Genomic DNA, 57,671 nt, shown 5'->3' with positions numbered 1-57,671 from the left:
ACGCCGTGCTCCAGGTGTGATCGCACCGTTGCTGCGCAAGCCATTTACTTGCTCGTCCCAGCGAGGACCGTGGCCAACTGGAACGCAGGGCCACGCCGCTCACCGGCCGCACTTTGCGGCGCAGATAACGATTCGATCTCCCCGGCGAGATTCTGGTTGAAGAAGCCACCAAGCTTGTCGAAGGACACACGGTCGTAATATCGACATGCCAGTATCCGCAACCCAGAAAAAGCTCCTTCGGCTCCGCTGCGCGCGCCACGAACAACCCGATCTTCTCTGCGAAAGAGGACGCCGTAATCCCAGGTTGAAGCCAAACCGGGGGGCGGCCGTGACGTATGCTACACAGGCGAAGGGCTAGGAGGCGGGTTCGGTGAGGAACGGCATTGATGTCCACGCCGTCTCCTGGAAAGACAGAGGAATGCGGTGTCACCGCCTGGCGCCGGAGGTTGATCCGGTGATTAGGAGGAGCACTCGTTGTCGGATTCTCGACGATGTCGGACATCTGACACAACGCTGCCAGAGCGATCGCATTGTTCCGAAACGATTTTCCCAGTTGGCACGACAATTGCGGTCCTATGCGCAAAAGCACTGCGATGCCGCACCGACTGGAAGAACTCATCAATGATCACGCTTTTCGAACATGTGGGCGCCGCTACCAACACTAAGCGTTCCCGATCAAACGGAAGCCTCTATCCCTTCTTTCTGAAGGCTGTCCGGACATGAACGCATTTGATGTCCGTCCAACGCTGGATGCTCCCGACGACGATCTCTATCTTTGGCTTGAAGATGTGGAAGGCGAGCGGGCACTTGCCTGGGCCGCCGGCCAGTCGGCAAAGACCCTGAAGCACTTCAGTGGAACGCAGTTCGAGCGCGACCGCGCGACTCTGAAGGCAGGCCTGTTCCCTAAGCGGCGTCGCATCTCCCCCGGCCGAGTCGCATGGCTTGAATCCGATATCAGGGCTTGGATGGAAACTAGATCTGAGAGCCGCACCGCATGNTCTGAAGGCAGGCCTGTTCCCTAAGCGGCGTCGCATCTCCCCCGGCCGAGTCGCATGGCTTGAATCCGATATCAGGGCTTGGATGGAAACTAGATCTGAGAGCCGCACCGCATGGTAGCCTCCCAATATCTGCCGCTTGTGGCGCATCACGAAGCCGGGCACGCGGTGGCCGCCATCGTTTTGCACCGTCAGATGTTCGACGACGACCGTGAACTCCCTGCTTTCTCAAGTGTTAGTATTTACCCCGACGCCGGTGACGGAGAGTGCGGTGGTTTTGTCGAAGGCACGGTTTTCTATTCAGCGCAAGGATTCACCTCGGAGCGAAAGCCGATTTTCGAGAACGATATGGATCGACATTTCCAACGCGATGAAGCGATCCAAGTGATAGTTGCGTGTCTGGCAGGTCCTTTTGCAGAATCCGCATTCGAAGGCTATCTGGACCCGCGCGATTTGGCGATGAATGCGTCCGATGGGAATGAGGGGAGCAGCGACTACGCGGATGCCAAGCGAATCTATGGTGAGTTGCGGTTCCTGATGCCGCGCCGCCCCCGTTGGAGGCGGATCGAAGATCGCACGGCCCGGCTAGTACTCGATCACTGGTCAGCCATCGAAGCATTGGCCGCGCATTTGCTGGTCAAGCGTGATCTCCAATTCGATGAGGCTCTGACGATTGTTGCGCCGCATCTTCCGCCCATGCCAGCAGCTACGCCGCCAGAGCGTCATCCGCAGCCTGCTTGATCAGCCATTCGATGTGATTTGACCACATCTGCAACACCTCGCGCTTCTCCTTGACGTTGCTATAGAGATCGTAGATTTCGCCAATGTCTCCGGTTCGGGCTCACAGCCCGTCCATATAGCCGCCAGTCTGCTGCCTTCGAGTGGCCCATGTTGGCCGCGGCCAGGAAGTGGCGACGATTGAAAGGACAAAATCAGTTGCCGAAACTCATCGCAGGTGACGGTCTGGTGGCAATTTGGGCACATCTTGTGTCTCGTCGCCAGTAAACACGGATGCCCGGCAGGAGACTGAGCTCGCTGCCGGCGGAAATCGTAGAGCGCCAGCGACGCATTCTGATCTTTCGTCAGGCAGTCGACCGCCTTGGCATACGCCTCGGCCTCCATCTCGATCGACCTGAACCGGTATCTTGTGCGCCATCCGGACGATCTGGGAAAGCTTGGCCGGGCCGGCGCCTTCCCAGGCGCACGGGAAGAGCGACGACCCATGTGGACCTTGGATTTCACTCCGCACTTACGCTGCTTTGGCCTTGTCAGCAGCCTGAGCATAAAGCGTGCTCAGCTTTCAGGCCGAGCACTCTTCCAGTGTTGACAGCATCTGTCGTCATTCAGGATCGCCCCATTTTCGCATGCCGCTTGCAGCTTTCAGGCTGTTGTCAGCCAGGGCCGCCATAAAGGGTCTCGTTAAACAATTCAGGAGGCCGTTCCAATGATCAATCAGTTTGCGAGACTTTTTCGAGGACCAGGTATGCAGGCTTGTTTCAGGACAAAGAACTTTCTGGCGGCAACCACCGCGATGACGACGGTATTCCTGCCGGCTGTGTCTCTCGGGGTGGGTCTGGTAGCATTTCCAACTGGAGAAGCGTTGGCCGACGACCCGATTTCGATCCCGCTGGAGTATGTCGGGGAAGGCCATGACCGCCTGGGCATCTGGGCCAAGATCAACAATGGCAACGCGCAGCGATACGTATTCGACACGGGCTCGGACCAGCTCAACACGCAGATCGGGTCAGAGGTGACCGGGGTCCGCCCGATTGCCGACACGCCTTACGTATATACGTACGGGGACGGAACGTATGGTAATAAGCTTCAGAACGTGGAAATTGATAAATTTACATATGTCGATCCAGATCAAAAGATAACAATCGACGGGCCGTCTGTAAGCGATAAGAAATACCGGGCTGCTCGCATTCTCGATTTTGTCTATACCCATGCGTATTGCAAGGACAACAATCTTAAGTGCACGCCGGGATCCGTGACGGATGGACTTAAAGATATGTATGGTCAGGATCTCCAAGAACCTTATCACGCCGATAAGGAGCAGCGGGCGAAAATGACCGCTGGCAAGATGGCAGACGAAGGCGGCGATTTCGCAGGTACATTCGGGGCCGGCGATTTTCTTGGCAAGACAAGTGTCTGGGGCATGATGGGCAGTGTCACCAGGTCTGGCTACGTGGTCTCCGCCAATGTGAATCCGGATTCCGAGAGCGACCAAACGCCTGGCTGTTCCCCCTGCACGATTGTCAACCTCAATCCAAGCCTCCGGGCCCAATATACTAATGCCATGCCATGGGGAGAACCCGAGGAAAAGATCAGGATTCTTATCAGAATTTTCCTGGCTCTGGCGCCAATGCCTCGACCGAATACGAAGGCAGCTACAATCTGCAGTACACGGTTAAGGATGGAGCCCCACCAATCACCGACCCCAACAAGACCGCGGTATTGCTCGACACCGGCACACCGGGCGGTGGCAGTCTGGAGATCAGTGATGCGATGCTGAAGCAATTTCAGGATGCGGGCGTCAAACTTAAAAATGTTCGGAGAAATGAGCAACGCGAGATCGTAAGCGCATCGGGCAACATCCCGAGCGTTACAATCGCAGGAACGGATGGCGATCCGGTAAGGCTGGACAATATCGACTTCACCTACACCAGCGGCACGACGGAACAACCCAATGACCAGACCAGTTTTGTTGCCGGTCTTGACTTCTTCAAAAACAGATCGGTCATTTTCGATCTGGAGAAGAAGTATACCGCTTATACGTCACATTTCGTCACTGCCAGCAACTTCTCTACCGATTCATCCGCACCCGAAGGGACCGGTCTGAGCAGGATAACGACGAGCATGGGGAATGAGGGCGGGTTCGGCATAGCGGGTGTCGTCTCCGGCTCCGGATCGCTGACGCTTGATACAAAGACGGTGGTCCGGATGACGAATGTCAACACCTACACCGGCGAGACGAATATTGCTCAGGATGCCTATCTCTCGCTTGCGGGGCTCGGCAACATCCAACGGTCAGCGAAAGTCGTTGCAGACGGCACGTTCGATATCTCCGAACATGGAAATGGCAGCGACTATTGGGGAATCTCCGACGCCTACAACGATGCCCGTATTCGTAGCCTGAGTGGCAGCGGAACGGTCGAACTGGGCAAGCGTACCCTGGTGCTAACGGATTCGAACGACACGTTCGCCGGCAGCATCAACGACCTCGACGTTGATAACAATAATATGGGCGGCAAACTATTCGTTGCCGGTGGCGTGCAAACGCTGAGCGGAAAGAACAATTTTTCCGGCATGACGACGGTCGGTTCCGGCGCGGGATTGCTGCTTGCCGATACAGGTGTGCTTTCCCATGATGCGACCACGTCCGGCTTTCTCGGGAATGACGGGCAGATCGGGGGCACGGCTATCGCAAACAGCGGCGGTGTCGTCGCAGGCGGCGGCACCTACGGTGCGGTCACCATTTTCGAGGGCGGCACGGTCGCTCCTGGCAGTGCGACCGATCCGAGCAGGATCGTCACCACACTGACTGTCACGGGCGATTTCGCGCAGCAGTCCGGATCGATCTATCAGGTCGACCTCGCAAGGTCGTCCGATCTCATCGATGTTGGCGGAGTAGCGGCGATCGACAGCGGCGCGCAGATCGAGCTGCTGCGGCAGGGAACGCTATCGGTCGATGCCCGATATACTCTGCTCTCCGCAGCAGGCGGCGTAAGCGGCACCTATGGCGGGCTGACGGGGGCTCTGGCGACAGACGCGACGCCCTTCGTCGATTTCCAGCTCGTCTACGATGCCAACAATGTCTATCTCGATATCAGCCGCACATCGACGGCGTTTGCCGATGTAGCCAGCACCTTCAATCAACGCTCGGTCGCCGCAGCGGCTCAGGCGCTTGGAAGCGGTAATCCGATCCAGGACAACATCCTGTTCCTGACGGCGCCGGAAGCCCGCAACGCTTTCGATATGCTATCAGGCGAGGTTCATGCTTCCATTCATAGCGGCCTCATCGAGGACAGTCATTCTGTACGCGATGCCGCGAGCGAACGGATCCGTGCGGCGTTCGACGGCGTCGGTGCCTCCAGCGTTCCGGTGATGACTTATGGGCTGGGTGGTCTGGAACTGGCCCCGGCAACGAGTGAGAATTTCGCCGTATGGGGCCGTGGCTTCGGCGCCTGGGGTCATCTCGACAGCGACGGCAATGCCGCCGGTCTCGATCACTCGACAGGCGGCTTTCTGGCTGGCGGTGACGCGGCTGTCGGCGAAAGCTGGCGGCTCGGCCTCATCAGCGGCTACAGCCATACCTCCTTGGAGGCGGACGATCGCGCGTCGTCGGGCTCGAGCGAGAATTACCATCTCGGTCTTTTTGCCGGCACGCAGAACGGCAATCTCGGTTTTCGTTCCGGCCTTGCCTATACCTGGCACAGCATCGAGACCGGCAGGTCCGTGGTCTTTCCAGGCTTCGCCGACAGCCTTTCGGCCGATTACGACGCCGGCACGTTCCAGGCCTTTGGCGAGCTCGGCTACCGTATCAATACGGCTTCGGCTTCCTTCGAGCCCTACGCTAATCTCGCTTATGTGAATTTTGACGCAGATGGCTTCACCGAGAAGGGCGGCGCAGCCGCCTTGTCGAGCGGGGATCGCTCGAGCGACACGGCGTTTACCACGCTAGGTCTGCGTGCGTCGACGGTACTGACCCTCGGCACCGTGACTGCTACCGCGCGCGGCGGTCTTGGCTGGCGCCACGCCTTCGGCGACGTCAGGCCGGATACCGCTCTTGCCTTTGCTGGCGGTTCCTCCTTCGCCATCGAGGGCGTGCCGATCGCAAAGAACGCAGCTCTGCTCGAAGCTGGGCTGGACGTAAACATCACCGAGAACGCGACGTTCGGCATCGCCTATCAGGGACAGATCGCCTCGGATGCCCAGACACACGGGTTCAGCGCCAAGCTCGGCGTCCGTTTCTAAATCACCCGCAAAAGAGATTGGTTATGAAGTCAGTGAGTGCATTTTCTTTTACCGTCGTTCTCGGCTCAGCGACGGTGATGTCTGGGTCCGCCGCGCGAACGGACGATGCCTGCTACAACAAGGCACAAAGCCTATGATGACGCAATGTTCAATCGACGACGTGAAGCCAGTCGATGACGAGCTCGACAAGCTCTACAAGGAGATGGAGACCCGGCTCAGAGAGTCCCGGCGCATGTCCAGGAACTGGTCGAGACCGCGAGGGACTACAACGCCACCTCGGAGAACACGCGCGACGCCTACCCCAAGGATTGGCGGCATTTTTTTGCTCCTGGTGCCGGCGCGCTGGCTTCGATCCCCTGCCTCCGGGCTCGAAGGTGATCGGGCTCAATATCAGCGCCTGTGCCTCGGGCACCGCCGCCGGCGATCCGAAGCGTGGCGCCCCTGCCCTTTCGGTTGCGACCATCGAGCGGCGGCTCTCCGGCCTCGCCTGGAACTTTACCCAGCGCGGCCGGCCGTTGGACCGCGCGGAGCGGCATATCTATAAGGTTCTTGCCGGCATTCGCCGCAAGCACGCAAAGCCACCGCGGCAGAAAGAGGCGGTCCTGGCGACGATCTGCTGGCGATGATCGCCACGCTCGGCCACGACCTCAGGGCCTGCGCGACCGCGCTATTTTGCTCCTGGGCTGTGGCGGCGGCCTGCGGCGCTCCGAGATCGTCGGTCTCGACGTCATGCGCGACGACAACAGCGATGGCGCCAGCTGGATCGAGATTTTTGACGGCAAGGGCTGCTGGTCACCCTGCGCGGCAAGACCGGCTGGCGCGAGGTCGAGGTCGGCCGCGGCTCCAGCGACCACACCTACCCCGTAGTCGCGCTCGAGAGCTGGATCCGCTTTGGCCGCATCGCACGTGGACCCCTGTTCCGCCGCATCTTCAAGGACAACAAGACCGTCGACGTCGAACGGCTCTCCGACAAGCACGTCGCCGCCTGGTCAAGCAGGTGACGATCGCCGCCGGCGTCCCCTCCGATCTCCCGGAAGGGTAACGGGCGCTGCTGTTCTCGGGCCACTCGCTGCGCGCCGGACTTGCCTCGTCGGCCGACGTCGAGGAGCGTTACGTGCAGAAGCAGCTCGGCCATGCCTCGGCCGAGATGACCCGCAAATATCAGCGGAGGCGCGGCAGATTCCGGACCAACCTCACCAAGGCGTCCGGGCTCTGAGAAACCCCTCCCCTCCCTCGGTTGGTCGCTAGGTCGTGGGGGTCAGGTTCTTTGAGTGATGACAACACCTCGTCGAGCGCAGCGAACGCTGCGTCCAGACTGTCGGCGGCCGACGCTTCGTAGTCAGGGCATGATCATCAGCTGTGCAATGGCCGACGAATTCATTGTTGAGTTTTTCCATCCGCTGTCTGGTTCGAGCGACCTGTTCTGGGAGCGCACGCAGAGCGTTGACGACCTCGCCCAATTGCGACCGGGCTGCGGCGGCGATGTCGAAGATGTCGCGCGGGTTGGCTTCCGAAATCCCCGGTAATAGACCTTTTTGGCGATGATTTCCGGGATGGTCTCGAGCCGCACGGTCCTGCCTTCCACCACGCGGGTCTAGAACGGCTTCGTTGTTAGCGCTCCGGCAACGATGAAGTCGATTTCGCCAACGTCTTCGAAGGCGAATTTCTGGAACCGAAGCCCGTCCCCCAAATAGTCGGACGGCATCGTTTCAAAGTGCAGGTGGCTTTTGGATGGTCGATGACCGAGCAATTGAGGGTCGTCGAGGAAAATATCGATGTCGTGGCTTTCGCGATGGCCGATCTGGATCATCATAGCCGTTCCGCCGCCAAATGACCATTCAAAGTCGTAGCCCCGGCATTCCCGCGAAGCTGGTCGATCAGGTCGATATAATACGAAAAAGCCGCCGCCATTCGGACGGGCGTCGGCTATCATGTCCAGCCATTACGCGGCGAGCGGATAGCTTTCGCCGGACCAGGCAGAGAACTTGGCGGCAAAAGCCTTCATCTCGTCGACCGCGAATGTGGTGCGCGGTTGCGAACTCGACTTGCTGGGCGAGAGGGACCTCGCCGAGAAAGGCGCTGACATGAGCGGGATGCTGCTTGGCCAAATCGAGATCCGCAAAGCAATCGGCCAGCGCCGCGTCGTCCAGCTGTACGCTGCAGGGCGCGTTCACGGTCGTCAAGACGGATGCCAAATGCTTGCTCATAGGCCGCAAGGTAATCGTTTCGGGTCGGAGACACAAGTTGCCGCCTCCTTCGCCGTAGAGTGGCCCGATACAATCACGATCGATATTGCCACCTCTTATCGATAGTGATCGCATAGTTCCCTGATTCGACTCTCAACCGCTCATATCAAGCGATTACTTCCATGTATCTGCTGCGCTAGCCCGTCCTGGCCTTGGAGTGTCGCTCCTCACCTCCTCCACCACTCACCAGCCCGACGGGAGTATCGCCCGCCAGCAGCTTCTCCTTGCTGAGCAGCGCGGCAACCTCAATCGCCTCGAAATCGGGCAAATCCCGCAGTGTGTCGAGGCCGAAGTGCAACAGGAAGGTCTTGGTCGTGACGTAGGTGTAAGGCGTGCCAAATTCAGCGGGCAGGCAGACGTTGACCCACACTTAGAGCATTGAGGCACTCGAGCCGCCCTCAGGCGGTGCCTCAAAAGCTCGCGGGCCAGATCGCCTCGGTTCGGAGACAGACAGGCTCAAGATATCCACGCCAGAGACGGCGAGCTGGAGCGTATGCTCGGCATTGCGAAGAAGAACATGTTGGCCTTTGCCGGGCGCCAGGCAGGACCGTCGCACGACATGGCAATGCCAAGAGTTCGCACGGCGTTGTCTCCGACGATGCTGGCAGATGTTCTGCAATGACTGGCAACACATGGACGCACCAGAGCGGAACCAGAAACGATCGAATTTCGCCCATAAGACTCGGCGAAACAGAACACCCCAGCGTAACAGGTCGCCGGCCGACGCGACCAGGTCAAGCAAGGGTTGGTAAGACCAGCTATTGGCCTGCTGGCTTGCAGCGGTCACCTCACGCTGGAATGCTGGATTGCGGCGCAAAAACTCCCATGCCCTTTCGCGCGGCGTCATACCAGTGGTGCAGTCATATGATCGTTCATCCCGCCCATCAGCCTCGACCGCGCCAGTCACGAGAACTGCAGGCACGACTGTGCCCCCTTGCCCGCCCCCAGGGACGTCCAAACATCATGCAATTTGGCAAAGCACCGGCGCCGAAGCCACCCGACCTCGATGACGCCATTTCGTCGAAGCATGTGTCGTCGGCACTGTGCAGGGCAGAAGCAGGCTGTCGGTCCCGCGCAGCGACAGCAAGCGCGGCCTGAGCATGCGAAGGGAGTCGCTTTGATAGGAGTGCCCGGCTGGGTTCCGTTCAGGACGTTCCCTGAAGACCTGGTGGCGTGGCGGTGGCTTCGACGCTGGTTGTGGGCAGGTTGTCGTAGCCCGGGTGCTATAAGCTTAGTCATCTAGGTCTCCTGGGGGAAATTTCCGCCATTGGAGGCTAAGTTTCACGCTATGCCAGCCCGTATTGTACAGGTGAAGCCGACTGGTCAGTGGACCGCAAAACGAACGGCGCGCCGCTTCTCTTTGGTGATGCTCGCGCCGCGCTTTCTTCGCGGACGGTATGGAGATGAAGCGCGGCATGCCCCTGTAGCAGCCGATTTCACAACCAGACTTGCGCCCGAACGCCCCTGTTGCTGCGGCATACCAATGCGTGGCGTCAGGAAGACTTCGTCGACCATTAGCCGTCTCGCTGAGATACTACCGAGCCCGAGCTCCCCTATCCTAGACCCTCGTATCGCATATCGACGGCCCCACATCAGCCCAAGTTGCCATGGGGACCAGCCCCATGCGTTCGCCCGAATGCAGCTTCCTGGCTTGATCGACAGCAATCAAGGGGACGGTGCAGGCCAAGATTGCGGCAGGGCTTGGGCAACCATCAGGTCGCCCAAGGGGTGCCCCACCCTTCTCGTCAGAACTCAGCTGCTTCCAGCTGGCGGCTGAAACTCACAGGCGCAGCCAGCTTGGTCTCTAACCGCATCGATCGCATCATGGTGTCTGCCATGAATCCGTGTGCGTGAAGCGCTCCAGAGCGAAGATGTTGGGCGTCAACCAGGTTCACCAATGAGCTTCACTGCTCGAGTTCTGCACGGTGTCACCGCCTGGCGCCGGAGGTTGATCCGGTGATTAGGAGGAGCACTCGTTGTCGGATTCTCGACGATGTCGGACATGTGACACAACGCTTCCAGAGCGATCGCATTGTTCCGAAACGATTTTCCCAGTTGGCACGACGGTTGCGGTCCCTATGCGCAAAAGCACTGCGATGCCGCACCGACTGGAAGAACTCATCAATGATCACGCTTTTCGAACATGTGGGCGCCGCTACCAGCACTGAGCGTTCCCGAGCCGACGGAAGCCTCTATCCCTTCTTTCTGAAGGCTGTCCGGACATGAACGCATTTGATGTCCGTCCAACGCTGGATGCTCCCGACGACGATCCCTATGTCTGGCTTGAAGATGTAGAGGGCGAGCGGGCACTTGCCTGGGCCGCCGGCCAATCGGCAAAGACCCTGAAGCACTTCGGTGGAGCGCAATTCGAGCGCGACCGCGCGGCTCTGACAGCCATTTTCGACAATCGCGACAATCTTCCCCTGATCGCGCGCCGTAGTCAGTACCTCTACAATTACTGGCGAGATGACGGTAATCCACGCGGACTGTGGCGCCGGACCACCCTTGCCGCCTACATGAAGGCGGATCCCCAATGGGAGCTACTGCTCGATCTGGATGCTCTCGCGGCTAGCGACGGAGAGGACTGGATCTGGGACGGCGCGTCCATCGAGCCGGAGAGACGGGAAAGAGCCGTTCTGCGCCTGTCGCGCGGCGGCAGCGACGCGGTCGTGCATCGCGAATTCGACCTGATCTCTCTGAGCTTTGTCGCCGACGGCTTCAACCTCCCCGAGGCCAAAGGCTACGTTAATTGGCTGGACCCTGACACGCTTCTGCTTTCCAGTGCGCTTGGTAATGGCATGGCCACCCGCTCCGGCTATGCGCGCACCGTTCGACTGTGGAAGCGTGACGCGGATCCCCTCACCACGCCGGCAATCTTCGAGGCCGGGTTCGAAAGCTTCCAAGTGTCTGGTCATTCGGACCGCACCGGCCGCAGCGAGCGCCTTTGGTTCATCGAGCAGCCGGCCTTCTTCGAGAAGATCAGCTGGATCGGCGATAGGAGCGGGCCGAGGAGGCAGATCGATCTTCCTCGCGACGCGTCGTGGCGGGTCTTCGGCGACTGGCTGGCGGTAAGGCCGCGCAAGGCCTGGACGGTGGGAGGCACCACCCATCCCGCCGACGCGCTGATCGTCATCTCGCTTTCCTCTTTCCTCGCTGGCGGACGCCGTTTTGAGACCCTGTTTCAACCAGGGGAAAGGCGCTCCATGCAGTCATTCTTCTGGAATGACGGGAAGCTCATTATCTCTTACCTCGTCAATCTCGCACCGCGTTTCGAGATGTTCACTCCCGGCCACCAGGAATGGACGCGCCGAGTCCTGAACACCCTGCCCGCCGAAGGTACTGTCGACGTCTGGTCATTCGATGCGGCAGTTCACGAGACCAATGGAGAGGTCCTGATCTGTGCTCAGGATCCGATCACGCCGCCGCAGCTCTTGCTGTTCGATCTGAATGCCGCGCCGTCTCTCAGCGCTTCAGCAATCCTGAAGCGCAGCCCGGAGAATTTCGATGCATCCGGACTGGTGGTCACGCGCCACGAGGCAGTCTCTATCGATCATGAGCTGATCCCCTATACGCAGGTTGGTCCGGCGAACGGGAACGGAGATGCTCCGATTCACCTTTCCGCTTATGGCGGGTTCGGCGTATCACTCCTGCCCTACTACAACTCCCCTCTGGGCAAGCTGTGGCTCGAGCGCGGCGGCACGTGTGTCGAGGCGAACATCCGCGGCGGCGGCGAGTTCGGCACCCGCTGGCACGAAGCCGGGCGCAGGGAGGGCAAGCGTCTCGCCCATGACGATTTCGCCGCCGTTGCCGCCGACCTCGTGCGAAGGGGCATCACCCTGCCGAGGCGGATTGCCGCCGAGGGTGGCTCAAATGGCGGCCTGCTGATCGCAAACATGCTGACCCGCTATCCTGAGCATTTCGGGGCTCTGTTCTGCACAGCACCGCTTATCGACATGCGTCGCTACACCAAGCTCTTGGCGGGCGCGAGCTGGATCGACGAATATGGCGATCCGGACAAGGTTCACGATTGGGCTTTCCTGAAGGAAATCTCCGCCTATCACGCCGCAGCGCCGGGACAGCCCTATCCGCCTATCCTGATCGCCACCACGAAACGCGACGACCGCGTCCATCCGGGCCATGCGCGCAAGATGGCCGCAAAACTGCAGGCTCTTGGCTATCCCGCTTACTTCTACGAGGCCAGCGCAGGCGGGCACGGCTGCGGCGAGGACAATCGGGAGCAAGCCGCATTCATCAGTCTAGGCACCAATTTTCTCCGCAGCGCAATCGGCTTCAACGATCACTTTCCGGAGACGGCGGAACGCGTTGCAACGCAAGTGGGGCATTTGAGGTCCATCAACAATTCATTCGAGCAGGAGACGAAATAGTGCAGTGCATCCTTTCTGAACATCAAGGAGTGAATCTCATGGCGAGAACGCGAATGGGCGTAGCGCGGGCAACAGCAGCGGCGGTGGCCCTGATCATGGTGGGACAGCAGGCCGTCGCCGCGGAGCCTGCGCAAGCAGAGACCGTCCTGGCGGAGACGGGAGCCTCGGTCACCGAAGCGCCAATCCCTTGGCAGGTCCGCCTGCGGGCGTTGGGCGTCGTTACGAAAGATCTGGGCTACGTTGATACGCTTCCCGGCTCCGGTCTTTCGTATTCGGACACGGTGACGCCGGAACTCGATATCTCGTATTTCTTCACCGACAACATCGCCGCCGAACTCATACTCGGTACCACCTATGCCAACATCGCGGGCCAAGGGACGATCGGAGGGTTGGGCAACATCGGCAAAGTTTGGCTGCTGCCGCCGACGCTCACGTTGCAGTACCATTTTACCGATCTCGGCGCGTTCAAACCTTATGTCGGCGCAGGCGTGAACTACACGATCTTCTACAACCAGGACACTGGCAGCGCTGATGCTCTCAAGGTGAAGAACACGTTCGGCACGGCGCTGCAGGTCGGATTCGACTACATGGTGGACCAGCACTGGGGCCTCAACTTCGACGTGAAGAAGCTTTTCCTGAAGCCGGACTTCGACGTCACGGTGGCCGGCGCGAAGCTGACGGGGAAGGCGGAGCTCGATCCCTGGCTGATAGGCGCAGGTGTCACCTACCGCTTTTGAATATCAGAGTGAAGTCTGCTTCCCGACTGCCGGTTTAAATGAAGGGCGCCTCGCGCGCCCTTTTTTACGGTCGACACTGCAGGGCGAGACCTCATGAAGCCGATTGTCGAGAGGGCGGGGCTCTCTTCCGGCGGACCAAGAAGGTGCACTGGCCAGCAGGCCTCGCGCCTGAGATGGAGGGCGTAGAAGCGCTTTGGATTGGGACGGGCTTTGGTATTGTGGGTGGAATGCTTCAGCCAGACTATTTGCCAGCATCGTCTCCCGGACGTTATGTCTGAGCTTCGTGTCAGCGCAAGGCGAACACGCGGCTCCTAGATGCCGACACGATGGCTGGTTCAGCCATGCTGCGACAGTTGCCTGTTTTTTCGGTTCCTTTGCTGTTCGCGCGCTAACCGCAACGCTCCATACTAGTCTCGCGTGCCTGTCCCCGTGGGGCGGGCGACAGAAAGCGATTAGGCCCGCTGAAAGAGGCAGACCGCATCCGAAGGACCGTAACCAAGAGAAGGACCTGAAGCGAGAGCGAAGGTTGCGGCAGGCCGCGGCGGGCCTAAAAGGGAATGCCGACCACCCCACGTCCCAGGAAAAGCTGACAAAAACGCAGCGGCCGACTGTCCAATAGGGTGCGCCCGCGCGAGGGCGAGCTAAATGGCAGGGGCTGCCGGGGGACCTAAGAAAAGCGTGGGCTCACAAGCACCCGGCGCGCGCCATCAGGCCGCCAGCTACTTGGAGGGCGGGGGCATCAGGCCTGTTTGTCGGGCCGAACCAGATCCATGTGGCTGACGCCGAGGGCCAATGCCAGTTCATAGATCGTGATAATTGTCGGATTTCTTCGGCCTTTCTCCAAGCCGCTGATGTACTGCTGACTGAACCCGGAAATCTCCGCAAGCTGCTCCTGCGTCAGGCGCTTCCTTTGCCTGATCCTCTGCACATTCCGTCCGACCAACTTGCGCATATCCATGCACGCAAGCCAGCGGATCAGGCGGCTTGAGTTTATCAACTATAATATGTAATCCACATTTAGCAGGCACAGGGCTTCGCGGGTCCATTGGCCGGAGATAGAATTAGCGATGTTGCAGCCCAGATCGAACACGCCGTTCGCCGACGAGGTCCCCTGGTCGGACCGCATTACAGCCTACGACAAGGACCACTTTACAACCTATATGAGGCTCCTGGACGCCTCGGCAGACAACGCCACTGAAGAGGAAATGGCCAAAGTGATCCTCGGCATTGATCCGGCACGCGAACCTGAGCGCGCACGCAACGTTCTTCGCAGTCATCTCGACCGTGCAAACTGGGTGGTGACGAGCGGCTACAAGGATTTGTTCGCCAGTTGACGAAATGGGCGGTGCGGTCGCTTCGCTTCAAGCAACGAAGTCGCGTAACACCATGCATCGACGTATCACCACAGCGCGGATGGCCCAGCGCTTCGCTGTCTCATCATTTTGTCCTCCGCTCGCCAATGGCTGCTTCCCAGGAATGGGTGCGTCGGCGAATCATGACAGGAACGGGTCCGCCGTCTGAGCCGCACCGCATCCGGAGGACCGGATGGACGACCTACTGAAAGCTCACAGCTGGCTAAGGGTTGCGGGACGCCGCGGCGGGCCTAGAAGGATGCGGCGCCACCTGCTGGGAAAGGCACAAATAGAGCGAATTGCGAGAGTCTAACGACGCGCTAGGAGGCGCAGCGGAATGGTCGAGACGCCAGAGCCAAGAAAAGCGGGGCTCGACCCACCGGCACACGGCACGCGCGGTGATGGGCGCGGGCGCCCACTACGTGCGCAGGCTCAACAGAATCTCACACGGATCAGCACCGAGGGCCGCAGTTACGTCGAGAAACTCAATGATATCGAGACGCCGCTCGCCACCCTCATATTTCGCCACGAAAGATTGCGGACGACCAAGCTTCTCAGCCACCTGCGCCTGCGTCAGCCCTTTGACATTGCGCAGTGAGATCAACTGGGCCAGAAACCGCTGGTGGCGGGGAGATCGAAGAGATTTGGGCATTTAGGTGAACCGGTCAGGTAGAGACCGGCTCAGCGACTAATCCCCGTTTCGGATTATCCCATTTTGGGATATTCTGCCTTGGATCCAGCGATCAACATGCGAGGTTCGCGGCAGACATGAATCGATCAACGGGAACAGATAGGACTCAAAGCTCAACACTGCTCGACGAAGTCCCTTGGTCTGACCGTCTTACCGCCTACGACAGGGCGCACTTTACCATCTATATGAGGCTCCTGGACGCCTCAGACGATGAGGCGCCCGAAGAGGAAATGGCCCAACTGATCCTCGGCATTGATCCGGCACTTGAACCGGAGCGCGCCAGGAAGGCGCTTCGTAGTCATCTCGACCGTGCGAACTGGATGGTGACGAGCGGCTACAAGGAATTGTTCGCCAGCTGACAAATTCGCAGTGCTCGGTCATAGAAGCAGGCAGTTCCTGTGCCATTGGTCAGGCTGATCGGGGCCTGCACCACAGACGCGCCGGCAAAATGGACCCGGTGGCGAGCACAATTCAGTTCCCAGGAAATCGGGTTTTGGCAATTGTCCGAGCGTCTGACGTGATAGAAGGTTCCGCTCTGTCTGGATGGGTATTAGCCCGGAGCAGCACTCCATATCGTACCGGCGCTCGACGAAGGGTCCACCTCTTCGCTTTCAAGCCGCATAACCGATAGCCATCGCCCTAAGTCAAGGGTTAGAGATTACCGGCAGGCAGGTATGCAAGCGGGCCATCCTCGGAAACTATATAACCGCACGACTAGCTCGTCAGCGACGAAACACCCGCTCGAGCACCCATAGACTATGATCACCGGCGCGGACTGGAAGAATACGGCTGCATCGCCCGAGCCGGCGGAACAGAAGATCTCGGCATCCAGTCAACGCTCGATACAAAGCGCGCGATCGAATGGCCCGAGCACAAGGGGATCAAAAAGCTTCTCAGAGAATTGAGGACCCTTCGGACCCCAAAAGGGCTATAGCCTGATTTTGGGTTCGCACGCCTAGCTTCTTCTTGGCATTGTCCAAATGAAAAGCGATCGTGCGTGGCTTGATACCCAAGATGCGGCCGGTCACCCAGGCTGAATTACCCCGCGCTGCCCACCTCAGGCACTCATATTCGCGGGATGTCAGCGAAATCCCATCCACTGTTCGATCGCTCGGCAATTTGCGGCGAACGCAACGATGAAAGCAGGCCGCCATCAGTTGAAGAGCTTGTTCGTACCGCTCAGCGACCCGAAGAAATACTGGACGAGGCTCATCGGCGGCAAAAGTAACCGCAGCGATGCGGCCGCGGAGATCGACAATTGGGATCGTCAAACCGCAGCAGATGCTGAATTGAGCCGCCTCATCGAATAGCTGCTGTTGAGCCGGCGACATTTTATCGCCTCCCAAATTCGATCCCCAGTGAAACGGGCAGCCGCCATTTCGAGCACGCAAGACCACAGGATCGAGTTTCTCATACTGATTTTCCAGATACTGTCTGGTCCAGCGGGGTGGATAGTTCGAGATTAACCTCGGTTTGCCGGAAGGCCGTACTGGCAAGGAGAGGTAGGCAAAGAAGATTAGGTCAAGTCGTCCGGCCGCCTCAGCCATGGCATCCCGGAAATCTGCCTCATCGATACTCTGTGACAGTCTTTCAAGGAATGTCTCGAAAACAAGTGGCATGTCCCTCGTCATCGTCGCGCTCGATTCTTCCTCTTTCTGCACGCCCTCCGGCTGCGTCGTGTATGGCCCGACAACGCGATTGAATTCGCGGGCGTCGCTGGGCTGACCGGGCTCCAGAATGCTGCCACACTTTCGATCTTCGTCGGTCATCCCAATCATGCTGGGCTCACCCGATGGGCGTCTGGCAGACGCCTCATGATCTCAACAGCTCAATCAGAGAATCTCCATGCATTAAATCATGACCGCCCCTGCACCGACCAAACCAGGAGAAATCATCCTGCGCTGACCAAAAGGCATCATTGACCCCAGCTTTTGCAGGAATTTGGGTCGGCATTAGCATAACAATTCGGATAGCCGCTCATCCCGCACCCGGGGCGCCGTGATCCGCAAAGAAGTGTTGCGATGCTTTCTTTCCTTTGATAGGCGAATCGTCTCAACAATATTAAAATGCCTTTCCTTGTGAACGGGGTGGCGTGTGAGTATCGTCCTTTTATATACCTGACGTGATAAAATTCACCGCAATTATTATTCTGCTCTTTGTGATGTGAAGGAAGATAACCTTCGGCATTGCCGCACTTTGGAACCGGCGACCGTGGCCCGCTGCAATGATGTAAAGGGCACGTCTAAGCTCAATGTGCATCGGAACGTGCAGATGACCTTTACCAGACCCTCGATTCCGCACGGGCCATAATGATACTGATTACGTGGGTCAAAAAGGGCGCCCTGCCGGCGGGGAGGTACACCCGCAGGGCGCGCCGCACAGAGGTCCTGGTCGTTGGGCAACAGGACAGCGGCGGCAGAACTGATTCGGTTACAAATCGTGACTGAAATAGCCCGGAGCATGCTCAAGATCAGATATCTGGAATTCAACAGTTTTGGGTCTGCTCGGCGCAGTAGCGCGCAGGGACATGCCTGCCTCCGGACTCGCTCCTTCGCGATCGCAAAATCATACGGCACCCTCGGCCTTCAGCGCGCGATAGGTGGTATCGACCGACTTTACCGTCGCGTCGACAATGATGTCGATCTCTTTTCGGGTAATGATCAGGGGGGGTGCATAACCGAGGATGTCGCCATGCGGCATGGCCCGTCCGATGACACCATTCTCAAACAGAGCAGCTGCAGTGCGCACCCCGACCTGAAGGTCGGGTTCGAATGGGATCCTTTGTTTTGGGTCCCGCATCATCTCTACGGCCGACAGGATACCCACTCCGCGAACTTCACCAACGATGGGATGTCCCGCCAGCTCGGCCTTCATCCGGTCTTGCCAATACGGTCCAACATCGCGGACATGCTCCAAAATATTTTTTTCTTTAAGCAGTCGAATATTGGCGAGCGCGGCTGCGGCACAAAGCGTGTGCCCCGAATATGTCCAGCCGTGGCCGAGTGCGCCGTGCTTCTCAGTTCCTTGTTCCAAAACCGACCAGACACGGTCGCCAATGATTGACCCGGAGATGGGGAGGTAGGCGGAACTCAAACCCTTTGCGATGGTCACGAAATCCGGACGCATGTTATACAGGTGGGAACCGAACTTCTCGCCGGTTCGCGCGAAGCCGCAGACCACTTCATCCGCGATTAGAAGGATATCGTATTTGTCGAGCACCGCTTGAATGGACGTCCAGTACCCTTTGGGGGGCGGCACAATACCTCCTGTCCCAAGTACCGGCTCTCCGATAAAAGCTGCAACCGTTTCCGGTCCTTCGGCCAGGATCAAGGCTTCAAGCTCATCGGCACAGCGCCGGGAGAACGCTTCCTCGCTCTCCTCGACACGCGCCTGGCGGTAATAGTGCGGCGTGGTTGTATGGCGCACCAAATCCAGAGGCAGGTCGAAGAAATTGTGAAAGAAGGGAAGGCCAGTTAGGCTACCCGTGACCAATCCAGACCCGTGATAGCCGCGATTTCGCGAGATGATCTTTTTCTTTTCGGGCCGGCCAAGAATGTTATTATAGTACCAGACCAGCTTGATGTTGGTTTCGTTGGCATCGGAACCGGAGAGGCCGAAATAGACCCTTCGCATGTTCTGACCGAAATACTCGACCACGGCCTCTGCCAACAGGGCGACCGGCTCCGTACCTTGGCTGGCATAGACGTGCGCGAACGGCAATTCGTGTGCTTGCCTGGCAATGGCCTCGGCGATCTCCGTGCATCCATATCCCATGTTGACGCAGTAGAGTCCTCCGAAACCGTCGAGGCTCCTTCGGCCTTCGGTGTCCCAGATATAGACGCCTTCCGCACCGGCCATAATCCTATTTGGCGTTTCGCCTCGGCTGTGCTTGGCCAAATGCGTAGAAGGATGGAAGACGAAGCTTCTATCCTTCTCCCGGAGTTGCTCGGTTCCCAGATTGCTCAAGCGCATTTTCCTCTCCTCGCGATAAATTGGCGGAGGGCACTCGGCCAGCCACCTGTTAGCAAATAGCATACCGGAAACGTCCCTTGAGTTTCTCGGGAATGCAGGTTATTCGCCGTGGAATTCGCGGGATCGGCCCGAATTGCCGTGAAAACTAAGGCGTCACCTTCGCCTTGGCTGAGGGTCGGGGGCGCGTCCTGCAAACACGAACAGCTTACGACGCGCATGCGCCCAGCATAGTGCCCGATTAGCGGGCGATATTGACGGATGAATAGCGCTCGGGACGCTGTTCCCGCCGGCCGCGCGAGGCACGATAGAGCGCCGGCGGCCATGTTCCGCCGAACTGCCGGTCATCCCTTACATTCTGACGGTCCGGATCGGTCTTGCCCTTTCCCAAGGGTGGTAATGCAGGTGATCAGGGGCAAAGCACATTCGCCTCGATCAGCAGGCAGCGGGTTCCGTGCCGCGGCACAGGCTCCAACCTGGTTGGCCAGCGCTGAGAGGCTGAGGTCGTGCCCTCGCGCATATTGATCGCTTTGGCGGTGCGGCGGCTGGTGCTCGGCAGACTTCTCGAAGGAGCATAGCCAGAAGGTTCGGCCCGGCAAAGACGCTCGGCGAGAGCTCCTTGCCATCGACATCTTGATTCGCAGCCGACCAGCGCCGCCAAGTTCTATCGTCGGCGTGTTGCCTTTCTTGCGATCGCAAATTCGTGGTTGCTGCGCAGGGCGAGCCGAGCTGCGGCTCGCAGGAGGCGGCAGCATGCCTCCATCAATGCTGGCCGCTCGTGCAGTCTCGAAACGCTGGATCAAGCCTCAAACGTCGAACAGCCGCTCCTTTTCCTCTCGAAACCAGCGCCCTCGCGCGACGTGATCTTGTCTGACGATCCGACGCTTCGAGCGGGGCTCCTCTAATAGGTTGCACATGACCTGCAGCTTTCAGCCAAACTCAGCAAATCGGACGTCTCTTCTTATCATCGCTCGGCAAGCTCGGAACACGCTGGCGGACGTTGCTAAGGCTAGTCGCCGCCAGCGGATGGCGAGGATGTTTGGGCGGCTAAGTGCTTTTAGGTGGGCGATTATAAGCCGAGATCGCGATAGGTGCTTTCGCCATAGCTCCTGGCGCCATCGCCACGCTGAGCGTTTGAAAGCCGATGAAATTCGCTCGGCCAATTGGCTAGCGCGTGCTTGATGGCCTTCATCTTGAACGGCACGTGCACAACACATTTGTCCCTGATGATAGGCGGACAGCTCACATCTTGTTGCCGCGAGCCGTTAAGGTTTGCTGCGATTATCGGCAGACCTAGATCAAGAGCCAATTCCATTTCCCAGCGCACGAAGCGAAAAAGGTTTTTCGTCTTCTCACCGATCAGGACAAGTACCTGGCTCGATCCATTCATTCTGTTGCGAAGATTGCGTTTAACATAATCTTCGTCCTGTGCTCGGCTCGTCATATTGTCCAGATCGTGAGCGTTCGCGAATTCAAAACTCACATTCTCGCTGGCGTTCCACCCTTTCATAAAGCGGTATGCCCAAGCGTCTTCATCGCCGTCAAATATTACATAGGTCGGATCGCTGTATGCCATTGTTGTCTCTTAGTTGTTTTGACGAGCAACCCACTGGGTGTGCTCCCGTGAGAAAGCCAGTTCGGCTTCGTTCACCGCGGCGGAGAATGCCTCATCCGAGTTGGCGTCCGTAATAAGGTCGGCAGTCAAGCCGATCTCGTGAGCTGTCAACGTGTAAGCCGATGCCAATTCGTTAAATTTCTTGATCTGGGTCCACCCGATAAGGGAGGCGGCGATGACAATTAGCGGCTCGGTCGGCCAGCCTGGCATCGCGGGGTCAGCGATGCGTACTACGATGAACGAGAATCCCAGAGCGTATGCAAAAATACCAAGGCCCATCCAGACTTTCGCGGACCTCTTGTTCGAGCGCGCCTTCTTCTCGTACCACTTCCGTTGGTCGCAGATTCGTCTCTGCAGATATAGGTCTTTTCGTTCTTTTCGCGGGGAGTCCCTTATCGACATCATCTCGTCCGTTGTTTGGGGCGATGCTGAATCGGTGCCGCTCAACGCGCTACCAAGGTGACGATTGCTATCAAGGATATCTTCCATAAGCTTTCGAAAATCAGCTCTGGCGTCAGCCGCGCGCGCGTCATCGAACGGCTGTGCTCGCATCGCGAAGCGCCAAGTCAATGTCTTCACCGACTCTGCCAGAGCTCGAGCCTGATACCAGACCTGCTCGGGCTTTGTGACCGACCGGAAAATGAGGACTCCCATTGAGCAAAGAAATACCGCAGCATAGACACCGAAATAGGCTTTTGATGACGACAAGTCCAAAGAGAGCACCGACGCTAAAAAAAGAAGAACGTACTCTGCCCGGATCAGGCGGAGAAACGTCGCCTGCTGCTCGTTGGATGCCACGTCGGCGCTATTATAGAGTCCAGGATATTTCATTTTTGAAGCACACCAGTCTATTTTGTGGCGGTAAATTCTTTAAGCCAGGATTTGGCAAACGTGAGGTTAGCAGTCGAGCTTACAGAGCCTATTCTTGAGCGAGGCGCGATCCCTCTGTTCATAAACAGGAATGCAGGTCCTGTCCCATCAATGTAAGGGTATAGGCCCAAAAATTCTTGCCCGGAGAATGTTTCCGAAGAATTTTTTGCCACGGGCAGAACCGCTACCGCGGTCCGAAACCCATCGAAAAAGCCAAGCTCCCAAGGCATCCATCTGGATCCTGGAGAATTGTTTGAATGCACATAGATTAGCGTCTTTGACTGCCTCATACGGGTCCGCAGCAACTCGGCGGTGGCCGAGGAGACCTTTGTGCGGTCCAGTTGTGAATCTTCGACCCAATCTACGTAAGCAGTGAACCCAAGCTCCTCGAAAATTCGCTTCACACCGAGAATGATCTCTGCGTCCTTGAAAGAATGTGACAGAAAAACGTCGAATGACGATCTGGCTGTAGCTGCGGCCGTCTCTTCCTTTAGAACGATCGATGCGGCTCTATGTCCTCGACTGGCATTCGCAACTCTTTTCAGCTCTGCCTCGGTCAGTAGCACTATTCAAATCCCCCCATGATCTGTTCGCAATCTATGAACTTGACGCCCATTCGATTAAGCGACCCTTGTCTTGTGAAAACTGGCACCATGCTCTCCAGCCGGGTAGCGCAACCTCCACCTTCTCAAAGACCACGTCGGCTGGCAGGAGTGACCGGCCTTGTCACCCACCTACGCGACCCCGGCACAGCCATGCTCCTCGCTTAGAAGGCTGCGGAGACCAGCAATGTCAAACAGGACAGACGATCTCCTAATCTCGATCAGCAACGAACTTAGGACGTAAAAACGCGATGGAGCGATCTCCGAATGTCCGCAGGCGTTGAGGGCCGGGTTGGTCGCCAAGGCCAAGCGGGCCAGCTTGCACTCCCGCTATCCGTCGGCTTGCCAAACCCTCGCTGTAGATTTCGCCCCCTACACGGATGCGCTGACCGCGACTAAGCTCAATCGCCACTGATCGCCAATCCAGGGCGAAAGTTCCCCCCTTGAAGTAGCGGTAGAGGCATTTTTCGGCACTTCGCATCTTAGATATGGACGCCTCCTCAACCAGGCACGATCCGGTTTGGCTTCTCGCCGTAACCGTGCTGGGCAAGTGCGTCCGATGGCTGCTTCGATTCGTCTCCTGGAATGATCGGTTCCAGATTGCTCAAGCGCATCGTCCTTCCTTGCCATCAACCGGCGGATAGCGCTCGGCCACTTTTTTCCAGCAATTAGTATACCGCACATGTCCCTTGAGTTTCGTCGGAATGGGCGCCTTTTGCCGACGAATCTACGGGATCCGTGCCAAACGCCGTTGAAACTTAAACTTTCGGTTTCACCGTTGCCTCAGTGCGGACAAAGGTATCGGTGAATTGGACTTCACTGGTTTCGTGACGACAAGGCTATAGTATTGATCAATCCCCAAGCCTGCCTGCAGCAGTCCCTCCATGAAATCCTGATAGGCGGCCATAGAAGGAGATGCGACCCGCATCAGATAATCGACGCGCCCCCCAATTGCCCAGCAGTCCAGGATTTCCGGGATCTCTTGGATTGCAGTTTCGAAGTGTCGTTGGTCCTCAAGACGATGGCGATCCAGCACGACTTCTACCATCACAAAGATCATGCCGCCAATGAGGGCAGGACTCAGTCGCGCATAGAATCCCTCAATAATCCCTGCGGCCTTGAGTGCTCGGAGCCGCTCCGAACAGGCCGACGCCGAAAGATGAACTCGTTTTGCAAGCTCACTTTTTGAAATCCGACCGTCTGCCTGAATCTCGGAGAGAATCCGGACGTCCCAACTGTCGAGTTGCACGGGGTCGGGTTTCGACTTCATAACCTGTCTCTCAAGCAGCGATCGACATCGCGTTGTGTGCCGATCAATTCTATCATCAATTGAAACGAGCGAATGTAGCAGTGGAAGGCATCCGTTCCAGGCCCGAGATGTGCCAGAATGGGTACCAAAATCAGCTGAGGGAGAGCGATCAGCTGAGAAAAGCTGCAGAAGTAGTTTGGCTATCGCCCCGACGCCTAACGGGGCAATGATGCAGCTGGAGAGGATAGCCGGCCGCGGCGGAGACCTCCTGATAAATAGATAACCCATTTACTGAACTCCGCTGCCGTACTTGATAGACGCCGCGACGGCATTCGAGCCTCGATCGCGTGTACGGCATATTCAATGCAGTATTCACTGGCACATTCAGCTATTGGAGTGAATTGAAGGCCTTGCTCGTCCGGCCCGCCAAGGCGCATGGCACCGCAAATGCCGCTCGTCTTACGGCTTGCCCGACAATTTGGCGCGGGAGTCTGGCCGAAATCGCCCAACGGAAAGACTCAAACACCGATGTTGCGTGCGATGCTGTCGGCCGCCATACGCTTACGCCACTCAAGAGGCCCGGAATTGTGAATGGAGTTTCCCTCAACATCGACGGCCATGATAACAGGCATGTCCTGCACCTCGAATTCATAGATGGCTTCCATGCCCAGGTCTTCAAAGGCAACGATCCACGCCGCCTTAATCGATTTTGAAATCAGGTAAGCAGCGCCACCCACTGCAGCAAGGTATGGCGTTTTGTGTCTTACAATCGACGCTATGGCCGCCGGTCCCCTCTCCGCTTTGCCCACCATCGCGAAAAGGCCGGTTTCGGCGAGCACCTTGTCCGTAAAATCGTCCAAGCGGCTGGAGGTTGTTGGACCAGCGGGTCCAACGACCTCATTCCTCACTGCCCGGACGGGGCCGACGTAGTAGATCACCCGTCCCCGCAGATCGACTGGAAGCGGCTTGCCGGCATCGATCAGTTCGACCATTCGTTTGTGGGCAGCGTCACGGCCCGTCAGCAACTTTCCAGACAGCAGGAGCGTTTCACCGCAGCGCCACGATGCCGTCTCTTCCTTCGTCAGCGTATCTAAATTGACCCGCCGGACGCCGGCTGGGTTCAATTCGTCGGTTCCGATGTCGGGCCATTCGCGCAAATCGGGCGGCTGGAGGCTGATGGGTCCAGAGCCGTCCAAAGTGAACTTCAGGTGCCGGTTGGCGGCGCATTGCGGGATGAGCGCCACAGGCTTGGACGCTGCATGAGTAGGATAGGTCGCAACCTTGATGTCAACGACTGTCGTCAGACCACCAAGGCCTTGGGCGCCGATACCAAGCGCGTTGATCCGCTCATAAAGCTCAATCCGCAGCCCCTCCTCTGCGCTTGACGCCCCCCTTGCGATCAGTTCCGCCATATCGATGGGCTCGTTCATGGCCTCCTTGGCCAGCAGCATCGCCTTTTCAGCGCTACCACCGATGCCGACAGAGATCAGTCCAGGTGGACACCACCCGCTGCCAAGAGTCGAAACGGTATTGACCACCCAGTCGGAAACGGAGGCGCTGGGATTGAGGGTGGTAAAACGTGCCTTGTTCTCCGACCCGCCGCCTTTCGCGGCGATGGTGATCTCAATCTGGTTACCTTGCACCAGGTCGACATGGACAACTGCCGGCGTGTTGTCTCGGGTGTTGACCCGTCTAGCGAGGGGATCCGCAACGATCGATGCCCGAAGGGGATTGTCCGGATCGAGATAGGCTTGACGTACGCCCTCATTCACAAGATCAGCGAAACTGGCCGTTGACTTAATGCGGGCATCCATGCCGACCTTTGCGAAGACAACCACAAGTCCGGTGTCCTGACAAATCGGGCGCCGCCCAAAGGCCGCCATGCGGGAGTTCAGCAGAATCTGACCTATGGCATTCTTCGCCGACGGGCTCTGTTCTCGCGTGTATGCGTGAGAAAGAGACCGGATATAATCTGGAGGATGATAGTACGAGATGTACTGAAGGGCGTCGGCGACGCTCCTTGTGATGTCGCTACCGGCCATGGTCCGTGTTCTGTTTCCCACCGGATTTTATCCAAATGAACCGAGGCCATTGACCACTTTCAGAATCTGGAAGCTTCGCACCCCCTGCTCGCCGCCTTCATATCCATAGCCGCTTTGCTTGACTCCTCCATAAGGGGCATCAGCGGAAACCCCTTTCAGGTAATTCACACTAACAGCGCCCGCAGAAAGACCGCCCACAAGCCTCTGTTGCGTATCGGCCGCGCCAGTAAACAAGTAGGCGGCCAGACCGTACTCCGTGGCGTTGGCTTCATCGATCGCCTCTTCGATCGTATCGAAAGGAGCCACGGTGAGAATTGGTCCGAACGGCTCTTCATGAAGCACTCTCGCTTCCTTCGGTACGCCAGTCAGGATGGTTGGCGGCCAGTAAAACCCCGGTCGGTCAAGGGGGGTGCCACCGGTCTCGATTTGGGCGCCGCCCTCTACCGCATCTTTGGTCAGGCGCTGCATGGCCTCGATTCGCCGCGCGTTTGCCATGGGACCCATCTGCGTTGCAGGGTCATCCGGTGGACCGATCCTGATTTTTCGGACCGCCTCCGTCATCCGGAACAGGAATTCCTCATAGCGGGATCGGGCGACAAGAATCCTGCTGGGCGCATTACAACTCTGGCCCGCGCACTCGAATTTGTATTCCGAAATAGCCGGTATCGCCGTTGCCAGGTCGGCATCTTCGCACACAATAACCGGGGAATGTCCACCGAGCTCAAGGATGCAGCGCTGCAGATTATTCGCGGCCAGTGTGGCCAGCTGTTTCCCAACAGCGGTCGACCCCGTGAACGTCAAGACTTTCACAATTGGCGAACTGAGCAGATGCCGTGATATATGCACAGGAACACCGAACACCAGGTTGACCACGCCTTGCGGTATCCCTGCTTGACGCAAAGATTCCACGATATGGACAGCCACGCTTGGCGTCTCTTCGGCCCCTTTGAGGATCACCGGGCAGCCTGCCGCCAGCGCGGGGGCGAGCTTGCGGGCGATGAGAACGGCTGGATAGTTCCACGGCGTAAAGGCAGCGACGACACCGAGGGCCTCCGGGACGATCATCCTGTTCGGACCCAACGGAATCGGGGTCGACAACTCATCGGCATGCCGGCCATTCCATTCCAGCGTTTCGACTGCGCGCGCGTACTCTCCTGTTGCTTCGGCAATCGTCTTTCCCTGTTCGGACGACAGGTCCCTGGCTGCGGCGCCAGCTTTCTCTGCCAGAATGCTGGCGGCAGAGACGAGTATCTCGCCACGCTCTTTGGCGGGTCGTGAGGACCACGCCTTGCGGCTGCGTTCTGCCGAAGCAAGAGCTTCATCCAAGTCTGAAACCGTAGCCGAGGCCACTGAGGCAAATACCTTCTCCGTCGCCGGGTTGATCACCGGCAAAGTGGCTCGGCTACCACCGGCTCGCCATTTGCCATTAATGAAGAGCTCGTAACTCTTGGCGTCGGACATCGCGGGCTCCACTTGACTGAATTCTTGCATACGAGCGCAGTTTCGATATCGAAACTGCTGAACTCGCTTGAGCCAGTTTCATCGCGATGGTCGCGGCGGGTCAAATATCGAATATTGCCGAAATCCATCTGGAATCCAGATCGGGCTGGTCCTAATGGCCGCAAAAGATGATGCCCAGCTTTAAAGGTTAGTTTGTCAGGTCGCCTCAGGCGCCACCGCTGCCCAGCTCCGGATTTCAATCAATTCTCGAGCGACCTTCGGAATGAGCTTGCGGACTGCGGACACGGCGGCGGAACGCTCATCTTTCGGGTTTACAGCAAGCACAACGGAGCGGGAAATCACCGGATCCACGATCTTGACCGTACGGACCAGACCCTGAGAGGCTTCTTTCTGAACCGCAGACGCGGCGAGAATAGAATGCGCTTTCCCCTCTACGACCATGTTGATGATCGTTGAAAGCGAGTCCACTTCAAACCTGACGTCCAGCGCGCAACCGTGCTGTGCGACGACGTCAGCCACCGAACGCCTGACATTGTTATTGCGCATGGGAACCGCCAGGGGGAATGCATGCAGGTCGGCCAGAGATATCGCATCTTCGAAAGGCGGCTCACCCGACGGTACCACCAGACAAAGGTTTTCGCTCGCTATCACCGTCATTCGGCCTACGCTATCCGCAGTGCGGTAGAGTACCGCCAGATTGAAGCGTCCAGCAGCCATCCACTCCTCCAGCGGTCCCGTCATACCCTCGACCATCTTGAGGGAGACCCTGGGCAGTTCGTTTCTCACCGACTCAAGCAGGGGGCCGCTCAGGACGCGGGCAGCTCCAGACGGAATGCCAATCGTCACCTCCCCGGCGGGGGAAGCAGCTGTGTTGGTCAATTCCACCTCGGTAAGTCGAATTTCTTTAAGAATCGCCCGAGCGCGATCGAGCAGTTTGGCTCCTGACGCCGTCACGCTCACACCGGTCCTGTCGCGTATCAGCAGTTGAGTGCCGAAGGCTTCCTCCAGTTGACGCACATGCAGGCTCAGCGCACTCTGGGCAACATTAAGGAAGCCAGCGGCCTTCGTGAAACTGCCTGCTTCGACCACACCGACGAAGTATCTTAACTGCCTGATTTCCACGAGTACCCATCCGAGAGCGGACTGCAATTAGTTTAATCTATCTCGAAATGCGATGGCGCGACAGCAATAATTGTGCCGAGTTGCATAACGCCTAGCCGTAGGGTCGGTAACCAACCTCTGAGGCCTCAGACGCCCAACCCGGCGCCCGGATCCGTGGCGATGATATCTCGGGCCCTTTGGATAACCGGTGGATCGACCATCCTTCCGTCCAGCGCGAACGCGCCTATGCCCTGCGCCGTCGCATCTTTCTCCGCCGCGAGGACACGACGGGCCCATTCGAGTTCCTGTGGGCTTGGCGAAAAAGCGTCATTGAATATGGCGACCTGGTTTGGGTGGATCGCCAAAGCTCCGGCAAAGCCGAGCCGCCGTGCACGCTCCGCAGCCTCACGAAGTTTGTGAGTGTCAGAGAACGCGCCAATGCTTCCTATGAAGCCCAGCGGGAGCAACCCGGCCGCACGGGCGGCAAAAAGAACAGAAAGGTTTGGCGTCAAGAGAAGATCAAGTTCTGGGGCGCCGCCAACAGCGGCACTAAAGTCTTCAGGGCCAAGGGCCATTGCGACCATCCTGGGATGTGACGAGGCAATGGCCGATAGCTCTTGCAAGGCACCTGGGGTCTCGATTTGGGCAAGAAACCGGATACGTCCCAACGGAAGATTTCTTTCTCGTTCGAGTTCCGATACCGCATTCGCGATCTCAGCTACCCACGCTGCCGAATCCACTTTCGGAAGAACAAGTGCATCAACGCCCGCCATCACGGCTGCGTCGAGATCGGCCGCCAAGGCTCGCAAACCGCGATTCACGCGAACTAAAACAGAAGCGCCCCTGCGGCCCACCTTTGCCACGGATGCACCAAGCTGGCGCCGTGACTCACCTTTTTGATCCTGGGGAACGGAGTCCTCTAGGTCGAGTATGATGCCATCTGCCCCGCGCTCATGAGCCGCCTCCACAAAACGCGGAACATGAGAAGGAACGAAGAGCAGAGATCTCCATCGGCGAATGGACATCGGGCTTTCAACGGCCGGAATGGTGCCCTTCATGAAGTCGCCTCTGGTGCCGGTTTTAGCGCGGGCTGTGTCAGTGAGCTGGCTGGGCGGCCGTGGGACTGGAAAGGGTTAGGAGTAGGCATGCACTCTGTGGGTCGCAACCGCGCCCCCTTCCCGACAAGGCGCGCGCTCACGCTGACGCAGCTCGTTCGCGCAAACGTCCCAGAACCTCCTCGCGGACAGCCTCGGTATGAGCTCCAAGAGCCGGAACGGGGCGCAGCAAAGGGCGCTCAGAGTTGAAGATCGCCGCCGGCGCTATCGCCTCGATGGTTCCTTCGGGTGTTCCGACCTGCACCTTGCGAATGTGTGGGTGCTTTGAAACATCCGCGACTTCGTTCAGTCGGCCATATGCCAACCCGGCCGCCTCAAGCTCCTGCATTGCTTCGTGGCATAACAGTTCGGAAAACCGCTGTTCGATGATCTCATCAAGTTGCGCACGGTGACCGAGGCGCTCCATATTATCGGCGAAACCAGGTGTGCGTATAAGCCCCGGCTGCTTCAGGAACTTCTCGCAGAAATTCACCCATTCACGGTCATTCTGAACCGAAAAGATGACCTCTTTGCCGTCGGCACAGCGATAGGCGCCATACGGCGCGAGCGACGGGTGTTTTACGCCCGCGCGCACCGTGTGATAGCCGCCGTATTCGTTTTGAAGAACCGGCACGTTCATCCAGTCGGCGACGGCATCGAACAGTGACACCTGAATGCTGGTCCCGTCGCCAGTGACCTCGCGATGATACAGCGCCTGAAGTATGGCGCTATGTGCCGTCATGCCCGCCGAGATGTCGCACACCGACACCCCTACCCGTGCCGGCCCCTGCTGCGTACCCGTGATTGCGCACAGACCTGTTTCGGCCTGAACAATGAGATCATACGCCTTGAGGTGAGAAAATGGCCCCCCCTCCCCAAATCCCGAAATGTCGCAGGTGATTAGCCGCGGAAAACGGCGACGCAGATCCGCAGATCCGTAGCCGAGCTTTTCGATGCTGCCTGGCTTCAGATTCTGGATAAAGACGTCGGCAGCAGCAACAAGCGTGTCCAGCACGGCACGGTCCGCCTCCAACCTCAAATCCAGGCAGACTGACTCCTTACCCCGGTTGAGCCAAACGAAGTAAGCGCTTTGCCCCCGCACCAACTTATCGTAATTCCGGGCAAAGTCTCCCTCAGGCCTCTCAACCTTGATCACGCGAGCGCCTGCATCGGCAAGGCGAGACGATGCATACGGTGCAGCAACGGCCTGCTCCACAGCTACGACAGTGATCCCCTCAAGAGAGTTCTGCATGCAACACCGCTCTATTCATCCAACATTTTGTCTTAAGCCCGACGACGATTCAGCATCGCCAGCAACCGGTTCTGTTCATTGCCCACGATCGAGAATGCCTCGTCGACGCCCATTCCAGGCTTCGCAAGCATCATGTCTGCCTGGGTCGCCACCGATACGTGGACAGAAGCCTGGGCAGAGAGATCTGTCTCGGTACAGCTTCCCCCAACGTACGCGCCTATCTTGTTCTCCTTGCACAGGAGCACGGCACGTGCCGTATCAGCCAATGAGCCGACATCGGGCGTCTTGATTTGAATGAGATGCGCGGCCTTCGCTCCTGCAAAGAGGCGGATATCCTCAAGCGTGTTGCACCTTTCGTCCACGACAATACGAGCACTAGAACCTCGGTCGTTCAAAATCGATACAATCCGGGCGTAGTTGTCAATTTGGGCTTGCGTCGAACCAAAGTCCGCCGGACACTCAATGTTGAGCACGAAATCCGGGACGGTATCTGCAACCCTGCATATAAAGTCAGCGATGCTTTGCAGCTCCAAGCCGATTTCCTGGCCGATCCAGCCATACACATCAAAATGCAGCACCGGATGATAACCCGGGCGGCCGATTTGCCGCGTACGCGTTGCAACCCACGTCACGAACTCCATGAAGGTCTGGCCGCCGACGCCGAATTTCTGCCGTGAGTTGATCAGGCCGTGGGGAAGCACATCCACCCCCTTCAGGATCATTTTGTCCACGTTGATTTCGCGAGCATCGCCGCTCTGGCAGTAAATCGGGACCCCGCGCTTCGGCAGCGGCAAATCAAATTCGGCACATATGACCTCTGCCATCGTCTTTCGATGAAGATGGGCCACCGCTCGGAGCAGCGCTTGGCTGACGCCATACTCAACCGCGAGGGGCAGCCGTTTATGTTCGTGAGGTTCGAATACCAGGGCGCATGCTTCCAGGTAGCGATATGCATCAACATTGAGTAGCCGCGGCGCAACAACCCGTGACGTCATATCGGAGATTTGATCGGCGTCGAACAGCGAATCGCGTCCGCCAGCACCAGAGTACTGGACGTTCATCATGTCACCCCAGACTACGGTTTCGTCGGTAAGGACGAGCCCGACGCTGAGCGAAGATGCTGGAATGCGTATCGACGCGAACCCAGGGGTTATCGGTTCGCCGACATAGATGAAGCCGTCCGGGGTCGCCCCGGACCTAACGGCAGCTTGATCGTCATAGAAGAACGCCCCATTGCCAGGCGCCAGGAGGACATCTTTGATCTGCAATTCAGTCACTCGATTCATTTTTGGACGGCGTTGACGTGCGGAAGCAGTTGGGTCCGCTATCCGCCGAGTATGTGCCACTCGGCGTTCAAGTCGCCAATATAATGTCCCGGACGGTCCCATCGCGTTTTCAGATGGCTGGCGCTTGCACTAACGGAACCGCCGTCGCTCCGATCTCCCTGGTCTATCTTTATATTAGCCGTTGTCTAATCGACATAAGCAGTGGCTCCGCAATTCCCCGTGCGATTTCCCGAATCCTGAACAAACCTGCATCGCACACCACAGCATCAAGAGCGGTGCGCGTGAATGAGACAAACGGGCTGGCGGTGTATTCTCATTCATATCACAGGATCGCTTACGACAAGGAGGCGCTGAAGCGCTGTTTTGTCGACTTGTTCCTTGGTGCCCATGACAAGGTGCCACGGCAGGTCGTGCTTGATCTCCACGCCACCGATGATCCGCTGCACGGCGACCCTTTTGGCGCCAGGGAACGAGAAAACGTGGTGGAGCAGCGAAACCAGCGAAGAGCTTCGGAAGGTCGCAGACCGATATGTAATCCCGTATTTGCAGTCAATGGACGAAATTTCCATCCAGCCTGGAAAATTCACGGCGGGTTGGCGGATTTGGGGCAAGCGGTTGAAATGACGTATCATTTGGTTGCTAAGGCCGATCCGAATCATTTCCGGAGACCACACCCGCCGTGAATGATCTTACGCTGCCGCTGAGCGGTTTGTCATCTGTGGGCGGCAAGGCCGTCGTCGCCCGCTTCGACGGCGGCATGCTGTCCTCCAACGGGGGTTGTCGCTCTAGCCGAGGTGGAGAAACGGCTGCGTCTGGCTGACCGTCTGGCGCGTTGCCTCGACTATCCGCGCTGCCCGGACCAGGTCGTCCACAGCCTGCCCGATATGATCGGCTTCCGCATGAAGATGATTGCCGCCGGCTATAAGGATGGCAACGACGCCAACCGGTTGCGCTGCGATCCGGCCTTTAAGATGGCCCAGGATGCGCTGCCTTCGGGTCGCGATCTGGCCTCCCAGCCGACGCTGTCCCGGCTGGAGAACCTGCCCGGCATGCGGGAGCTGGTCGCGATGGGCCGGGCGATGATCGATCTTTACTGCGCCTCCTTCCGGCAGGTGCCGAAGCGGCTCGTGCTGGATATCGACGACACGTTTGATGCCGTGCGCATGGCGGCCAGCAGCTTCGCCTGTTCAACGCCCATCACGACGAGTACGGCTTCCAGCCGATGGTGGTGTTCGATGGCGATGGCCGCTTCGTCGGTGCGGTTCTGCGGCCGGCCAAGCGGCCGAGTGGGGCAGAAATCCGCCCCCACCTGCGCCGCCTGATGCGGGCGATCCGAAGCAATTGGCCGAGCACCTGGGTGCTGATCCGGGCCGACAGCCATATTGCAGTCCGCCGGTAGACGGCGTCGTAGAAGGCCAACGGGCGCTGAGCGACCCTGTCGCCCGAGCCATGAAGAATGACCTCGTCGTTCCTCAGTCTATGTCGGCGCTTGTGGACGTGGATGTTGCGATGACCTGGCTCGACATGACGCTGGTGCCGGTCTTCGAGAGTAGGATGGGTGGCAATCAGTGCGCCGTCCTCGAAGATGCGCAACTTTTCGGCCAGCGTGTGTACCTCGACGACACGGCGCCTGGTGGCGTCGGGCACGCTGTAGAAATTGCCGCCGACGCTGACCATGCCCTCCCGGCTGATACGTCGCTCGAGCTTTAGGACCGATCGGAACGGAGCCAAGGGCAGCGGCCGCAGCGCTGCCCGCTCCTCGGTGGAAGCTTCGTTGACGACCGCCTTGTGGTGGCGTGAACCCTCGGGGTTGCGACCGTGTCCAGCCAGTGACGCAACTGGGCGTTCAGGTCTTCGCGATTGCGAAAGGACCGGGCCGGAAGAAGTCCTCGCGAATGTAGCGGAACGGCCGCTCGACCTTGCCTTTGGTTTTGGCGCGGTAATGCCGACACGCCTTCGGATGGAAACCATAGTGGCGGGCAAGATCAACGAGGGCACGGTGGTAGACGATGCCGCAGGTATCGCCCCGATCACAGCCGTCTTCATACGGTCGTAAAGCACTTCGCGAGGAGCGCCGCCCAGCGCCTCGAAAGCACCAATATGGCAGCGCAAGACAGTCGGCAGATCTGGTGGACGACGAAGCGTGCCCAGATAAGGCGACTGAAGCCAAGCACCATGGAGAATAGCCAGACGATCCTCGGTGTCGTTGGCTCTTCGGTAAAGACGACATTGAACTGGGCGAAGTCGACCTGCGCCTGCTCGCCGGGCGGGGTCTCGAAGCGAACCTCGTAGCCCCGCTCCGCTGCCGCAGGACGGACGTCGCGCAGGAAGTCGGTAACGGCCGTGTAGCCGCCGGCATAGCCGAGGTCCTTCAGTTCGCGGAAAAACCGGCTGCCGGTGAGCCCAGGATATCGCGTGACACGCTCGCGAAGATAGGCCGTGAAGGGATTGATCACCGCCTGACGCGGCTTGCAAGGTCCGTAGGCCGGAGCCTCGAGCCCGCGCTCAATGTATTTGCGCACCGTTGCGGTCGATCCCGCTCTCCCTGGCGATCGCCGACACCGACAGGCCCTGCCGATGCAAATCCAGTATCATCATCATCTCCCTCATCTTGGTCACCGAAATCCCTCTCCCGACCATCGGGAGAAGCATCGGCGATATCACGCGCCGCCGGTCTCCCGGAGCGCGCTCCGGAAGACCGGCGACAGCGCTAAACTGGGGAAGATTCAAACGGCACTTCTGGGGAGTATTGAGCCGGCATCGACACGCCGGTCATCGAGTGGTGCCACTCCAACGGTGTCGACTTCATTCTCGGCGCAGCGCCCACCACCACCTTGCGCAAGCTATGTCGCGGAGCTGGAAGTCAGCACGCTGGCGCGTTTTGAAGCGTCGGCGAAGACGGACAAGGTCCGCAGGTTCAAGGAATTCTTTGACGGCGCCGGCAGCTGGAGCCGTGTCGAGCGCATCTTCGCCGAGGTAGAGGTCGGCGCCCAAGGCGCTGACACCCGCTTCATCGCCACCAACCTTGCCGGTGGCAAGGCCAAGGCGCTCTACGAGGATGTCTACTGCCGGCGCGGCGCTGCCGAGAACCACATCAAGTCGTGGAAGACGCTATCTCGCCGCCGACCGCACCTCCTGCACAAGAGCGACGGCCAACCAGTTCCGGCTGTTCCTGCATGCCGGCGCCTACTGGCTGATGTGGGGCCTGCGCGCCGCGATGCCGAAGCGCTCGTGCTTCGCAGTCGCCCATTCGACACGCTGCGACTGCGCCTCATCAAGATCGCCGCGCGCGTGGTCGAGATGAAAACCCAAATCCGCCTGCACCTGCCGACATCCTGTCCCGACCAGCGCTCCTGCGCATCGTCCTCGACCGCATTCCGAGGCTCGTGACTAGCCGACGGGGGCGCAGACGCCCCGAAACGAACCCGCCGACCGCAACCTGCAACCCCCCGCTTTCCATCACGACGGATCACCGCCGGCGCCCAACCAGCTTGTCAAAAAGAACGAGACGGCGACCAGATCAACACCTCGCCGCCAAACGTTCAGCGATGTGCATAAACCCGGCTAGAGCAGGTCCTGTTTAATCCGGTGCATATCCTGCGGCTTTGAAAGTAGTTGGCACATTCGGCTGGGGTGAAGAGGTCGACGACCGCGCCGACCGCGTCCCACAGAGCCTTGATTGTTTTCTCGGCCTTTGCTGCAGTAGCGCCTTGATTTTGGCGAAGGCGTTCTCAATTGGATTGAAGTCGCGACTGTAGGCGCCAGGTAGAGCAGGCTCGAGCCTGCCGCCTCAATCGCGTCGCGCACGCCGGCGGCCTTGTGGGCGGGCAGGTTGCTGGGGTTGTCTAATCGCCCCGTGGGGACGTCAAGTATCTTCGCTCTTGGGAGATGCGTTTGCCGGGTATACGGTTGTCTTCGCGGTCGACATCGGTTGCCGCGTGATGGAGCTTCGCGCTAAGTTCGTCGAGGGGTAAGCAGCGCCCCTAACACTTCGGTTGGGTCGCAGACCGTTGATTTCGAACAGACTTCGATCTTTTTAATCAAAAACACGTAAATTATCGGCTTTTACAGCCGTCGCCGGAGAAATCTCAAAACACATCATCGCCTTATTTTTATATATTGTGTCACTTACGTAGTAACAACCGACCTTTATGTTCTTTATAAGCGAACGCAGGTTATTTTTAAAAATGAATACATTCACTTTTCTCAAGCTTTAAATGATCGAAAGCAAATTGGACTACTGCCCTGCTGGCCTCGACCGCGATCCCCTTCCCGGAAGCCGCAAGGTGGAGGCAGGTTACGCTTTCCACGTTATTCGGACCTTCGGGCAAATACGGGCCTCTGCACTTCAATCCAGAGTAGCCAGCGAATTTCCCGCCTTGGCCTTCATCTTTGACGAACACCATCCATAAGCCGAAACGATTCTGCTGCCAATGATTGATGAACTGAAGCAGCTCAGCTTTCGACTGCTCTATCGTCGGATAGACCCCATCCCCGAAAGCGTTTACTACGAACGGATCGCTATGAAGTCCATGTAAAAGAAGCTCATCGCTGTGCGACGGCGGCCTCAGGATTAGACGCGGCGTTTCTAGGATGTGCATGAGAAAAGTCCTTTTCTGAGCCGGATTGACAAGCGAGCGCACCCACAAAAAACGTGGAACTGTTATCTACTAAAATGCGCACTCCTTCCGTTAAACTTCTAAGAAATATCTGCTATAATCTTGTTTCCGGGATGCTGAAGGTTCTTTAAAACCGCAGAGTGGCGTGGCCATTGCACGCTGAAGATGTTGCTTAAGTGACCTAAGGAGGTCGCATGCCTTGCCTGGGTGCGTCGAGAATCACACCCTTGGTGCAGGCCCATACGGATCGTGCCCACTGGAGTGGTGTAGCTGACGGCATTGTCGCCATGCTCTCCGGCATGGGCCGGAATTGATCAGCGCGCCACTGCCGGCAGGCTGATGAGCGGATCATCGCTCATTTGGCTGATGGTCTCAAGAGTCATGTAGCGCGCCCGCTGCACGGCCCATTCATCATTCTGTTCAAGCAGCAACGCGCCGACGAGACGGACAATGGCATCGTCATTGGGGAAGATGCCGACGACCTCGGTGCGCCGCTTGATCGCGCCGTTGAGACGCTCGATCGGATTCGTCGAGTGGAGCTTGGTGCGATGTTCCTTGGGGAAGGTCATGTAGGCCAGCACGTCGGGCTCGGCCTCGTCCATGATTGTCGCCAGCTTAGGCACCTTCGGCCGGATCTGGTCGGCGACGGCACGCCATTGGGCGCTGGCAGCCTCGGGCGTCTCCTGGGCGAAGGCGGTCGCGATGAAGGCCGAGACGACCCTGCGGCCGCTCTTGCCGGCGTGCGCCAGCACGTTTCGCATGAAGTGGACCCGGCAGCGCTGCCATGTGGCGCTGAGCACCTTGGTGACGGCGGCCTTGAGGCCCTCATGAGCATCGGAGACGACAAGCTTGACGCCGCGCGGGCCGCGACGGGTCAGCTTGCGCAGGAACTCGGTCCAGATCGGCTCGGCCTCGGAGGTGCCGACCTCCATGCCCAGCACCTCGCGGCGGCCGTCCGCGTTGACGCCGATAGCGATGATGACGGCGACCGAGACGATGCGGCCACCGCGGCGCACCTTCAGGTAGGTGGCGTCGATCCACAGGTATGGCCAATCGCCCTCGATCGGCCGCTCGAGAAAGGCCTTCACCTTGCCGTCGATCTCCTCGCAGAGCCGGCTCACCTGGCTTTTGGAGACGCCGCTCGCGCCCATCGCCTTGACCAGGTCGTCGACCGAGCGCGTCGAGATGCCCTGCACGTAGGCCTCCTGGATGACCGCGGTGAGCGCCTTCTCGGCCATGCGACGCGGCTCCAGGAAGCTGGGGAAGTAGGAGCCCTTCCTCAGCTTTGGGATGCGCAGCTCGACCGTGCCGGCCCGCGTCTCCCCAGTCCCTGTCGCGATAGCCGTTGCGCTGGACAAGCCGCAGCGGGTTCTTCTCGCCATGGGCCGCGCCGGTCGCCGCGCCCACTTCCAGCTCCATCAGCCGCTCAGCGGCAAAGCCGATCATCTCGCGCAAGATATCGGCGTCGGGGGTCTTCTCCACGAGCGTGCGCAGGTCCATCATGTCGTCGGTCATCGGTGCTTCCTTCGAATCAGGTTGTGTCAGCAACCCAACCCTACCGAAGAACATCGATGACCACCGCTACGCCGCTCGCTCGCTACGGCGCTGTTGAGGGCGCGCTCGCGAGCGGCTTCGCTACCGCCGAGCTACACCACTCAGCGGGGCACGACCCCCATACGCAAGCAGAGTTCTTCCGAGAGCTGACCGGCGACGCGATTCAGCTCGCGCTGAGGCAAGATCGCCAGGTAGGTCGTCCACATGAAGCGCTTGAACAGGCGACACCGAGAGAAGCAAAGTACTTCCCTTCCACTTGGATACCGTGTCTACCAGCCGTCTGGCCGAGCCCCTAGTCTCACTGAGTCAGAAAGTCCCGGCTGCTGGGGGATTCGCGCTGGTCGCGGATTTGTTAGCGTGCTGCTTCGTGATCAGGGAAGCGCCCCGCCATGCCCGACTGGACAGCCGAGAGTGAAGCAGCATTCGACACCTATGTCGATGCCTTGATCGGGGTGATCGGCCACGCCGACCGAGCTGAGCCGCCGAAGGATTACTGCCTGGGACTCCTGATGCCGCTGGAGCGCAAGAGCGTGGAGCCGTTGGCGGCCGTCACGGCGCCGTCGCGGGTGGCGGCCAGCATCAGTCTCTGCTGCATTTCGTGGGACAGGCGCCGTGGCCGGACGCGGCCTTGCTAGCGCGGGTTCGCGGCTGGGTTCTTCCACGGATCGAGCAGCGTGGACCGATCCGGGCGTGGATCGTCGACGACACGGGCTTTCCCCACGAAGGGCAAACACTCGATGGGCGTAGCGCGCCAGTATTGCGGCCAGTTGGGCAAGCAGGACAACTGTCAGATTGCGGTTAGCCTATCGATCGCAAATGACGCAGCCTCGCTTCCGATCGCCTACGCATTGTATCTCCCGCACAGCTGGGCGGAGGATCCGGAACAACGCAAGAAGGCCAAGATTCCGGCCGCGATCACGTTCCGGACCAAGCCGCAGATCGCGCTCGAGCAGATCAGGACGGCCAAGGCCGAGGGCGTCGCGCCCGGCGTGGTTCTGGCCGACGCCGGATATGACGCCGACGGCGGTTTCCGCGCGGGTCTGTCCGAGCTCGGTCTGACCTATGTTGTCGGCGTTCAGCCCACACTCAGCGTCTGGCGCCCAGGCGAGAGCCCGCTGCCGCCCAAGCCTTGGAGCGGAAGAGGCCGGCCGTCGTCTCGAGTCGGCCGAACCGACAATCACAAGCCGGTCTCGGCCAAAGCCCTGGCCGAGGAGTTCGACGCCGAGACTTGGCGCACGACCGACTGGCGTGAAGGAACCAACACCGAGCTCAATTCCCGCTTCGCCGCCATGCGCTTGCGGCCGGCATCCAGGGACTACAATCGGCCCGAGGCGCACGCCGAAGAGTGGCTCCTGATCGAGTGGCCTGAAGGCGAGGTCGAGCCGAGCAAGTATTGGCTCTCCACTTGCCGGCCGACGCTACGATCACCCAGTTGGTCGACGCCGCCAAGCTTGCGTTGGTGCATCGAGCGAGACTATCAGGAAACAAGCAGGAACTGGGACTGGGTCACTACGAAGGCCGAGGGTGGCGGGGCTTCACTACCACGCCAGCCTCTGTATCGCCGCCTATGGCTTCCTGGTCTCTCTGCGGGAGACGATTCCCCCCTCAACTCCAACTCGCGCCCAGGACACGCCACACCATGCCGACATAGATATCCGCTGCGTTGAGGAGGACGGTAATGCCCCTATGCCTGGCGATGATCCGCCACCTGCCCCCCCGGACCGATTTGGCGAGATCGAGCATGCCGGTCACCTGGTACGCCTGTTGGCGAGCTGACCTTCAAGGTCTTTAACCCGTCGACCGGCAAGGTGCTGGCAGATCTTCCAGACATGAGCGTAGAGAAGACGCGTCGCAGAAGCCGGATGGCGGCGTTGAACGCTCGCGAGCGCAGCGACATGCTGTGGCCGCTGGCATCAGTTGTACGCCGACGACCTCGCCGCGTCGCGCCCGCCTTCTTCACCCATTCATGCAGCGTCTGCGCCGTGCGGATGATCTTGGCGGCGATCGACGAGACCGCCGCACAGCGCGAGGCATGCTCGCCTTCGTGATCCAGAATCAGCCGCACCGCACGGGTCCTGACCTCCGGAGAGAACTTGTTGGTCGCCTTACTTGTCATGGCTCCGCCCAACCCAGGAGCGGTTTTACGGCGGTCCAGAGAATGGTATCAGAGCAGCGTGAACAGAGCTAACTCATGAACCTTACATAAGGCAGCATGTCACGGCTTGGCGGCCCTCAATCGTAACCATCTATCTGAGCAACGTTCCGAGGCATTCGCAAAGATAACGGCGCTCGAATGCGACTGACGGAAGGAACGCCAGTCGATCAAGACGTTATCGCACTGATTGACCATGCGGCGGCTGGCTCTCAGAAACGACGCAAGAAACGATAGGCGAGGTAAGCCTCCAATCCAAATCCCTCCCATCCCCGAGTGTTTCTCCGCTTTACGGCCTGATAAGCAGGTCGCCGACTTTCTTCACGTGCAACTCCAACCGTTGCAACAGATCCTTCAAATAAATTCACAGGATCTTTGCGGCCGCAAATCGCTGACGATGATACGCTCACGGCAAGGTCGGAGTCAGGCACGGATGAAGAAACCAACACCGATTTAGGCTCGAACCGCCACATAGCACGCAATGTCGGAGTTAAGCCTATGGCAAAAAGAGCGCTCATTATGGTTGGTGGGTCAAGAGGTAATGGTCCGCCACACATCCAAGCGGCCCAGCGTCTTGGTCTTCATCCAATCACCCTGGCGGCGGATCCAACCCAATACGACTATCTTGCGGCAAAAGGGATCGAGGCTAGCCGTATCGATACAGGCAATCTCGATGCGCTGATCCACGAATGTTCCCGGCTGCGTGCGACCTATGACATTGCCGGCATTATCGGGTTTGCGGACCTCGACGAGTCGATCCCTGCAACAGTTGGCAAACTCTGCAGGCATTTCGGTCTACCGGGACCGAACTCCACATCCGTTGAACGGTGCTGCGACAAATTCACTCAACGTCAGCTGCTCGCAGAGGCCGGCATTCCAATGCCTGTTTATCGTTTAGCAGCGAATGCGACGGAGGTAGAAAGCTCTGCCGCAGAGATCGGCCTGCCTGTGGTGGTTAAGCCAGCCATGGGCTGCGGCAGCATCGGTGTCCGACTGTGCCGCAACGTCGATGAGTTGACCGAACATACGACCTATCTGTTAAGTGGGAAGCATGTGTGGCGCTCTTCGCCGAGGATACTGGTCGAAGAATTCGCAGAAGGCCCCCTTTATGTCGCCAATTTAATGGGAAATGAGCTCATTGGAATTACCGCCTACGAGTTCGGCCCGCCACCGTATTTCGTCGTTCATGAGTGCGCTAGTCCGGCCCCGCTGACTGACGAGGAGCATCAAGGTATCGCAGATGTTTCGCTGAGCTGTTTGCGAGCTCTCGGCCTTGGCTGGGGGCCATCGAATATCGAATTCCGGTGGACAAAGCTTGGCCCAGTGGTCATCGAAGTCAATCCGCGTCTTGGCGTTGGGGAACCTGAACTGATCCGATTGGCTTACGGTGTCGATCTCGTCACCGAACACATCAAGATTGTCGTCGGCGAGGAATGGGATTTGCGCAAACAGCATTCGCAATCGGTGGCCCAACGGAACTTAGTCCCTGATCGCGATGGCATCCTCGATTGGAACGGTGGCGACCGTCGGGCGGCGGCTGTACCAGGTGTCGTCGATGTCAAATTTTATATTGAATCCAAGAGGCCGATAGTCAGGAAAGGCGACGGCGGAGACTCTATGGGATACGTTACCGTCGTTTCACCCAGCCTCGCTCAGAGCAAGGCGATCCTTCAGCGTGCCGTCGACTTAATCAGTTGGTCGATCACACCATTTCCGGGGCTTCGCGAATAGATGTTTGATCCCAGGCTTTGAGGGGCATGCTTGTCCTTCGAATCAAAGGATGCGTTATGGGTCAGGTTCTTCATGGGAGCGTCAGGACGACCGAGGCAGTCCTCGAGCGGACGGCGCCCGCTGATCAAGGGATTGTTTCAGCGATGGGATGGTCGCGGGCGCGGTCATGTCTCCGGCCTGTTGCTGCGGTCTTGTGACCGCTGGCCCTAATGGTATCCGCTGATCCTTTGGCCTGATCAAGAGAACGAGATCGAAGCTCCGACTATGCTGCAGGCTTTCAGGATCTGTCCACGTTCCCATCACGTCATTGTCACCCCCCTCGATTCCGGTTCGTGGCCTTTCCCGATACTGTTGTTAGGCCCGCGGGGCGGCATAGTGTGTTGCGTCGCGCATGAGTGCAAAAACGATACGGGCGAGCTAGTTGGCAGTCGCCACGGCGACAAGCTTGAAGGGCTTGGTCTCCAGCAGGCGATCTGCCCAGTTTCTCAACGTATCGCTGGAACGCTTGCGATGGAACAGAACGGCATGAGCGCCGACTACAAGCAGCTTGCGCAAATATCGGTTACCCATCTTGGAGACGCGTCCCAGCCCGCCTCGATCCGTTCGATCCTCAAGAACGGCCTTGATCGCGCTTTCCTCGACGAGACGCCCGACCACCAACCCCTGCGCCACGGCAACATCCGCGGTCAGCGCTATTTCCACTGAACCCTGGAGTTCTCAATGCTCGCCCATCCCACCCATGAACGGCTGATCGCACTCGGCTTGACCGGAATGGCCAAGGCCTTCGAGGAGCAGCGACGATCACAGGATCTCGATGCCTAGTCGTTCGAGGAGCGCATCGGGCTTCGTCGATCGCGAAGCGGCCGAGCGCGACACCAAACGGCTCACGCCGCGTCTCAAATTCGCCGCGCTGCGCCAGAGCGCCTGCGTAGAAGATGTCGATTTGCGCACGCCTGCGCGGCATCGACCGCGCCGTCTTCGCCAGGCTCGTCGGCGGCGACTGGATCGACCGCCATGAGAATTTGCTGGTTACAGGCGCAACCGGCCTGGGCAAGAGTTGGCTCGCCTGCGCCCTTGGCCACAAAGCCTGCCGCGACAACCGGTCGGTCCTCTATCATCGCGGCCCGCGTCTCTTCGAGGCGCTCGCGCTGGCGCGGGGCGACGGGCACTATGGCCGCCTGCTCAAGACGCTCGGGCGCGTTCAACTCCTCATTCTCGACGACTGGGGCCTGTCGGTTCTCAATGCGGCCGAGCGCCGCGACCTGCTGGAGATCCTCGACGATCGCCATGGCCGCGCCTCCAACATCGTCACCAGCCAAATCCCCGTGCAACACTGGCACGACGTCATCGGTGATCCCACCCTCGGTGACGCGATTCTGGATCGCCTCATTCACAACGCTCACCGCCTCCAACTCACCGGTGAAAGCATGCGAAAACACAACGCTCGCGCCCATGCTCTTGACGCAGCTTCAAACACGTGAATCAATGACCAGGTCGGTCGAAGCGGCCGCTCATGATCGCGTGAAATCCCTGCTCACAATCAGCGAAATGCGCATGTTTCCCCGGAAGCGATCTCACGATGGAAGAAGAGGTCGAGATAGCCCTTGATCGGGATTTCGGTTGCGCGCATTTTTTCCTGTCACCGGCTGTGTTGGACGTCGGACGGCCTGTTGCTCGGGCTACTAAGGTTCAATGCATCATCGTCATCATCGCAGCGAGTTGGGCCGCAATCTGATCACACCGACGTCGTTCTCGATGGCGATCTCGGTTCCATATGGCTTCGAGAGTGCCTGTAGACGCTCGAGAATGGCTGTTGCTTGCTGCGTGAGTGCGAGAGTTGGAACTCCGCGGTTTGCAAACCTCTTCGAGTGACCGAGTTCGATCGGATATAGCCGCAATTCGGCAAGCTGGTTCAGCTCGAATCGGCTGACGGTGACAACGCTTTCATAGAAGAGCGGGTGTGTGAATGTTCCCGCCATCTCGGCGACTTTCACCTCGGCATCCGTGTCGACCCGTGGGTCCTTAGCATATTCGTCGAACATGTCGGCGCCGGACGGGGTCCCGAGGTCGTCCTCGAAGAAGTTACCAAGGCCATAAAAGATCGGTCGGCCCTTGTAGATCTCTATGCCCCGTAACTGGTGCGATCCATGCCCGATATATGCATCGGCCCCGGCATCGATCATGAGATGCGCAAACGATGGTTCGTAATCAGGGACTACCTGGCGACAATTATCAGGCTCGTGCCCGTGGTTCGTTAAAATGCAGAAGTCGGAGAACTGCTTGCCCCGTCGAATGTTTCGTAGAATGTCGGCGATATCATGCTGGTTTGGTTGATAGCTGACTCCGGCCGTGTCGCCCGCTTTGAATGTCGTTCCCTCGATTGCGACCACGTTGGGATCTTCACCACCAGGCCAGTGGCAGGGCAAGATAGCACGTATCTGTCTCAAACTCTCGAGCATCTCGGGAGGAACCACGATGGTTTTCGCCAAACGAAGGGCGTTGAGACCTGGTCTGCCGGGCGCTTCGCCCGCGGGATCGCCAGCACGAGCCATAGGCATGAAGGTTGTAGCACAGGAAACCAACGCCACGCGACCGCGTCCGGTCTCTAAGAACCGAGCGGCGCCGGCTTGTGCACGATTTTCGCCCACGCCAGCATGGATGATCCCACTCTGATCGAGCACCCGGCTCGTTTCGCGCATGCCCTCAACGCCCCAGTCAAGCGAATGGTTGTTAGCGCGACCTACCATGTTGAACCCCATCGCCTTCAAATCAGGACCGACCTCTGGCAGGCTGAGGTGATACGCACCGCCGTATTCAGCCTGCGGGTATCCACTGAACGATCGGATATCGACGATGTTGACCTCAAGGTTGCCAAACGTGACATCAGCATCATGAAGAATTTGGGCGACGGCACCGAAGCCAGAATACAGAAATTTGGTCACCGCACGCGACACGATGAGGTCGCCAACTGCTACTATCTTGAAACCGTCCGCCACGTTCGTTGCAATTGAACCGACCACATCAAAGCCAGCATCTCGCCTGGCAGGACTATCTCTATCCTCGTTTTCCATTGACTTTCTTTCATCTATACTTTGGCGGAAATTTGTATCACTTCGTCTATTACTGAGTAGCGCATTCGTGCGCTTCGATCGGGTGAAATGCTCCAGCTATGTCCCAATGAAAGAAACATTGGCCGCCACCGGCGGCTTGGGCGGAATTACCGTGGCCGGAGCGCGCACATGACAGGCCACGACGCGCCCGTCGGCCATTGGCACTAGAGGCGGCGCTTCGACGCGGCACCGCTCAACCGCGAGTGGGCAGCGCGGGTGGAAGGCGCATCCGCTCGGCGGATTAATGGGACTTGGCACCTCGCCTTCAACTGGTGCCTCCAGGCGAACGCGCGTCGGATCCGGCACCGGAGCTGCCGCGATCAGCGCCTCTGTGTAGGGATGCACCGGTTTGGCGAAGAGCGCCTGACTTGGGGCGAGCTCCACTATCCGCCCAAGATACATGACCGCAACACGATGCGCGATATGCTCCACGACACCGAGATCATGCGAGATAAAGACAAAGGCGATGCCCATCTGCTGCTGGAGATCCAGAAGCAGATTCAGAATCTGCGCCTGAACGGAGACGTCAAGGGCTGACACCGCTTCGTCCGCGATGATGAGCGAGGGCTGCAGGGCCAGCGCCCGCGCTATACCGAGCCGCTGGCGCTGACCGCCTGACAATTCGGAGGGGAGTCTGTGGATCATCTCAGGCGACATTCCGACCTTTCGGAGAAGATCCGCGGCAAGTGCCTGACGCTGCTTCCGGCTGAGACTCTCATAGTTCTCGACAGGCTCCGTGATGATCTGTCCGGCGGTAAGGCGTGGGTTCAACGACGAGTAAGGATCCTGAAAGACCATCTGCATCCGACGGCGCCACGCGTGAAGCGCGTCCTTCTTGAGACCTGCAATGTCGGTTCCGTCGATCAGCACGCGGCCAGCAGTCGGCTCGATGAGCCGCATCAGGAGCCGCGCCACGGTGGACTTGCCGCAGCCGGATTCACCGACGATGCAGAGCGTCTCGCCGGCGTCGACAGTGAAGGATACATCCTCCACTGCCCGGATCACCGGAATGGCTTTCTTAAAGAGGCCCGAGCCAAACGGATAATGCTTGGTCAGGTTCTCGACTTTCAGCAAAGGACCATTCATGCGCCCATCACCTCTTCGGCGCGCCAGCAAGCCGCGGTGTGGCCCGCCCTAACATCACGTAAGACGGGTGTTTTCTCGCGGCAAATATCGATCGCGAACGGACAGCGTGGCGCAAAGCTGCAGCCCACAATGGGGTCGCGCAGACTTGGCACGATCCCCGGAATTTCTGGAAGGCGGCGCTGTCGGCCGCGCCGCGGATCAGGCATCGATCGCATGAGGCCCTGGGTGTAGGGATGCGCGGGACTCGCAAACAGATCATTTATGGTCGCTTGCTCCACGATCCGGCCGGCATACATGACAATGACACGTTGACACGTCTCGGCTACGACGCCCAGGTCATGCGTGATGAACATGACGGCCGTTCCCGTGCGCTCTTTTAGATCGACGATGAGCCGGAGAATCTGTGCTTGGATCGTGACGTCAAGCGCAGTCGTTGGCTCGTCGGCGATCAACAGTTCCGGCGAGCAGGCAAGTGCCATGGCGATCATTGCGCGCTGGCGCATGCCGCCCGACATTTCATGCGGATAATTGCTGACGCGCCGTTCCGGGTCCGCGATGCGGACGAGACGGAGCATCTCTTCGGCCTTTGCCTTGGCCACCGAGCGGGACGCTTTCGTATGGATCTGCACCGCCTCGGCGATCTGGTGGCCGATCGTATAGACCGGGTTCAAGCTCGTCATCGGCTCCTGGAAAATCATGGCGATCTGGTCGCCACGGATTTTTCGCATCTCCCGATCCGACAGCTCAAGAAGGTTGCATCCATGAAAGCGGACCTCGCCGCCGACAATTCTGGCGCTCACCTTCGGCAGCAGCCGAAGGATTGATAGAGCGGTGACGCTCTTCCCGCATCCCGATTCACCGACGACCCCAAGCGTCTCGCCTTTCATCACCTGGAAGCTGATGCCGTCCAAGGCGCGGGTGACGCTTTCTTCGCCGTAAAAGCGCGTCTCAAGGTCTCGAAGTTCGAGAAGCACGTCGTTTCGTGCAGTTTGATGCATCTGCATGTCAGCGTCTCCTCTTTGCGCGGGGGTCGAAAACGTCTCGCAGACCATCGCCCAGTAGGTTGACGGCAAGGACCGTGATGGCAAGGCAGATACCGGGCGCGAAGATCGTCATTGGCGCAATGGCAAGATACAGGCGCGAACTGGCGATCATGTTACCCCAACTAGGGATCTCGGGCGGCACGCCCACGCCGAGGAAGCTCAGCCCCGCCTCCGTCAGGATTGCGCTGGCGCAGACAGTAGCGCCCTGGACCATCAGCGCAGGAATGGTACTCGGTAGGATATGCCGCCACAGCACCTTGGGCAGGCTCGCCCCGCCGCAGAGCGCCGCCTCCACATAGGGACGCTCGCGAACCCCCAGAACCACCGAACGAACCAGCCGCGCGACGGCTGGCGTCTCCGGGATCGCGATCGCAACGATGAGGATGCCGATTCCGGGTCCTGTCAGAGAAATGAGGGCAATGGCCAGCAGAATCGTGGGTATCGACATGAGACCATCCATGACCCGCATGACGACGTTATCGAAGCTGCGGCTATAGCCGGCGATGACACCGATCAGCAGCCCGGCAAGAGCCGCGCTCGCTGCGGACAGCATTCCTACCACTAGGGAGATGCGGGCACCGAAGATGGTTCGCGCAAACACATCCCGACCCAGATTGTCGCTACCGAACCACATTTCGGCGGAAGACGGCTGGAGGCGTTTGAATGGATCGATGTTAACTGGATCGCCAGCGTAAAGCGGAGCGGCGAGGGCCAAGATGATCAGAAGCCCCATCAGCCCGCCTCCTGCAATGATCAGCGGATGACGCCGTGCCAGACGAGGAAGGTCGGATATGCGCAGGCGACCCGTAGGAAGGTATTCAACTGGTGCGGATAAAATCGTCATATCAGTACCGGATACGTGGATCGATCAAGGTGTACGCCAGATCGACCGCGAGATTGATAAGGACGTACAGACCCGAAGTCAGGATGAGCACGCTCTGAATGATCGGATAGTCGCGGTTGTTGATCGCATTCACGACCAGGCGACCGATACCGGGTAAGTTGAACACCGTTTCCGTGAGGACGACTCCGCCGATCAAATAGGCGAAGCTTATGCCTATGACGGTCAGGATGGGGACGCCGGCATTCTTCAAGGCATGCTGGAAAAGCATGGCATAGGACGAAGCGCCCTTGGCAGCGGCCGTTCGCATATAGTCTTCCGACAGGACCTCAAGCATGCTCGCCCTCGTAACCCGGGCGACGAATGCAATGTACCCAAGCCCTAAAGCCACGGTGGGAAGGATCAGGTGCACAAACCAAGGCCCGAGGCCCTGGTTGAAAGGGACGTATCCCTGGACCGGTAGCCAGTGTGTCCTGATGGCGAAGAAGTATATGAGAAAATAGCCGATGACAAAGACCGGGACGGAATAACCAACTGCCGAAAAGGCCGCGAGGAGGCGGTCGACGAGCCCGCCAGTTCGCCACGCGGCAAGAATGCCGAAAGAGACCCCGACCGTCACCGAAAGGATCATCGTCAGGATCGCTAGGGAAAGGGTCGGCTCAAGCCGTTGCGAGATCAGTTCCAGAACCGGTCGTCCGGCAAAGATCGAGGTGCCGAAATCGCCGCCGAGAATGTCGCGCACCCAACGCATGAACTGAACCGGGATGGGGTCGTTCAGGCCCAGCTGTTCTCGGATACTGGCGATCAACTGCGGAGCGGCATTTCTGCCGGCGATCATGGCCGCCGGGTCGCCGGGAGCCAGCCTGAGAAGCAGGAATATGAAGATCCCGACCATCGCCATGACGGCGATGGTCGAAACGAATCTGCGTAGGATGTAGGCAGCCACTAGGCGGGAACCTTCTGCATGTTCCACATCGCTGTGAGCGACGGCATTTCGATCAGACCAGTGAGCGTCTTGCGGCGCGCGATTGGCGAGAGAACTGATCCCAGTAGAACGGTGCCCGCGATGTCCCACTGTATACGTTGCATCTCGCGCGCCAGTGCCTGGCGCTCTTCGAGTGTTTCGACATTCGCCCATTTGGCCCGAAGAGCCTCATACTCATCGCTCTGCGGCCAGCCCCACCAACCCTGCTCGCCATTCGCGGTCAGAGTGGGATTACTGAGCGTAGTGCTGCGCTCATAATCGGACTCGGACGTGATGAAAATGCTCCAGCCGTCGTTCTCAACGGAGCCCTTGTTCCTTAGGCGGGCGCCATTTAAGGCCGAATCGCCCGGCGCAAGCTCGGCATTGACCCCAATCTTGCGCAGAGTGACCGCCAAGAGCTGCGCACAATTGCCGGCCTCCGCCCAGTCCGTGCGCTGCAGGATAACGACTTTCTCGCCCGCATATCCCGCCTCCTTGACGAGCTGCTTGGCTTTTTCCTGATCACCGCCCTTCTTGTACCACCCCGTATTTTCGTCGTTGGTATAGGGCGTTTGGTTTCCGAAAAACGAAGTGATGGTGCGGGTGTATTCTGCGGGAAACGAAGTACGCATAAATGCCTCCTGATCGATCAGGTGAAGCATTGCTTGGCGTGCCTTGACGTTGTCGAACGGCTTCTGCAGGCAGTTCATGCGCATGAAATATACATCGCCCGCCTTGTTAAGAACCTGCAGTGCAAGGTTAGTATCGCTCTCAATCGCTGGGTAAAGATCGGCGGGTGGCAATAAGTGAAAATCGACCTCGCCCGCCTGCAAGGCCGCAAAGGCAGTCTGCTGATCAGTGATATTTTCCCAGATAACGCGATCGACGTTGACGACCTTCCCGCCCGCGAACCCGTCTGTCGGCTCGTGGCGGGGTACATACTTTTCATTGCGGTCGTAGGTGAAGCTGGCGCCCGGCTTAGCAAGAGCATGGTTAAACTTGAACGGACCAGATCCGATGTTCGCGGTCACCTGCTCTGTGGCAGCGAGACTCGCGTCCTTTTCGCGCATGATGTACAAGACCGGCGTGACCGCTCCCGCTAGGATTTCGATAAGAAGCCCCATCGGCTCCTTGAGTGAGATTATGAATGTTTTATCGTCCTGCGCCGAGATATCGCTGGCTCGTTCCATGATCAGCTTTCCGCCAGAAGGCACCTGGCCCCAGCGACGGATCGAGGCGACACAGTCCGTCGCGGTGACGGGGGTGCCATCATGCCAGCCCAGACCATCCCGCAGCTCGAACGTATAAGCTTTCTTGTCATCGGAAACGGCCCACTTCCCCACCATTTGCGGTTGTGGAATCAATTTGGAATCAAGCGAAAACAGCATGTCGTAAATCGCCAAGCCATGATTGCCGGTCATGGTAGCCGTCGTAACGATCGGATCGAACGTGCTGAGGTCGCCCATCACCATGCGGACCGTCCGCGCGTCGGTTGGTGCTGTTTGTGCCCTCAGGACTGAGGGGATCGACATAGCCGCTCCGGCGGCCAAACCCGCCTTGATCATTTCACGTCGAGAGATCATGGTTCATTTCCCCTTTTTGCCATAGCGCCGTTTATCACGCCTATCGGTCAGATACTTGCCAAGAGGAGCATTCATGCAATCTATGCTCCGTCGCGCGATCTATGCTCCGTCGCGCCGCGGCCTACGTCAAATTCAGTTTGGGTATCGTTGCCATCTGGTTTTGCGATAACTCAGAGCGATCTGGATTGTTGATACGAAGTATCCTGGGCCTTTCCTCTGTTGAAGACCACCGTGCTCGCCCGTCCTGACATTGCCGCCAAAGGAGCGCCTACCGAAAGATCAGCCAGTTCTAGCCGGGTAACCGCGCTCGATCACCGCGCCCCACAGGATCAGGATGTTGATGCCGGAATAGGTGCGGCTGGTGGCGGCGTTCTTCGGCAGTTCGAAGGCCGCCTTCGCCCTGCCCCAAGCTTAACGCATGGCACGCAGCCCCCAGATCGGCGATGATGCGAACGGTAATTTCGGAATAAACGCTCGCCTTTGGTGGCCCACCCGTCTTTCCATCAGCCTCGGCACGGGCACAGTTTGCCGTTCTCGCGCATGACACTCGCCTCCGCTTCGCGGGTCCTTCCCCGGGAAGCGGGGTGGATCGGAAGGCAAAGGCCCGCTGTCAGAGGCGGCCGGCATCCGCCGCGGCGGGCCTAGAAGGAAAGTGCCGCCCACACCGCGCCACCTGGAAGGGCCACCGACAAAGCCTGCTGCCAGCAAGGGCAGCGGCCTGTCACAGCCCAGTGGCCTGCCTGCTCCGAGGGGCGAAGCGTATGGCGAGACCGCCGAGCCTGTCGAAGAAAAGCGGGCTTAGTTCACGAGCGCCTGGTGCGCGCCGTCGAGCCGGAGCACCAGCATACCCGATTGAACCAGCACCTCGTTCCTGATAGCATTTCGTGAATAACGCGCGTCCCAACGGTCACGCGGAAACGACGTCAAAGGGTGCTGGCATTGCAGAAAAGGCTTTCGATAAGGACCTCTCTGCTGTCACCAATGTCGTCCCCATTGAAATAGAGGATTGCGCCAGTCCCGTCCTTTTCACGCAAGCCCATAAAAGTCCTGACACCAGGATCGCTGCCAGCGTGCCCCCAAATAACATCACCATTTTCAAGGATGAATTTGTGCCAGCAGAGGGGGCGACCATCGTGGACTTGAGAGAGCATCAGGTTGATGGTTGAATCTTTCAGCAACTGATTTCCGCCTCGGTTTCCATAGGTGGCGAGAAAGAGCGACAGTTCCTCAATGCTCGTCCGCGCTAGTCCCTCCATATAGGTGGGGTAACTGTAGAGGCAAAGCTGCATCCGGCTCCCCGGCGTAAGCTCATCAATTGTCAAGCTAGGAACTGCAAATCGGGAGGAAAAGGCCTGCCCGCCCCCCTCCCACTTTTCTTTGGTGCCCCTGCTATAGAGAACTGCATGCCGGTTAATGTTAATATCGCGCACATACCAGCCAGTGCTGTTCATGCCCAAGGGGGTGAAGATGTGGTCGGCGCAATATTCGGTGAAGTGCGCGCCAGCTACGCACTCGACAAGGTGGCCGAGCAGGCCATAAGCAACATTGCAATACCCGCCGGGGTGATCCGGATCGAGTTTGCCGGGCGCCCACCCGTGGAAATTGTCGTTGGCGTCAAAATAGACCCCTCCTGGCGTTAGGTATGCCTTGAGCCAGTCCCCAAGAGCAACCGTCGGATCGCCGCAGGCGTAGCTGTCCGAGTAAGACTTCCCGTCTCGGATTGACGAGCGATGATTCAAGAGCCGCCGTGCTGTGATGGCCAGCGATGGGTGTTTCGGATTGACGACCTGATAGGGAAGATACCTACTGACATCCGCATCCAGGTCAATTAACCCTTGTTCCCAAAGCTGCATCACGGCTGTTGCAGTAATTGTCTTGGAGACGGAGCCGATATTCATGATGGTTTTGGGCGTCATCGGAACGTTGCGTGTCACATCTGCCCATCCATAACCCTTCGCCCAAACAAGCCTGCCATCTTGCACGATCCCAACTGCTGAGCCTGGAATCGAAAATTCCTTGAGCTTGCCCTCGATGATCGCATCAATAGATGATCGCATAGATCCTACCCCCTTCACGCAAATCGCCAAGTTCTAGAAGGACGCCTCACTGGAAATCGAGGCTTCAAAATCGCCGCCGCGGGCGACAGCCCCGCCCGAGGACCACGACGAAGCAGGGCGGCAACAAAAGATAGCGCCCGACCGAGTTCGCCTACATTAAGTGCCAGCGTTTTACCAAGAACGCTCATCCTCCCGTCTGCAATTCGGCTCTTAATTAGTCAGTTGATTTTCAATTGCCGCGGGGTTTACGTCAAATTCAGTCTTTGTATTGCGGCCATCTGGTTCTCAGATGAAACTGCTTCCGGAGGGCAGCAATTCCGTTGCCCTTAGCAGCATCCCGTATTACCTGGCTCGTTCATGGTGTCCTCCTTGTGGCTGCCGAGATTGCGGCGCATCGCATCCAGCCGAGCATGAGCCGGAATGGCAACCCTTATGATAATCCAAAGGCTGCATGATAATCCCAAGGCTGCGTACGCTGAAGGACGAAGAAGTTGATGGCCGAAGCTGTCGTGGATATGATCGATGCTAAGAAGAGCATCGTCCAAATTCATCGAGCGGGTCTACAACAGGCAGCGCCTGCATACCGCGCTCGACTATCTCTCGACGGATGAATACGAAACCGGCCTAACGCGATTGCGCCAGGGATCCCCGGACCGCAATCCAAAACCTTGAGACTGTCCCTAATTAGTCCCGCCGGCTGTGCTCGTCAGCGCGATGCCAAGCCATCAATTTCGCATCGATGCCACCCAATTCCTTTCTGCTGATATTCCGGCGGTTGCGCGTTCGGCGCCCGGCGATCGCCCATGTGCCCATGTTGCCTGAATCGATACCAGGAGCAGATAGGTCCGGACCCGAGTGGCTCCGATGCTCTCGCCTGTCGCGGCCGGATACCGACGATAAGCTTTTCGGCCGCCTTCTATGATGGGATTCGGTCACGCCTCCTTCGTGCATCGAACTAACCTACGGTTGTGTGCGTCAAGTTCTGCAAAAAGGGGCGGCCATGGTGCTGGTCATGCGGCTTGGCGCAGAGCGAGCTTCTTGTGCTCGCGCAGGTCGTCCATGTTGATGTAGCGGTTGGCCTCCATCCAGTTTTCGTTGGTTTCCACGGCCAGCGGCCTGACGAGGCGCAGGCAGCTCTGTGAGTTTGGAAAGATCCGCACGACATAAGTGCGGCGCCGGATTTCCTCGTTGAGCCGTTCAAGCATGTTGGTGCTCTTGAGATGCTTGTGGTGCTGGCGTGGCAGACGAAAGAAGGTCAGCGTGTACTCGATGGTCTCCTCCACCCACGTCGTCAGTCGTGGGTAGCGGGCCGACCATTTGGAAAGCCATGCGGCGAGATCGGCCTTGGCCTCGGCGAGATCGCGCCGGTCGTAGAGCCAGCGCAGTTCCTGCAGGCAATCGTCGCCATGCTTTCTCGGCAGGTGATCGGGCGCATTCCTGAGGAAGTGCACGTAGCAGCGCTGCCATACCGCCTCCGGGATCACCTCGCCGATCGCCGCGACCAGGCCGGCATGATCGTCAGACACGACCAGCTCGACGCCCTTGAGGCCGCGCGCCTTCAAGCCGACGAGAAAGTCCCTCCAGGCCGAGCGGCTTGATCTGACGCCGGCCGTCCCAGTCGATGCCAACCGCGATCAGCACCGCCTGGCTCATGACGATGCCGGCTTCGCGCACCTTCTCGTAGCGAGCATCGAGGATGAGGTAGGCAAAAAGGCTCTTGAAGCGGGCGCTCGGCAAACGCTTTCAGGCTCTCGTCCAGGCGTTTGTTGATGGCCGAGATAGATGAGGCCGAGAACGAATGACCGCACAGCTCTTCCGTGATCGCCTTGACCTTGCGGGTCGAAACGCCCTGCACATACTCTCCGCAAGCGTGGCCACCAAGGCCCGCTCGGAACGCTGGTAACGCTCGTGACCTTGCCCCTCTGATCTAATCCGGTTTGAAGTTCGTTCTGGCCCATCGAGAGGACCAGGACATGAAACGCAGCCGCTTCTCTGAAGAGCAGATCATCGGAATTTTGAAGGAACATGAGGCGGGGGTATCGGTTGCCCATCTGTGCCGCAAGCACGGGGTCAGCGACGCCTCGATCTACAACTGGAAGGCCCGCTTCGGCGGGATGGATGTCTCCGAGGCTCGGCGACTGAAGGCTCTGGAGGACGAGAACACGCGGCTGAAGCGGCTTCTGGCCGACGCCATGCTCGACAATGCCGCGTTGAAGGATCTTGTGGGAAAGAATGTATGGTCCGCCCCGTCCGTGCAAGGGTTCGCGACATCGCCGATGACGATTCCAGTTGCATAAATGTATCCGGCCTCTCGCAAGTGGACTGCTGTTGCAGCCAGGCCATGATGAGATCCGCGCACGCCGTTCCCAATAAATGGTTCGGGCACGAAGCCCGCTTTTTTGCACAGGACTTACGGCATGCTGATCCACTGTTTCGTCATCGCTATTCCCGAGCCTTGCAATCGAGCCGGAAGCGTCAGGCGAATGCGGGATCCCTGCGTTCGTAGAGCGCTCCCGGCTTGGTCAGGACAACCCAGACAATGCGCGCCATCTTGGCGGCCAGTGCGACAACGGCCTTGTTCGGGTGCATCCGGCTCTGCAGCCCATCAAGCCAGCTTCCAAGGCGATCCCGGGTTCGATCCAGGTGTCGGAAGCAGGACCGCGCGCCATGAACGAGGAGCTTGCGGACGTAGCGATTCCCGCGCTTGCTGATGCCGAGGAGCTTCTGCTTGCCCCCGGTCGAGTGTTCCCGCGGGACAAGGCCCAGCCAAGCGGCCAGATCGCGGGCCTTCTGGAACTGGCGCGCATTGCCGACGGCCGCAAGAAGCGTGAAGCCCTACGTGAAGTCGAACAAGAGCGACATTATCGATGCCGAGGCCATCGCCGAAGCTAGCGGTGGCGCCCAGCGCTCCGATTCCGGGGATCGTCATAAGCCGGCGGGCAACATCTTCTCGATCTGCTATCCCAGCGATCTCCCTCGTCACGTCGTCGATGCGCCGCTCCAGCCGGCGTAGGTCGGCGAACAGGTCCGAGAGCAGTTTGCGCATCGCCGACGAGAGGTCGTTCGACGCGTCATCCAGAACCAGTGGCAGGTCGAGTTTGAACAGGCCCGCTCCCTGTCTCAACGCGATTCCATATTCCAGGCAGAACGCTCGCATCTGGTTGATCAGACGGGTTCGCGTGCCGATCATCTGGTCGCGTACCCGATGCAGCGCCTGGAGGTCAGCTTGTTCCTCGCTCTTGATTGCTGCGAACCGCATCGTCGGCCGAGTGGCAAACTGCGCTGGGATTAGGCGAACCTTGTGCCCCAGAGCATGCAGTCTCCTGGCGATCCATTGTGACCCTGCGCACGACTCCATCCCCACGACCGCTGGCGCTGCTCGTTCAAAGAATTGCAGCAGCGTGTCGCGTCGGAAGCGAGCTCGCTGGATGGGCTCGCCGCCGCTGTCCAGGCCGACGACGTGAAAGATGTTCTTGCCGATATCGACTCCATAGACTGCCGCAAGGCGCGGCGCATTGCGTGGGGACATTGCAACCTCCTTTGGTGGGACCGCCCCGAATGATGCTGCGGGAGGACGGGGCGGACCGTCCCATTAATGGTGACGCCCGCGGCCAAGCGGAAAGCTGTCGCTCGCCTGAAGGAAGGCTTCGGGATGAGCGAACGGCGGGCGTGTAAAGCCATCGGCTGTTGCCGCATGACGGTTCGCTACGAGACCAGCAGGCCGGACGACCGCGAGGTTCGCGAGCGGATGAAGGCGATCGCGCAGGAGCGTCGCCGGTTCGGCTACCGGCGTCTTCTCGTGATGCTGAGGCGGGAGGGCCTGGTCGTGAACCACAAGAAGTGTTCCGGCTCTATCGGGAGGAGAAGCTCGCCGTTCGCCGCCGCGGCGGCCGCAAGCGGGCGATCGGGACCAGGGCGCCGATGCTGGTGCCGCTGAGGCCCGACGAGCGCTGGTCGCTCGACTTCGTATCGGACCAGCTCACCGACGGGCGCCGCTTCCGCATCCTGGCCGTCGTCGACGACTGCACGAGAGAGTGCCTGGCACTCATCGTTGATACGTCTCTCTCGGGCATGCGGGTTGCCCGCGAATTGGACCGGCTCATCACCGAGCGGGGCCGGCCGAGAATGATCGTCAGCGACAATGGCAGCGAGTTCACCTCGAACGCCATCCTCGCCTGGGCAGATCAGAACCGCGTCGAATGGCATTACATTGCGCCCGGCAAGCCGATGCAGACGGATGTTGTAGAATAGCCCCTTCTTCTCATTCGGCGGCTTTTTCCACAGCCTTCTGCCTTTCCGGCCTCGTTCGCCATCGGGAAGTCTCTGCTGCATAGGCAGCTTCTGCCTTTTCGACTCGGGATCGTTCTTCGGCGCGCTTGGCCGGGATGTTGTAGTCGAAGGCGGTGCCGCGCCTGGCATGGCTGGTCGGGAGGCCGGCACGCAGCTCGACCGATCTGAACTTGCGGGCGAGCAAGGCCGGCCGGGCCCAGATGTAGTCGGCATTTTTGCTCAGCATGTGCCAGATGATCTTCGCAAGCTTGCGCGCGGTGGCGACGGCCGCGATATGCTTCCCGCGACGCGAGGCGATCCGCTTGTAGAAGGCGCGCAGAGGACCCGGTGAGCGGGCAGCCGCCCATGCCGCCTCGACCAGCATTCCCCGTGCATGGCCGCGGCCCTGCTTCGTTATGCGTCCATGATAGGCCGGTCCCTCACCGGACTGCCGCACGCTGGGATTGAGGCCAAGATAGGCGACAAGCCTCTGTGGATCGCCGAAGCGCCGAATGTCTCCGATTGGCCGCGGCAACGCTCCCAGCCACGGTGACGTCGAGGATGGGCAACGTCATTAGGCGGCGGATTGTCGGGTCCTGGAGGGCATGCACCGCGATATCCGCCTCGACCACCGTCAACGCCTCGTTGACCTGGTTGATCAAGCCGAGGTGGCGCTCGATGGCGGCGCGCTCATCGGCAGGCAATATTTGCCTCGCCAGCCATTTGCGCCCGCTGATC

The 57,671-nt window shown here is 58.9% G+C and carries 39 protein-coding genes and 17 pseudogenes; 22 read left to right on the top strand and 34 right to left on the bottom strand.

Annotated features, from left to right (window positions below; all coding sequences use genetic code 11):
* Window positions 1–719: 719 nt before the first annotated feature.
* From CIT25_RS38185 to CIT25_RS27105, 7 genes and pseudogenes are all read left to right on the top strand, one after another.
* Window positions 720–997: pseudogene (locus CIT25_RS38185) on the top strand (helix-turn-helix transcriptional regulator); the annotation flags it as partial.
* Between the two features lie 2 nt (window positions 998–999).
* Window positions 1,000–1,116, top strand: coding sequence for a helix-turn-helix transcriptional regulator (locus tag CIT25_RS38570; protein WP_245265438.1), 117 nt, complete (start codon window positions 1,000–1,002; stop codon window positions 1,114–1,116).
* Window positions 1,110–1,736, top strand: a complete 627-nt coding sequence (locus tag CIT25_RS27125; protein ID WP_095488164.1) for a hypothetical protein — start codon at window positions 1,110–1,112, stop codon at window positions 1,734–1,736. Before CIT25_RS38570 ends, CIT25_RS27125 begins: the two co-directional genes overlap by 7 nt.
* A 703-nt stretch (window positions 1,737–2,439) precedes the next feature.
* Window positions 2,440–3,510 (top strand): hypothetical protein, encoded by a 1,071-nt coding sequence (locus CIT25_RS36530; protein ID WP_158302658.1) that lies wholly within the window; start codon window positions 2,440–2,442, stop codon window positions 3,508–3,510.
* Window positions 3,504–5,972: an autotransporter family protein gene (locus tag CIT25_RS27115; RefSeq protein ID WP_158302657.1), complete on the top strand. Its 2,469-nt coding sequence runs from the start codon at window positions 3,504–3,506 to the stop codon at window positions 5,970–5,972. The genes CIT25_RS36530 and CIT25_RS27115 overlap by 7 nt, the downstream gene beginning before the upstream one ends.
* A gap of 243 nt (window positions 5,973–6,215) precedes the next feature.
* A pseudogene (locus CIT25_RS27110) lies at window positions 6,216–7,188 on the top strand (tyrosine-type recombinase/integrase).
* Window positions 7,189–7,336: 148 nt separating this feature from the next.
* Entirely contained in the window at window positions 7,337–7,498 is a 162-nt protein-coding gene (locus CIT25_RS27105) for a hypothetical protein (protein ID WP_158302656.1), read from the top strand.
* A gap of 68 nt (window positions 7,499–7,566) precedes the next feature.
* On the opposite strand, the gene CIT25_RS36525 is transcribed toward CIT25_RS27105, so the two are convergent.
* Complete coding sequence (locus CIT25_RS36525) at window positions 7,567–7,905, bottom strand: nucleotidyl transferase AbiEii/AbiGii toxin family protein (protein ID WP_126063908.1); 339 nt, start codon at window positions 7,903–7,905, stop codon at window positions 7,567–7,569.
* A gap of 52 nt (window positions 7,906–7,957) precedes the next feature.
* Between CIT25_RS36525 and CIT25_RS36520 the strand changes: the two genes are divergently transcribed.
* A complete protein-coding gene (locus CIT25_RS36520; RefSeq protein ID WP_158302655.1) occupies window positions 7,958–8,284 on the top strand; it encodes a hypothetical protein in 327 nt (108 codons plus the stop codon).
* Between the two features lie 70 nt (window positions 8,285–8,354).
* Here the strand turns inward: CIT25_RS36520 and CIT25_RS27090 are convergent.
* A pseudogene (locus tag CIT25_RS27090) lies at window positions 8,355–8,555 on the bottom strand (SMC-Scp complex subunit ScpB); the annotation flags it as partial.
* 33 nt (window positions 8,556–8,588) lie between these two features.
* Window positions 8,589–9,065, bottom strand: a complete 477-nt coding sequence (locus CIT25_RS38565; RefSeq protein WP_363331712.1) for a transcriptional regulator domain-containing protein — start codon at window positions 9,063–9,065, stop codon at window positions 8,589–8,591.
* A gap of 1,375 nt (window positions 9,066–10,440) precedes the next feature.
* Between CIT25_RS38565 and CIT25_RS27080 the strand changes: the two genes are divergently transcribed.
* Both CIT25_RS27080 and CIT25_RS27075 read left to right on the top strand, forming a co-directional pair.
* On the top strand, window positions 10,441–12,603 hold the full coding sequence (locus tag CIT25_RS27080; protein WP_095488154.1) for a prolyl oligopeptidase family serine peptidase: 2,163 nt from the start codon (window positions 10,441–10,443) through the stop codon (window positions 12,601–12,603).
* A gap of 38 nt (window positions 12,604–12,641) precedes the next feature.
* Entirely contained in the window at window positions 12,642–13,340 is a 699-nt protein-coding gene (locus tag CIT25_RS27075) for an OmpW/AlkL family protein (protein ID WP_024505687.1), read from the top strand.
* A 739-nt stretch (window positions 13,341–14,079) separates the two neighbouring features.
* Here the strand turns inward: CIT25_RS27075 and CIT25_RS27070 are convergent.
* Window positions 14,080–14,298 (bottom strand): helix-turn-helix transcriptional regulator, encoded by a 219-nt coding sequence (locus CIT25_RS27070; RefSeq protein WP_029354714.1) that lies wholly within the window; start codon window positions 14,296–14,298, stop codon window positions 14,080–14,082.
* A gap of 109 nt (window positions 14,299–14,407) precedes the next feature.
* Between CIT25_RS27070 and CIT25_RS27065 the strand changes: the two genes are divergently transcribed.
* Window positions 14,408–14,674, top strand: coding sequence for a DNA -binding domain-containing protein (locus tag CIT25_RS27065; protein WP_063169299.1), 267 nt, complete (start codon window positions 14,408–14,410; stop codon window positions 14,672–14,674).
* A gap of 436 nt (window positions 14,675–15,110) precedes the next feature.
* Here the strand turns inward: CIT25_RS27065 and CIT25_RS27060 are convergent, their stop codons facing one another.
* Entirely contained in the window at window positions 15,111–15,344 is a 234-nt protein-coding gene (locus CIT25_RS27060) for a helix-turn-helix domain-containing protein (protein ID WP_095488152.1), read from the bottom strand.
* 116 nt (window positions 15,345–15,460) lie between these two features.
* On the opposite strand from CIT25_RS27060, the gene CIT25_RS27055 reads away from it, so the two are divergent.
* Entirely contained in the window at window positions 15,461–15,742 is a 282-nt protein-coding gene (locus CIT25_RS27055; RefSeq protein ID WP_095488150.1) for a DNA -binding domain-containing protein, read from the top strand.
* A gap of 534 nt (window positions 15,743–16,276) precedes the next feature.
* Here CIT25_RS27055 and CIT25_RS27050 read toward each other — a convergent pair.
* The 12 genes and pseudogenes from CIT25_RS27050 to CIT25_RS27000 form a co-directional block, all read right to left on the bottom strand.
* Entirely contained in the window at window positions 16,277–17,002 is a 726-nt protein-coding gene (locus tag CIT25_RS27050; protein ID WP_425351761.1) for a LuxR family transcriptional regulator, read from the bottom strand.
* A gap of 946 nt (window positions 17,003–17,948) precedes the next feature.
* The gene (locus CIT25_RS27045) at window positions 17,949–19,355 is read right to left on the bottom strand and encodes an aminotransferase (protein ID WP_063169303.1); all 1,407 of its coding nucleotides are present in this window, start codon (window positions 19,353–19,355) and stop codon (window positions 17,949–17,951) included.
* A 189-nt stretch (window positions 19,356–19,544) separates the two neighbouring features.
* Window positions 19,545–19,967, bottom strand: a pseudogene (locus CIT25_RS37740) (IS66 family transposase); the annotation flags it as partial.
* Between the two features lie 454 nt (window positions 19,968–20,421).
* Complete coding sequence (locus tag CIT25_RS27040) at window positions 20,422–20,928, bottom strand: TIR domain-containing protein (RefSeq protein ID WP_063169304.1); 507 nt, start codon at window positions 20,926–20,928, stop codon at window positions 20,422–20,424.
* Window positions 20,929–20,937: 9 nt separating this feature from the next.
* On the bottom strand, window positions 20,938–21,798 hold the full coding sequence (locus CIT25_RS27035) for a DUF4231 domain-containing protein (RefSeq protein ID WP_095488148.1): 861 nt from the start codon (window positions 21,796–21,798) through the stop codon (window positions 20,938–20,940).
* 1,413 nt (window positions 21,799–23,211) lie between these two features.
* Window positions 23,212–23,709 carry an Lrp/AsnC family transcriptional regulator gene (locus CIT25_RS27030; RefSeq protein WP_095488146.1) on the bottom strand — a complete coding sequence of 166 codons (498 nt, stop codon included), beginning with the start codon at window positions 23,707–23,709 and terminating at the stop codon, window positions 23,212–23,214.
* A 497-nt stretch (window positions 23,710–24,206) separates the two neighbouring features.
* A complete protein-coding gene (locus CIT25_RS27025; protein WP_095488144.1) occupies window positions 24,207–25,730 on the bottom strand; it encodes a fumarate hydratase in 1,524 nt (507 codons plus the stop codon).
* Between the two features lie 27 nt (window positions 25,731–25,757).
* Window positions 25,758–27,191 carry an NAD-dependent succinate-semialdehyde dehydrogenase gene (locus CIT25_RS27020; protein ID WP_095488174.1) on the bottom strand — a complete coding sequence of 478 codons (1,434 nt, stop codon included), beginning with the start codon at window positions 27,189–27,191 and terminating at the stop codon, window positions 25,758–25,760.
* A 195-nt stretch (window positions 27,192–27,386) separates the two neighbouring features.
* On the bottom strand, window positions 27,387–28,313 hold the full coding sequence (locus CIT25_RS27015) for a LysR family transcriptional regulator (protein ID WP_095488172.1): 927 nt from the start codon (window positions 28,311–28,313) through the stop codon (window positions 27,387–27,389).
* Window positions 28,314–28,438: 125 nt separating this feature from the next.
* The gene (locus CIT25_RS27010) at window positions 28,439–29,350 is read right to left on the bottom strand and encodes an HpcH/HpaI aldolase/citrate lyase family protein (RefSeq protein WP_095488142.1); all 912 of its coding nucleotides are present in this window, start codon (window positions 29,348–29,350) and stop codon (window positions 28,439–28,441) included.
* A 136-nt stretch (window positions 29,351–29,486) separates the two neighbouring features.
* Window positions 29,487–30,638 (bottom strand): CaiB/BaiF CoA transferase family protein, encoded by a 1,152-nt coding sequence (locus tag CIT25_RS27005; protein ID WP_095488140.1) that lies wholly within the window; start codon window positions 30,636–30,638, stop codon window positions 29,487–29,489.
* Between the two features lie 32 nt (window positions 30,639–30,670).
* Window positions 30,671–31,906, bottom strand: a complete 1,236-nt coding sequence (locus tag CIT25_RS27000) for a methylaspartate ammonia-lyase (RefSeq protein WP_095488139.1) — start codon at window positions 31,904–31,906, stop codon at window positions 30,671–30,673.
* A 338-nt stretch (window positions 31,907–32,244) separates the two neighbouring features.
* Between CIT25_RS27000 and CIT25_RS38560 the strand changes: the two are divergent.
* Both CIT25_RS38560 and CIT25_RS26990 read left to right on the top strand, forming a co-directional pair.
* Window positions 32,245–32,385 (top strand): annotated as a pseudogene (locus CIT25_RS38560) (IS1380 family transposase); the annotation flags it as partial.
* Between the two features lie 218 nt (window positions 32,386–32,603).
* Window positions 32,604–33,311: pseudogene (locus CIT25_RS26990) on the top strand (IS1380 family transposase); the annotation flags it as partial.
* On the opposite strand, the pseudogene istA reads toward CIT25_RS26990, so the two are convergent.
* Window positions 33,308–34,543, bottom strand: a pseudogene (gene istA, locus CIT25_RS26985) (IS21 family transposase); the annotation flags it as partial. The pseudogenes CIT25_RS26990 and istA sit on opposite strands and share 4 nt — an antisense overlap.
* Between istA and CIT25_RS26980 the strand changes: the two are divergent.
* Window positions 34,502–35,314, top strand: coding sequence for a transposase (locus CIT25_RS26980; RefSeq protein ID WP_425351760.1), 813 nt, complete (start codon window positions 34,502–34,504; stop codon window positions 35,312–35,314). The pseudogene istA and the gene CIT25_RS26980 sit on opposite strands and share 42 nt — an antisense overlap.
* 190 nt (window positions 35,315–35,504) lie before the next feature.
* Here the strand turns inward: CIT25_RS26980 and CIT25_RS36970 are convergent.
* From CIT25_RS36970 to CIT25_RS26965, 3 genes and pseudogenes are all read right to left on the bottom strand, one after another.
* Window positions 35,505–35,830, bottom strand: a pseudogene (locus tag CIT25_RS36970) (transposase); the annotation flags it as partial.
* Between the two features lie 275 nt (window positions 35,831–36,105).
* Window positions 36,106–36,525, bottom strand: coding sequence for a GNAT family N-acetyltransferase (locus tag CIT25_RS26970; protein WP_095488135.1), 420 nt, complete (start codon window positions 36,523–36,525; stop codon window positions 36,106–36,108).
* A 332-nt stretch (window positions 36,526–36,857) separates the two neighbouring features.
* Window positions 36,858–38,058 (bottom strand): annotated as a pseudogene (locus tag CIT25_RS26965) (IS256 family transposase).
* A gap of 428 nt (window positions 38,059–38,486) precedes the next feature.
* Here CIT25_RS26965 and CIT25_RS26955 point away from each other — a divergent pair.
* Window positions 38,487–39,873 (top strand): annotated as a pseudogene (locus CIT25_RS26955) (IS701 family transposase).
* Window positions 39,874–40,045: 172 nt separating this feature from the next.
* On the opposite strand, the pseudogene CIT25_RS26945 reads toward CIT25_RS26955, so the two are convergent.
* A pseudogene (locus tag CIT25_RS26945) lies at window positions 40,046–40,213 on the bottom strand (IS3 family transposase); the annotation flags it as partial.
* A 534-nt stretch (window positions 40,214–40,747) separates the two neighbouring features.
* Between CIT25_RS26945 and CIT25_RS26940 the strand changes: the two are divergent.
* The gene (locus CIT25_RS26940; RefSeq protein ID WP_167391095.1) at window positions 40,748–41,980 is read left to right on the top strand and encodes an ATP-grasp domain-containing protein; all 1,233 of its coding nucleotides are present in this window, start codon (window positions 40,748–40,750) and stop codon (window positions 41,978–41,980) included.
* 417 nt (window positions 41,981–42,397) lie between these two features.
* On the opposite strand, the pseudogene CIT25_RS37730 reads toward CIT25_RS26940, so the two are convergent.
* A pseudogene (locus tag CIT25_RS37730) lies at window positions 42,398–42,568 on the bottom strand (IS110 family transposase); the annotation flags it as partial.
* Here CIT25_RS37730 and CIT25_RS36510 point away from each other — a divergent pair.
* Window positions 42,491–42,685 carry a hypothetical protein gene (locus CIT25_RS36510; protein ID WP_158302653.1) on the top strand — a complete coding sequence of 65 codons (195 nt, stop codon included), beginning with the start codon at window positions 42,491–42,493 and terminating at the stop codon, window positions 42,683–42,685. The pseudogene CIT25_RS37730 and the gene CIT25_RS36510 overlap by 78 nt on opposite strands.
* A gap of 15 nt (window positions 42,686–42,700) precedes the next feature.
* Window positions 42,701–43,461, top strand: a pseudogene (gene istB, locus CIT25_RS26930) (IS21-like element helper ATPase IstB).
* 225 nt (window positions 43,462–43,686) lie between these two features.
* On the opposite strand, the gene CIT25_RS26925 reads toward istB, so the two are convergent.
* The 8 genes from CIT25_RS26925 to CIT25_RS26890 all read right to left on the bottom strand — a co-directional run bounded on the left by CIT25_RS26925 (window position 43,687) and on the right by CIT25_RS26890 (window position 52,664).
* Window positions 43,687–45,051 (bottom strand): CapA family protein, encoded by a 1,365-nt coding sequence (locus CIT25_RS26925; protein ID WP_095488131.1) that lies wholly within the window; start codon window positions 45,049–45,051, stop codon window positions 43,687–43,689.
* Window positions 45,052–45,147: 96 nt separating this feature from the next.
* Window positions 45,148–46,176 carry an ABC transporter ATP-binding protein gene (locus tag CIT25_RS26920; protein WP_095488129.1) on the bottom strand — a complete coding sequence of 343 codons (1,029 nt, stop codon included), beginning with the start codon at window positions 46,174–46,176 and terminating at the stop codon, window positions 45,148–45,150.
* Window positions 46,173–47,180, bottom strand: coding sequence for an ABC transporter ATP-binding protein (locus CIT25_RS26915; RefSeq protein ID WP_095488127.1), 1,008 nt, complete (start codon window positions 47,178–47,180; stop codon window positions 46,173–46,175). The genes CIT25_RS26920 and CIT25_RS26915 overlap by 4 nt, the downstream gene beginning before the upstream one ends.
* 1 nt (window position 47,181) lies before the next feature.
* Window positions 47,182–48,063, bottom strand: a complete 882-nt coding sequence (locus CIT25_RS26910) for an ABC transporter permease (RefSeq protein WP_095488125.1) — start codon at window positions 48,061–48,063, stop codon at window positions 47,182–47,184.
* 1 nt (window position 48,064) lies between these two features.
* Complete coding sequence (locus CIT25_RS26905; protein WP_095488124.1) at window positions 48,065–49,006, bottom strand: ABC transporter permease; 942 nt, start codon at window positions 49,004–49,006, stop codon at window positions 48,065–48,067.
* On the bottom strand, window positions 49,006–50,607 hold the full coding sequence (locus CIT25_RS26900; RefSeq protein WP_095488122.1) for an ABC transporter substrate-binding protein: 1,602 nt from the start codon (window positions 50,605–50,607) through the stop codon (window positions 49,006–49,008). Before CIT25_RS26900 ends, CIT25_RS26905 begins: the two co-directional genes overlap by 1 nt.
* A 279-nt stretch (window positions 50,608–50,886) precedes the next feature.
* Window positions 50,887–50,988 carry an ArdC-like ssDNA-binding domain-containing protein gene (locus CIT25_RS37725; RefSeq protein WP_245330005.1) on the bottom strand — a complete coding sequence of 34 codons (102 nt, stop codon included), beginning with the start codon at window positions 50,986–50,988 and terminating at the stop codon, window positions 50,887–50,889.
* Window positions 50,989–51,530: 542 nt separating this feature from the next.
* Window positions 51,531–52,664, bottom strand: a complete 1,134-nt coding sequence (locus CIT25_RS26890; RefSeq protein WP_095488120.1) for a serine hydrolase domain-containing protein — start codon at window positions 52,662–52,664, stop codon at window positions 51,531–51,533.
* Between the two features lie 522 nt (window positions 52,665–53,186).
* Here CIT25_RS26890 and CIT25_RS36505 point away from each other — a divergent pair.
* Window positions 53,187–53,336, top strand: a complete 150-nt coding sequence (locus CIT25_RS36505; protein ID WP_158302652.1) for a hypothetical protein — start codon at window positions 53,187–53,189, stop codon at window positions 53,334–53,336.
* 338 nt (window positions 53,337–53,674) lie between these two features.
* On the opposite strand, the pseudogene CIT25_RS26885 reads toward CIT25_RS36505, so the two are convergent.
* A pseudogene (locus tag CIT25_RS26885) lies at window positions 53,675–54,572 on the bottom strand (IS256 family transposase); the annotation flags it as partial.
* A 65-nt stretch (window positions 54,573–54,637) separates the two neighbouring features.
* Between CIT25_RS26885 and CIT25_RS26880 the strand changes: the two are divergent.
* Window positions 54,638–54,901: pseudogene (locus CIT25_RS26880) on the top strand (transposase); the annotation flags it as partial.
* Window positions 54,902–55,352: 451 nt separating this feature from the next.
* Here the strand turns inward: CIT25_RS26880 and CIT25_RS38555 are convergent.
* Window positions 55,353–55,442 (bottom strand): annotated as a pseudogene (locus CIT25_RS38555) (transposase); the annotation flags it as partial.
* Between the two features lie 817 nt (window positions 55,443–56,259).
* Between CIT25_RS38555 and CIT25_RS26870 the strand changes: the two are divergent.
* Window positions 56,260–56,912, top strand: a pseudogene (locus CIT25_RS26870) (IS3 family transposase); the annotation flags it as partial.
* 13 nt (window positions 56,913–56,925) lie between these two features.
* Here CIT25_RS26870 and CIT25_RS26865 read toward each other — a convergent pair.
* Window positions 56,926–57,468, bottom strand: a complete 543-nt coding sequence (locus tag CIT25_RS26865; RefSeq protein ID WP_245330004.1) for a transposase — start codon at window positions 57,466–57,468, stop codon at window positions 56,926–56,928.
* Window positions 57,469–57,671: the final 203 nt, after the last annotated feature.

The organism is Mesorhizobium mediterraneum, from assembly GCF_002284565.1.
In the GTDB taxonomy this organism is placed as follows: domain Bacteria; phylum Pseudomonadota; class Alphaproteobacteria; order Rhizobiales; family Rhizobiaceae; genus Mesorhizobium; species Mesorhizobium mediterraneum.
The sequence above is the reverse complement of the archived record's forward strand: the minus strand, read 5'-3'. Positions and strand labels throughout refer to the sequence as shown.

Coding starts and splice junctions, on each gene's coding strand:
- CIT25_RS27125 (WP_095488164.1), top strand. CDS start 1,110: ATGGTAGCCTCCCAATATCTGCCGCTTGTGGCGCATCACGAAGCCGGG.
- CIT25_RS36530 (WP_158302658.1), top strand. CDS start 2,440: ATGATCAATCAGTTTGCGAGACTTTTTCGAGGACCAGGTATGCAGGCT.
- CIT25_RS27115 (WP_158302657.1), top strand. CDS start 3,504: ATGCTGAAGCAATTTCAGGATGCGGGCGTCAAACTTAAAAATGTTCGG.
- CIT25_RS27105 (WP_158302656.1), top strand. CDS start 7,337: ATGGCCGACGAATTCATTGTTGAGTTTTTCCATCCGCTGTCTGGTTCG.
- CIT25_RS36525 (WP_126063908.1), bottom strand. CDS start 7,905: ATGATAGCCGACGCCCGTCCGAATGGCGGCGGCTTTTTCGTATTATAT.
- CIT25_RS38565 (WP_363331712.1), bottom strand. CDS start 9,065: ATGACGCCGCGCGAAAGGGCATGGGAGTTTTTGCGCCGCAATCCAGCA.
- CIT25_RS27080 (WP_095488154.1), top strand. CDS start 10,441: ATGAACGCATTTGATGTCCGTCCAACGCTGGATGCTCCCGACGACGAT.
- CIT25_RS27075 (WP_024505687.1), top strand. CDS start 12,642: ATGGCGAGAACGCGAATGGGCGTAGCGCGGGCAACAGCAGCGGCGGTG.
- CIT25_RS27070 (WP_029354714.1), bottom strand. CDS start 14,298: ATGGATATGCGCAAGTTGGTCGGACGGAATGTGCAGAGGATCAGGCAA.
- CIT25_RS27065 (WP_063169299.1), top strand. CDS start 14,408: ATGTTGCAGCCCAGATCGAACACGCCGTTCGCCGACGAGGTCCCCTGG.
- CIT25_RS27060 (WP_095488152.1), bottom strand. CDS start 15,344: ATGCCCAAATCTCTTCGATCTCCCCGCCACCAGCGGTTTCTGGCCCAG.
- CIT25_RS27055 (WP_095488150.1), top strand. CDS start 15,461: ATGAATCGATCAACGGGAACAGATAGGACTCAAAGCTCAACACTGCTC.
- CIT25_RS27050 (WP_425351761.1), bottom strand. CDS start 17,002: ATGCCACTTGTTTTCGAGACATTCCTTGAAAGACTGTCACAGAGTATC.
- CIT25_RS27045 (WP_063169303.1), bottom strand. CDS start 19,355: ATGCGCTTGAGCAATCTGGGAACCGAGCAACTCCGGGAGAAGGATAGA.
- CIT25_RS27040 (WP_063169304.1), bottom strand. CDS start 20,928: ATGGCATACAGCGATCCGACCTATGTAATATTTGACGGCGATGAAGAC.
- CIT25_RS27035 (WP_095488148.1), bottom strand. CDS start 21,798: ATGAAATATCCTGGACTCTATAATAGCGCCGACGTGGCATCCAACGAG.
- CIT25_RS27030 (WP_095488146.1), bottom strand. CDS start 23,709: ATGAAGTCGAAACCCGACCCCGTGCAACTCGACAGTTGGGACGTCCGG.
- CIT25_RS27025 (WP_095488144.1), bottom strand. CDS start 25,730: ATGGCCGGTAGCGACATCACAAGGAGCGTCGCCGACGCCCTTCAGTAC.
- CIT25_RS27020 (WP_095488174.1), bottom strand. CDS start 27,191: ATGTCCGACGCCAAGAGTTACGAGCTCTTCATTAATGGCAAATGGCGA.
- CIT25_RS27010 (WP_095488142.1), bottom strand. CDS start 29,350: ATGAAGGGCACCATTCCGGCCGTTGAAAGCCCGATGTCCATTCGCCGA.
- CIT25_RS27005 (WP_095488140.1), bottom strand. CDS start 30,638: ATGCAGAACTCTCTTGAGGGGATCACTGTCGTAGCTGTGGAGCAGGCC.
- CIT25_RS26980 (WP_425351760.1), top strand. CDS start 34,502: ATGCAAATCCAGTATCATCATCATCTCCCTCATCTTGGTCACCGAAAT.
- CIT25_RS26970 (WP_095488135.1), bottom strand. CDS start 36,525: ATGCACATCCTAGAAACGCCGCGTCTAATCCTGAGGCCGCCGTCGCAC.
- CIT25_RS26940 (WP_167391095.1), top strand. CDS start 40,748: ATGGCAAAAAGAGCGCTCATTATGGTTGGTGGGTCAAGAGGTAATGGT.
- CIT25_RS36510 (WP_158302653.1), top strand. CDS start 42,491: ATGGAACAGAACGGCATGAGCGCCGACTACAAGCAGCTTGCGCAAATA.
- CIT25_RS26925 (WP_095488131.1), bottom strand. CDS start 45,051: ATGGAAAACGAGGATAGAGATAGTCCTGCCAGGCGAGATGCTGGCTTT.
- CIT25_RS26920 (WP_095488129.1), bottom strand. CDS start 46,176: ATGAATGGTCCTTTGCTGAAAGTCGAGAACCTGACCAAGCATTATCCG.
- CIT25_RS26915 (WP_095488127.1), bottom strand. CDS start 47,180: ATGCAGATGCATCAAACTGCACGAAACGACGTGCTTCTCGAACTTCGA.
- CIT25_RS26910 (WP_095488125.1), bottom strand. CDS start 48,063: ATGACGATTTTATCCGCACCAGTTGAATACCTTCCTACGGGTCGCCTG.
- CIT25_RS26900 (WP_095488122.1), bottom strand. CDS start 50,607: ATGATCTCTCGACGTGAAATGATCAAGGCGGGTTTGGCCGCCGGAGCG.
- CIT25_RS26890 (WP_095488120.1), bottom strand. CDS start 52,664: ATGCGATCATCTATTGATGCGATCATCGAGGGCAAGCTCAAGGAATTT.
- CIT25_RS36505 (WP_158302652.1), top strand. CDS start 53,187: ATGCTAAGAAGAGCATCGTCCAAATTCATCGAGCGGGTCTACAACAGG.